The sequence below is a fragment of the Gemmatimonas groenlandica genome (genome assembly GCF_013004105.1).
GTDB lineage: Bacteria > Gemmatimonadota > Gemmatimonadetes > Gemmatimonadales > Gemmatimonadaceae > Gemmatimonas > Gemmatimonas groenlandica.
Genome location: NZ_CP053085.1, coordinates 692058 through 749728, shown reverse-complemented (window position 1 = coordinate 749728; position 57671 = coordinate 692058). Strand labels below are relative to the sequence as shown.

The window sequence follows — 57671 nt, the reverse complement described above, 5'->3', positions numbered from 1 at the left end:
CCACCCGCTCCCTTTGTCGGGGATCGATGTCCGGGTTAACGTTGATGAGTCCCTACCGGGCCTTCGGGTCGAGGGATTCGTCAGGACCACCGCTCAGACCGGGGTGGAGATGGAAGCGTTGACTGCAGTCTCCGTGTCGTTGTTGACGATTTACGACATGGCGAAGGCAATCGACCGGACAATGGTGATCTCCGAGATCGTGCTGCGCGAAAAGCGCGGCGGCACGAAGGGGGATTTCACCCGAGATCCGTGAGTGTCCTGCTGATCGAGAGGTGTCATGACCGATTCTACCGATTCGACCGATAAAGTACCGAGCCGCGACGCGGTGGCTCGCAGACGACGGATGCATCGTCGTCATGCAAAGCGTCGTTTGACGAGTGTGTTCTCAGCGGCAGCGGTGGTGTTTACGCTCGCCGTGATCGTGACTCCCGACGCCCCCTCGCCTGCGGTGGCTCCGGCGATTGCCTTCAACGGGATGACGGCAACCGCACCGGCCGCTTCCAAGGCCGCCAGCCTGCCGATCCAGCCGCTCTGGCGTCCGGCGGGTGAGGTGCTCAAGCGCTCGAAGGCCGTTTCCGCAGCCCCGACGCTCCCTTTCGGGCACGATGCAAAGGAAGGCGAGCGTCGCGAGTCGCTCAGTCGCTTGCATCGCATCTATACATACAGCGCCAAGTACCGCATCAAACCGGAACTTGCCCGCCGGATCTATGATGCCGCCACGACGGCCGGCATCGAACCGGAGTTGGGCTTCCGACTGGTGCGCGTGGAAAGTGTCTTCGACACGCGGGCCGTCAGCTCCGCCGGCGCGTTGGGACTCACGCAGCTCATGCTCGGTACGGCCCGCGAGTTCGAGCCCAACGTCACCCGGGAACAGTTGCTCGACCCCGATGTGAACCTCAGGATCGGCTTCAAATACCTCCGTGGCCTCATTCGCGACTATAAGGGCGATCTCAAGCTGGCCCTGTTGGTCTACAACCGCGGTCCGGTGGCGGTGCAGCGGTCGCTGAGCATGGGCATGAGCCCCGCCAACGGCTACGAGAGCATCATCACGAAGGGCTACCGCGGCCGTGGGTATTTGGACTGACGGCGAAGTAGGGAGTACGGAGTAGGGAGACCTACTTTCTCGGCGGCGTCTTCTTCTTGGAGGACGCCGTCTTCTTTTTGGCGACGGGCTTCTTCTTCGCCGTCGACTTCTTGGCGCCGGACTTCTTCACCGTCGCCTTCTTGGCACTCGCCTTCTTGGCACTCGCCTTTTTGGCGGCGGACTTCTTCGCCGACGACGACGTGCTCGACGCCGTCGAGGTGCCGCTGCGCACGCGCAGCGTCTGGCCGGCGATTACGCGAGAGCCTTTGATGCCGTTCAGCGATTTCAGCCGGGGCACCGTGGTGCCGTAGCGCTTGGCAATCGCCCCGAGCGACTCCCCCCGCTTCACCACGTGAATGCCGCGGGAGGTCAGCGTGGTCGGCGACGAGCCGCCGTACCGCTCGATGCCGGGATCGGGGATCTCCCGCGCGAAATCGATCGCCAGGTCGCTCGGAATCCGTAGCGACTGACCGGCGACCAGGCGCCCCTTCTTGGTCGTCTTGATCGTCGGATTGAACCAGCGAAGCTGCTTGACCGTCACGCCATGCGCGTCGGCGAAACCGGCCGGCGTGCCGGTGCTGCCACTCACCGAGGCCATCCGGAAGCCTCGGCGATCCTCTTCGGGAATGCTGTCGAGCGCCAGGCGCGTGCGATCCGCCAGTCCAACCGGCACGCGCGCCCAGATACTCGCGTCGGGCGGAGTAATACCCCGCAGGACCGCCGGGTTCAGGTCGCGCACTTCCGCCTTCGTCGCGCCGCTGGCCGCCGCGATGTGCGCGAGGCTGGTGCCCGGGGTGACCAACACGGAATCGTACCCGTACAGCGGCAAGGAGTCGATCACCAGCCCATAGCGGGCCGGCATCTTGGCCACGAGCGCCGCCGCGATGATTTGCGGCACGTAATTCTTGGTTTCGGCTCGCAGATAGTCCTGCTCGGCAAGCGCAAAGAAACGATCCTCGCCTTCGGCGCCATCCATCTCGCTGGCGAATCGCGTGAGACCACGCGCAACACGACCGGGGCCGCCGTTGTACGCCGCCGCCGCCAGATACAGTGAGCCAAACTGCTTCTGCAGGTCGCGCAAGAAGCGGATCGCCCCATCGGTCGAGCGCGCCGGGTCACGACGCTCGTCCATCCACCAATCCACGCGCATGCCCACGCCACGGGCGGTGCCGCTCATGAACTGCCACATGCCCACCGCCGCCGCGCGCGAGTAGGCATGCGGGTCGTAGCCGCTTTCGATCAGTGCGAGGTAGGTCAGGTCTTCCGGCATACCACTCGCCCGAAGCTTTGCCCGTATCATCGGCTCGTAGCGCGTGCCGCGTGAGAGACGCGCAAGAAACCGCTCCTTCGCGCTGTTCGAGAAGAGCCCGACATAGTGCTCGACCCGATCGTGCGTTTCGTACGAGCGGACGTTGATGTCCCAGATCGGGTCGTCAGCGATGCTGGCCGAGTCGGCGGGATGGAGTACGGCGCTGTCGCCGAACACCGCCACCACCGCGCTGACGACTTCATCCGTCGTGGCGCGATCCGCCTTCGCCGTGGGTGCCGTGACCGTCGCAGCGACTGGCGCGGACTTGGCGGCGACGGGTGTCGGCGTGGTGACGGGAGCGACCGATCCTGCACGGCCGCACGCTCCGGTCGCGAGTAACAGCAGGACCGGTGCGAAATGGAAGGGAAGTTTCACGCGGGGAACCTAACGAGAACCGGATCGAAGGGGTGGCCGGTCGGACCCCTCGCCCCGTGTGACGTTCCTTCAGCCCGCTGACTTCAGGCGACGGACGACAACTGATCGAGCAGGGGCGAAGACAGCCGGTTGGCAGCATGCAGCGCAGCACGCGCCGTGGCCACCAATTGATCGTCCTCGACGATCGCTGCTCCAACGATACGCGTCACAACTCCGTCATGCTGAGCGAAAACGGCCACCATCATCACGGTCGTGTCGAACGCACGTACTGGCTTCACGCCGATCAACTCGAAGGTCAGCGCACCGCCCGTGGCCTGCGTGATGGCATGCAGGGTCGCGAGCGCCGCGAGGCGCAGATCACCTCCCGGACACGCCGACCCTTCCTGACGACTCACGATCCGCTGTGACTCGGCCGGTCCCTCGAACTCCACCGACACGCGTGACGTTGCGACCGGCCCGCGCTCCAAACGGCAGCTCAGAAGCCGCAGCCGATGGGCCGCACCATTCGGGGTCACGCGGGTCGTCGTGAGGCTGCCGGCGAGCAGCTCCGGGAGAAACATGTCAGGAGATCGGGGCGAAGGTGGGGTGTTCACAGGGGTGACGACCCATCTGAGAGGCTGTCACGGCGGGGTGTGACGTGTCGCACACCGACTACGCGGCGAACGCCAGAATGCAAACTCCTTAGGGAGCAGGAGGGAGGGTATCAGGGGGGGGAGGCAGGGAAACATCGCGTCGTTCCTGCTCCCTCCTTCCTGAGACCCTCCCTCCTGCTCCCTAGGGAGTTCGCAGTTCGCGGTTCTCCTGCCCGCTCCCTACCCCAGTATCGGGTACGCCGATATCAGCGCGATCGCCTGCCCCATGAGCACATCGCCGGGGTAGTGCACACCCAGCATGACGCGGGAGAAACCGACCAGCAGCGCCGCGATGAGGAGCGGCACGGTGAGCGCCGGTACCGCGCTTGCGACGCCGAGCGCGAGGGCCATCGCCGCGCAGGCGTGCCCCGACGGGAAGGAGAACCGATCGGGGACGAGCACCAACGCTCCCGACGATTCACCGGCCGATGGCCGCGGCCGACCCACCGACCGCTTGATCAGCTGCACCACCAGATGCGACAGCCCGAGCAGACACAACGTGCGCCAGCTGAGCGCGAACGAGCCATCGGGAAGCAGCGACTGCGTGAGGGCGAGACCGATGCTGGCGCGGGCGCCGCCAAGGTGGGTGAGGGAGGTCCAGAAGCGCCGGCGCGAACGCGCGGTGGTGGACCTCAGGGCGAGGCGGGCGAACAAGGCGCGGTCACGCGCATCGAGTCGAATCAGCCATGGGCTCATGGACAAATAGATTCGTCATCGCGCGTGACGGCGCGCCGACGGAACGATCACCGGCGGGACACGGGGATGTCACGCGTCGGCGACCAACCCCGCTTCAAGCGCGAATCGCGTGAGCCCCGCGACGCTGTGAATCTCGAGCTTCCGCATCAGACTCTCGCGATGCGCCTCCACCGTTCGTCGACTGATACCCAGCTCCGCCGCGATCGCCTTGTTGGTCAGTCCACGGGCCACGCCGCTCAGCACATCGCGTTCGCGCGGTGTGAGCTGCTCGAGCTGCACCTGCGGCGCCGACACCGGTGCCGCTTCGCTCGCGGTGAGTCGTTTCACGACGGCGGGACTGAAGAACGTACCACCAGCATGCACCGCGTGAATCGCTGCCCGCAATTCCTCGCCGGCCGAGTCTTTCAGCAGATAGCCGTGCGTACCGATGCGCATCCCTTCGCGCACGTACTCCGTTTGGTCGTGCATGCTCAACATGAGGATGCGCGCCGAGGGCAACGCCTCGCGAAGGCGCGCGGCAGCATGCAGTCCGGTCTCTTCGGGCATCGTGATGTCGAGCACGACGACATCCGGTGCGAACTGCAGCGCCATTTCCACAGCGATGCGGCCGTTCGCGGCCTCCGCCACCACTTCGATGCCCGGATCCGCATCGAGCACGTAGCGCAAACCTTCGCGTACGAGCGCGTGATCGTCGGCGATCAGCACGCGAATACGCGCGGGCTCCTGCCCGACTTCAGACGGTCGTTTCACGAGATGCTCGCACGAGGAGGTTCAAGGGGTCGGAGTCGTTGAAAGGGTCGTTGAAAGGCCGACATCCACGCGCGGCGCGCTGATTCGCACTTCAGCACCTTTGCTCCGGTTGGCGATGACGACATCGCCGCCGATGGCGAAGATGCGCTCGCGCATGCCGGTCAGCCCCATGCGATGCTCGGCGTCGCGAATGCGACCGTTGCGTCCGATCGGAAACCCGTTGCCGTCGTCGCGGACGGACAGCACGAGTCCCTGGTCATCGACGGTCACCAGCACATCGACCTGCGATGCCTGCGCGTGGCGCACGACGTTCGACAGCGCTTCCTGCAGCGCGCGGAACAGCGCCAGATCGGCGTCAGGATGCAGCGGCGGAAACGCGCCAGGCGCGTCGAAGGTCGCGCGAATCCCGCTCCGCTCAGTGAAATCGGTGACCAGCGAATGCAACGCCGGCCGCAGGCCCAGATCATCGAGCAGCGACGGGCGCAGATCGCTGGTGACCTGCCGAATGCTCGCGATGCCAGTATCGACCAGCGAGAGCAGGCGATCAAGGCGGGGCGACGCCCCACCGGCCAACAGCGGGCGCAAGGCCTCGAGCTGCATCTTCACCGCCGAGAACACCTGCGCGGTTTCGTCATGCAATTCGCGCGACAAACGACGACGCTCGTCTTCGTGCTGCCGCACCATGCGGGCGGAGAGCTGCTCAAGTGCCTTCGTGCGGGTGGCCAACTGACGATCGAGCGCCGACTGTTCGAGTGCGGCGCCGACCTGCTGACCGAGCGTAAGCAGGAAGTCGTCGTCGAGTGCGGTAAACGGATTGCGCACGTCGCCCGCCATTACCAGGGCGCCGACCAGACGCGTGCCGGTACCCACCGGCAGCGCGGCGATGAACGGTTGTCGCCCTTCCGCCGCCACGACTTGCGGGCGCCGGGAGATTCGCATCCGCGTCAGCGCGTCCAACACGGCTTTCTCGGGCCGGGCATTGTCCCATGACGAACACGAACCGGCACCACGCACGAATCGTCCGCGGGTGGCCGGTGCACTTCCTACGGGTGTCGCACCAGTCAGCGTCGGATCGGCCGGTTCCTCGTCACGCCAGGCTGTGAGCACGCCATCGAGCACGTCGGCGGCCGCCGCATCGTCGGCGCCGTCTGCATCGAAAAGGTACATCGCCGTGCCGCGCACGCCCGGCAAGGCGAGCGGGCGTGACAGCAGCGCATCGAGTGGATCGGTCGTGCGATCGCGACGCTGCAAGTCGCCGGAGAGCGCCGACAGGGCACGCACGCCGCGGCCGAGATCATCGAGCACCAGCAACACCAGTCCGAAGCCGACCAACAGCTCGAAGGAGATGTCGAGGTAGTAGCCCCACGGCGTCCATGCGCCCTGCGCCCGCAGGAACGGATAGTCGAGGTGGTGCAGTCCCCAGAGGAAGAACGAAATGGCGAGCAGGCGCGCGCCGGTCGAACTCGCGATGCGATGATGACGCCAGAAGACCCAGCCGGTCCACATCGTCGCGCCGCTCAGGAACAACACCGCGGGCAGTGCGGCCCAGAGGAAGTGATCGAGTTGATAAATCGCCACGTACGACCAAAGCGCCGGAAAGAGCGCCAATAACAAATACGCCGGTCGCGCCTTGGGCTGTCGCAAAAACACGATCGCCGACCAGAGCAGCGCGAGCGCGGTCCACCCGGTGGTGACCTGATGCCAGTACAACCACACGCGCTCGCCGGTGAGCAGAAAGCTGAGAATGCAAAGCAGGCGCGCCACGTACACGCTCCACGCCACCGCGAACCAGCCGAACCACGGACGTCTGTACCGCACGTACAAGTGCGCGCAGAGTGCCGCGAGTCCGGTGGTGATCGCCCCCTGCAGCAGCGTCGCGGCCAACTCCGTGGCCAGTAGTGGCGGTGGCGCCTGAATCATGTCACCCTGCGCGAGGACCAGCAGCGGCAGGATCATGACGCCCACTCGACGCTATACATCCGCGGCCGGCGCGCTGGCACCGATGACCGGAACCGGCGTTGTGCCGTCCTGCTGCACGTGATAGATGGTGCGGGAGGGAAACGCGAAACTCGATCCATTGTCGGCAATGATCCGCATGAACGTGATCAACATCGCGTGACGGATGTGCAGGAATTCCTGATAGTCGGTCGTGAGAAACCAGGCTACCACGTTGACGCGTATCGCCGAATCGGTGAAGGCCACCACGTTCACGCGCACCACATCGGTGAAGATCAGGGGATGCGCGCGCAACGCCGCTTCGAGTGCATCGCGAATGCGCTCGAGTTGCTCCGGCGTCGTGCCGTAGGTCAGGTCGATGTCGGTGCGAAGCAGAATGCGGTCGCGCTCGCCGAAGGTCTCGATGCGTTCGTCGGCGAGCCGCCCGTTGGGAATGCGCACCACCGTGCGATCGACCGTTCGGATGCTCGTGGAGCGCAGACCGATGCGCTCGACCGCGCCCTCCGACGCACCAGCGCGAACCCAATCGCCAACGCGAAAGGCGTTGTCAGCCGCCAGCGACACGCTGCCGAACAGATGTTCGACAGTCTTCTGCGCGGCCAGCGCCACCGCGATACCTCCGATACCAAGACCGGCGAGCAACGTGCCGACGGGATAGCCGAATTGCGCCAGCGCCACCAGCAGCGCGATGATCGCCAGCGTCACCCGCAGGAAGTTGCCGAGCAGCGGAACCAGTGTTCGCGCCTGCGTGCCCTGCCCCGTGGCCCACGCCGCATTCGCCACGCGATCCTGCGCGAGGCGGATGATGCGCAGCAGACCCCAGAAGATCGAGATCAGCACGAGACCGCGCGTCAGCGACGTGAAGAATCCGGCCACGCGCGTATTGAGGTCCAGCAGCGACAGGAGCGGTCCGATCGCCAACGACGCCGCCCACAAGCGGAACGGTCCGCGAAGATGCTCCAGCAACAGATCGTCCCACTCGGTCACGGTGTGTCGCGCGATGCGCCCCAAAAGATTGCGCAGCAGGGCCCCGAGTCCCCAAGCCAGCAATAGCACGACCGGAATCGCCAGCCCGAGTCCGATCCACTGCCAGTAGTACACGTTGAAAGGGCCTTCGCGCATCAGCGTGCGAGGGAGCCGCTCACGCAGCCACGGTGCGCCGAGATTCTCGAACCAGCTATCGATGAAGCCGACGGTGGCCTGCGAGAACACCCATCGCACCGGCCCTCCAGACGCAGGCGCGGACAGGCGCACCATGCGGACCGGATCCTCGCGGCCGTTGACCGACGTGATCACGCCGATCCGGTCGCCGCCCATGTCGCCATCCGTCGTGTCGCCGGAGACGGCACCGGACACCGTGCGCACATCGATCGCGAGACGCTGATCGAGGATCGTCTTGAGCCGACGTGCCAGCTGTGAGGCCCGATCTCGCTCCGCGGTGGACACGGACAGATACTCGGCGGCGCCGACCCAGTCGTTTGCCTCGGCGAGGCGCAGGAACGACTGCAGCGCCGCCCGGGGCGATGCCGAAGACACGCTGGTCGCGGCGCTGTCTGTGCTCGAGGGCCGCGAAGGGAGCCCAAGCTGGGCCCGGGCCTGCTGCGAGAGAGACAGGCTGGCGGCGAGGAAGCCCAACGCCGCGGAAATGAGGATGCGAACGCGCATGCTCAAAGATAGCCAGGTGACCAGCGAGTGCCCCGGGTGGGACTCGAACCCACGACCTATGGCTTAAAAGGCCACTGCTCTACCAACTGAGCTACCGGAGCGCCGATCCGCGGTGAAGCGGGCCAGCCTCTCAATTTAGCGAAATGACGCGCCGCGCGAACAGGGGCCCGGCGCGCAAAAAACGACTTACCGCAACCGCACCGTGATACGATGGCCCCCACCGTCGCGCAGCGCTTCCCATCCGTAGTCGAGGGTAAAGCGATCCACCGTGAGCCCGCCGCCCACGGCGACCGGACGCTCCTCACGCAGCTGCGGCCGACGACCGCCCACACGACCGGTGAAGCCGATGCCTTCGAGCGGCGAATAACTCAGCTCCACGCCACCTCGGGGAAAGAGCTCACCGTCGCGTCGCACATCCAGCTGCGCCGTGCCGGAGAGGTCGAACCACTTACCGAGGCCCCTGGGGGCCGTGGCGATGCCCAGCGCAAGTTGGGACGGCAGCGATTCACGGCGACCGGCCACTTCCAGACGCGGCCCCACATGCTGCACCGCCACGCCGACCGTGCTGTTCAGAAACTGCAGGGCCTTCGAGACGCCGATGTCGAACACCACGCCGGCGGCGCGATCGTTGGTCACACGCTCTTCGACATACTTCGCGCCGATGCCCCAGCGCATCTGCTTCCACGTGAGCGACGCGGCGAGCGTCGTCGCGAGGCTGCTTGCACCGGCAGCGTTCTCGCGCGTGAGCACCTCACTCGTCGCCGGGAATGTGCCGTAGCGCGGACCGGCATCGAGCAACTGCACACCGACCCCAAGGCCCAGCGGTCCAATGGTGGAGCTGCTGGCGAACTGGCCCGCCGTCGCGCCGCTGGCATAGCGCTCCGCACCGAACGCCAATCCGGTCGCCGTGCCCACCAAAGCCGGGTTTCCGAACACCGCATCCACATCACGGAGCGCCGCTTGCGCGCCGCCGAGCGACATCACGCGCGCCGTGGCGGGCAGCTTGAGAATGAGCGGTGCGTAGCGCTCACGCTGATCGGATGCCGGTGCCTGTGCCTGCGCGCTCGACGCCAGCGCGCCGGCGCACACGCTCGCGACACAGGCCGCCATCGCTGAGTGGCGAAGCAACGAACGGCTCATCGGGCCGCTCCGATCGTTTGTGCGGTGAATTCGGGGCGCATGTTGGAGAAGCCGATGTTGTCGAGAATGATGGTGCCGGCCACGCTGCGATCGAAGCGCCACCGCACGTGCGTGATGCGCGCCGGATCGAATCCGGGCGTTGCGCGGGTGAAATCCGCGAGAGGAATCGCGTACGTCTGCAGCACGATTTCGTAGACGTTCGCAAAGCGCTGCTTGTCGCGGCCGGCCCGTCGATACACGTACGATTCGAGCGGACGGCGGACGACGCCGTACGCCGACAACGGAAGCGAGGCCGAGCGCCCGGCGGCATCGGTCACCTCGATCGAGAGGTCGACAGCGACTGTATCGGGCTTCACGTCCTTGGGCGCCGGCTTCTTGGGCGCAGGCTTCTTCGCGGCGCTCTTCGACAGCGAGTCCGCCTTCTTGGTGGTGTCGCGCGCCGCCGCACGCGGACCGGGCTTCGCATCGGTCGGCGTCAGCGAGAAGACGAGCGACGACGAGGCGCCGACGTTCCACGAGGTGCGCAGCGAATCGCTGACCTGCATGGCGAACGACGCCGGCTTTCCAAGCTTCGTGGTGTCATCACCGGCAATGCGATTGTTCCAGCCGATCGTGACGGCGTTGTGCGCCTGCGTGGATCCGCGCGCACGGAACGGCACCGGCGACTCTTTCCACACCGCCACCGAGTCACTCGACAACGCGATACCACGCACCGACCCAGACGTCACGTCAACGTCTTCCTCGAAGTCGGCGGCCGTCCGGAATCCACTCTCCTGAAAGCGCGTCGTGTACATCGTCTTCGGCAGCCACTGCCCCACGACGCGATGATCGCGGAACATCGGCAAATACTCGCTCTTCCCGCGCAACGTCGCGTCGAGAAACGCCGCGATGTACACCTCGGCGAACTTCCGCTGATCCGCCTGCGAGAGAAACCCGCGCGTATCGAGCGAGCGCGCGCTGCGCGGCCCGCCATCGAGACTGCCCCACGTGGTATTCCACTGTCCATGATTCGCGCGGTATACGAACACCGCCGACTTGAACCACGGCTTACCATCGGTGAAGCGGATGCGCTCGTACTGCGCCAACCCGTTGAACGTGGACACGTCGCCGTCGTGCGAGCCGTGCATCAGCAAGTAGTTGTAGTTCGCTACCGGTGTTGGCTTGTCGGCCGGGCGATACTGCCCGTCGACCGGCGCGATCGCCACCAACGACTTGATGTCGAAGTTGAAATCGAACTTCACCGTCGCGTCGTCGGGATAGTACGCCAGGCGATTGAACGCGCCGGCCACCGTGACCGCCTCACCACCGCGCGAATGACCCATGAGCGCGATGTTGTGCATGTCCACTTTGCCCTGCAGCGGCGAGCCGGTGGAGTCGTTGAAGCGCTTCCACGATTGCAGATGCTTCAGCAGCATCCAGCCGCGCGCATCGTTCTCGCCGCGAATGTTGCCGTTCAGGAAGTTCTCGTCCACCGATGCCACGATGTAGCCACGGGACGCCAGCAGTTCGCCGAGATACTGATATCCGGGATCGGAGAATTGCTTCATGTCATGGTTGCCGTGCACCACCAGCACCAGCGGGAACGGACCCGGTGCATCGGGATACCAGACGCGCCCATTGACGGGCAGCTTCGTGAAGTCGAAGCCCCAATACTTCTTGCGGATCTGGGCCTGCTTGGGATCAGGGGCCGACGCGAACTTCGCGCCGTTCACGACCGCCGTCTTCAGCGTGACGGAATCGCGATAGACCGCACGCTGCTTGTCGGTGCCGCTACCGTAGTACAGCGACTTGACGGCAAAGCTGCCTTTCTGCGACGGATTGGGGGCGGCGAGCAGTTGCCGGGACAGCACGACATCCGAATCGTCGCGTGCCAGCTTGAGCGGGGCGACGCAGGCACCCGCGACCAGCGTTGTCGCCAGCGTCGAGAGCAGCAGGACGCGTACCCTTTCTGATTTCCAACGTCGCATGATGGCCGAGAAGAGGTGGGAAATGCCAAGCGGACCGGGCACCACGCTCTATGTACCTCGGCGTAGTGGACTAGCGCAACGACGGCGGGGCGTGGACGCGATGCAGTTGCAGATAGTCGCGCAGGAGGGCATCCCACACGACGTCCCATGACTTCGACGCGGCAAAGGTACTCGCCCGACGGGCGGCATCGCGCACCAACGCACGGTCGTCAACCAGGGCAACGATGGCGCGGGCAAACGCCGCCGCGTCGCCCGGCGGCACCAGCCACCCGCCCCCCGACTGCAGCTGCTCGCGGGTGGGCCCGACGTCGGCCCCAACCACCGGCAGTCCGGACGCCATCGCCTCGAGCATGACATTACCGAAGGTGTCCGTGGTGCTCGGAAAGAGAAACACGTCACCACTGGCGTACGCCTCACTCAGCGCGGTCCCCTGCAACTTTCCGGTCATCACCGTACCCTGCGGCGCACGTCGCCGCACCTCGGCTTCGTACGGCCCATCGCCGACCACGAGCCAACGCACGCGCCCCGGTCGTGCCCGCTCGACCCGCTCCAGCGCATCGAGTGCCACGTCCAGGCCTTTCTCCGCGGCCAACCGTCCCACGTACGACAGCACCAACGTGTCGTTGGTTTGTACAAGGCGCTCACGCAGCGCCGACGACCGGTGGCGCGGCGCAAATCGCTCGCCGTCAACGCCACGCGACCACACCGCCGTCCGCTCGAATCCGTGCGAATTGACCTCGTCAACGATGGACTGGGACGGGCAATACGTACGCAATCCCCCATTGTGAAACCAACGCATGAAGTGCCAGCCCGGACGCGCCAGGAGACCCAAGCGGTAATGCTCGGCGTAGGCCACGAAGCTGGTGTGGTACGACGACACGAAGGGGATGCCGAGCGCGTGCGCCGCCCGACGGCCGGCCAAGCCGACGCCGAACTCGGTCGCCGCGTGCACAAGGGTCGGCGCGAAGGCTGCCAGCGCCTGCTCCACGCGCGTCGACGATGGCCATGAAAGCCGAAGTTCCGGGTATGCCCAGAATGCCCGACTTCCGAAGCGCTCCACCGCATCGTGTTCCTGCCCCTCGGGATCAAAGGGCGCGAATACCCGCACGACCCCGCCCCGCGCCTCAAGGGCCGCGACCAGGCGCTCCAACGTCCGCGCGACACCATTCACCTGCGGCGCGTACGTGTCGGTGAACAGCGCGAGACGCAGCCCGTCGGCGCGCACCGAGGCCCCCGTGTCTGTCGGCATCACTCAGCGCTCCAGCACGCCGCGGTACACGGCAAACAGACGGTCGAACACCGTATCCCAGGCATGCGCGCGTTCCGCATGACGGCGCGCCTGTTCCCCAAGCGCCGACAGATCGCAGGCAAAGAGCTGCACCGCTTCATCGGCCAAAGATCCCGCGCTGCCGCGCTCGTACGACGATCCGCCTCCCGTGCGCACATGCTCGAGGACCGCGCCGTGGCGCACCGTGAGGACGGGTGTGCCCGACGCCATCGCCTCGATGGCGGACAGTCCGAAGGTTTCGAGTGGGCCGGCCGCGACATAAAGATCGAACGCCGCGAGCAAATCGGCGAGCGCATCGCGATCGCGGAGAAATGGGATGAACGTGACGCGGTGTCCGTACGGATGCGCCTTGAGCATCGACTCCATCGGGCCCGCGCCGACCAGTACCAGCCGCGCACCACAGCGACGCTCAACGTCGCGCCACGCATCCAGGACCACGCCCAGTTCCTTCTCGCGAGCGAATCGGCCGACGAAGGCCGCCAACGGCCCCTCGGGCAACTGGAATCGGCGGCGCGTGTCTCGTGCGCGCTCGCGTCGTTCCGGCGAGAACCGTTCGAGATCGACGCCGAGCGGGACCTTGGCCACGCGGTCGATCCCGATCCGAGCGAGCTCTGTCGCCGCATAATCGGAGGCTACAATCGTGAGCGGAAAGAGTCGGTCGAGCCGGCGCAGGTACCACGCGGAGGCGCGCGCAAGTGCGCGTCGGAGCGTGCCATCGCGCTCGGCGTTCGGCGCGAATTGTCGTGGCACATCGGTGTGCGCGAAACACACCATGGGGATGTCGAGCGACTGGGCGGTTGCCTTGGTAATCCACGGAATGATGAACGGACTGCCGACTTCGATCAGATCGGGCCGCTCGTGGCGCAGTACGCGCGAGACGCTGCGCGTGGCCAGCATGAATCGATAGGGACGCTGTCCCGGGATGTGTGGTCCGCGCAAGCGATACAAGCGCACGCCATCGCCGTCTACCACGCGATCGCGATGGCCCGGCACGACGATCGTCTGACGCAACCACGGGCGCGCATCTACGTAGCGCGCTTTCTCGAGCAGATACGTGCGTATGCCACCGCTCGTCTCGCCAAACCACTCCGTGATGTCGAGAACACTCGTGGCGGCGTCCGCGCGCAGGCGTGGCGGGAGCGATACCTCGCCCAGCGCGTGGAGGGCATTGGCCTCGCCTTCGGCCGTCAGGCGATCGGACAGCGAAGGTACCGATGACAGCAGCAACGCGAAGCTCCCGGTCAGAAACGCAACGATGGCCGGCTCTCCGAAAAGAGCCGGCCATCGCGTTGTCCTACACCAACGTCATCCGATTCAGTTCATGCCCGACAAGGCAGCCACCGTAGCGGCACCAGCCGGCGTCTCGATGACGAAGGTCACGCGACGATTGAGTTCGGCTCCATCGGCAGTGCCCTGTGCGCCCGGGCGAACCAGACGCGTCTTGCCATAACCTACCGTGCGCAGCGCCGTACCATCAAGGCCCTTCGTCACGAGGTAGTCACGAACCGCATCGGCCCGCTCACGCGAGAGACGCAGGTTGTAGTCCGCCGAACCGGCCGGATCAGCGAAACCTTCGATCGTAATCGTCGCGCCCTTGTAATGCTGGTTGGCAACCTGCGCGAATTTTTCGAGCGCGGCCTGATCGTCCTGCCGCACCGCAGCGTCATCGAACGCGAAGTGCACGGGCATCGCGAACTTCACCTGTCCTTCCATGGCCGTGATCTTGGCGCCGAACTCGGTACGCATCGTGGTCAGGTCGTTCCGCAGCGCGTTGAGATCCGTGCGCAGACCGTTCACATCCGTGCGCAGCGCGTCATCACCAGCGACGCGCTCGGTCTTCTCAGTGCTCAGCGCAACGCGCTGTTCTTCGAGTCCCTTACGCACGAAGCCTTTCGTGGCACAGGCGCCCAACGTGCTCGCCGCGAGCGCAACCATCGCCACATACTTTACCTGTCGCATGAAGTCTCCTTGTCCAGTCGTGAGGTGAAACTCGAGTATCGACGTCTATCCATCGGGCTCGCGATCTATGCTTCATGCATAACGCGAACCACGAGATGAACCTCGCCATACAGCGCGACTTTCGAAGTGCCTCATATCACACATTTCGTACCACTTTGCCGTCGTCGTGTGCGGCGTCACCGAGCACATGAAGCGGTTGACACGATCCGGGCGTCAGGTGGTGCTTCAGCTTGGTGCTTTCGCGAGCCACTCGCCGCCGTCGATCACGAAGATCGATCCCGTAATCCAATCGCCTGCCGGTGATGCGAGAAACGCAACCATGTTCGCGATGTCGCGCGGCGAGCCCCATCGCCCGAGTGGAATCCCCTTCTTCGCGTACTCGGCCATGCGCGCATCGGCGGCGGCGAATACGTCAGGCACGCCGCTGTCGGCCGGCGGCGTGAACGCCTTGCGCACGCCTTCGGTGGGGATAGGCCCAGGTGCGATCGCATTCACGCGAATACGCTGCGGCGCCCACTCCACCGCGAGCGTACGCGTGAGCGCATCAACACCGGCCTTCGCGGCGGTCGCGTGTGCCATCATGGGCCAGCCGCGATAGTGCAACGTCATCGACGTGCTCACGATGCGGCCGCCGCCTTGCGCCGCCATGATCGGATACACCGCCTGCGAGCAGTAGAACGTACCGTAGAGATCGATCTCGACCACACTCTTCCACGCATTCGGCGACAGCGTCGCACTCGGTGCGTAGAAGTTGCCGGCCGCGTTGTTCACGAGCACGTCGATACGCCCCAGCTGCTGTGCGATGCCGTCGACCGCGGCCTTCACCTGCTCCGGATCGCGCACGTCGAGCTGCACGGCGCTGACCTTGCCACCGCGCGATTCGATGTCGGCGCGCGCCGCTTCGAGGTTCGCCGGTTTGCGGCTGGCCATCACCACATGCGCGCCGAGCTCGGCAAGCAGTTGCGAAATACCGAGACCAATACCGGTGCCGCCACCGGTGACCAGCGCGACCTGTCCGTCGAGCAGCCCGGGCCGGAAGATGGACGCCACGCTCGCGAGATCGGACCCACCAGTCGCATCGTTCATGTACCTACTCCGTGTAAAGGCCGTGTGAGGGGACACCGAGGTCATCGGGGGTCATCGCGTCGAGCAGCAGGGATACCTGCTCGTCGAGACAGAAGCTACGACGATGATGCGGCGTAAGCCCGCGTTCGTCGAGCGCGGCTCGGTGCGCAGCGGTACCGTAGCCGCTGTTCCGCTCCCACGCGTAGCCGTCGTGTCGCGCCGCGAGCGCGTGCATGAGCCGGTCACGGGTCACTTTGGCCACGATCGACGCACAGGCAATCGCGTAGCACTTGGCGTCGCCCTTCACCACGGCCGTGTGTACGTGGCCGAGCGTACGGAGCGGCTTGCCGTCGACCAGCACGTGATGGGGCTCGCAGCCCAGACGCTCGGGCACGCGCGAAAGGGCGCGCCGCATGGCGAGGACGGTGGCGTGGTAGATGTTGATCCGATCGATCTCGCGTGCACTGGCCGCACCGAGCGAGACCACGAGGGCCTGCTCCCGTATGCGGGCGGCGAGCCTCACGCGCGTGGCGGCATCGAGCTGCTTCGAATCGTCGACGCCCGCGATCGCGCGGCGGTCGGGGGGCATGACGACGGCACATGCGACAACGGGGCCCGCAAGCGGGCCCCGTCCGACTTCATCCACACCCACCAGGAGCGGTCCGTGTTGCGCACGCAGGGTGCGCTCGATCGGGGTCCACCGGGCCACGAGGGCCGGCTTCCTGGTGAGGGGTGAAACGCGTCTGTCTTACGCGCCGCGAGGGGCGCGCACGACCTTACGCTCCTTGATACGCGCGGCCTTACCCGTCACGTCGCGGAGGTAGTACAGCTTCGCACGGCGCACGGCGCCACGACGAACCACGATGATCTCGGCGACCATCGGGCTATGAATCGGGAAGATGCGCTCGACACCGACACCGTTCGAAATCTTGCGCACGGTGAACGTCTCGCTGACACCACCGCCACGACGCGCGATGCAGACGCCTTCGAACGCCTGAACGCGTTCCTTGTCGCCTTCCTTTACGCGCACGTTAACGCGCACGGTGTCACCCGGGCGGAACGGCGTCACTGCCTTCATCCACTCTTTCTGCGTTTCGATAAACGGATGCATAGTTCTCTCCGGGGCCAAACTGCGCCCGGTTCAGGTGCTGCAGATCCGGCGGTACGACGTCGATCTGCCTGAAGCCGAAGCCCGTGCAGCGAACGACACCAACACCAACGGTGCGAGAGGCCATGACGCGGACTGGGAGCGAAGTCCCCCGATCCGGAATCGACGTGGCATCGCCGCCCGGCATAATCCGGGGAGGCAAAACGGTCTCGAAAGACCGATAAAACACTAGAGCTTTAGAAGATACCCAAAGAATTGCCGCTGGCGCTAGTGCCCCGCCTGCCGGTAGAGTTGGGAAGACGCCCGATTCGCCCGCCGCCACCAGTGCCACCTCTCTCGTGATCTCTTCGCTCGAGCCTGAACGCCCGACAGCACCGCCGACCTATCCCGCCACACGGACGGTCGATCAGGTGGATGACTATCACGGTAACCTGGTGGCCGACCCATTCCGATGGCTGGAAGACGACACCTCCGCTGAGACAAAAGGGTGGGTGGAGGCGCAGAACCGGGTCACCTTCGCGTATCTCGACCGGATTCCGTCACGAGACCTCATGAGGGCGCGATTGACCGAGCTGGTGAACTACCCTCGGTACTCCGCCCCGGTCGTGAAGAAGCAGTGGCATCTCTTCACCAAGAACGACGGCCTGCAGAATCAGGCGGTCTACTACATCCAGGAAGGCGCCGCGGGCACGCCGGTCGTACTGATCGACCCCAACTCCCTGTCGGCTGACGGCACGACCCGGGTGGCCGGCCTCACGTTCAACAAAGCCGGCACGCGCATCGCCTACATGCTGAGCCAGGCCGGCTCCGACTGGCAACAGATCCGCGTGATCGATGTGGCCACGCGCGAGAACCTGCCCGACGTCGTCGACTGGGTGAAGGTCTCCGGCATCGCGTGGCACGGCGACGGCTTTTTCTACAGTCGCTATCCGGAACCGGTCAACACCGACGCCGCCTTCTCCTCGGTGAATGAAGACCACCAGGTCTTCTACCATGCACTCGGCACGCCGCAGTCGTCCGACCGCTTGGTGTACCGGGACAGTGCCAACCCGCAGCGCTTCCACACGGTCGGCACCACGGAGAGCGAGCGCTATGCCGTCCTCTCAGTGAGCGATCGCGGCCAGGGCAAGGATGGCAACGCGCTCCACGTGCTGGACCTTACCGTGCCCAACGGCGCGTTCTCCCCGCTGTGGACCACGTTCGACGACCAGATGGACGTGCTGGACAACGTAGACGATCAGCTGCTGGTGATCACGAACCGCCACGCGCCCAATCAGCGCGTCGTGCGCATCGATCCCGCCGCTCCCGACGAAGCGAACTGGATCACCGTGATCGCCGAACGCACCGAGCCGGTGAGTGGGATGTCGACCGCCGGCGGGCGCCTGTTCGCCACGTACCTGAAGGACGTGACGACGCGCGCCTACGTACATGCGCTCGATGGCACCGTGGAGCGAGAGATCACGCTCCCTGGCTTCGGGACAGCAGGCGGCTTCGATGGCGAGCACGACGCGACGTCGGTGTACTACAGCTTTACCTCGTTTACGGCACCGATCACCGTGTATCGGTACGACATCGTGTCGGGACGCAGCACGCAACTGCGCGAGGTCACGCTGCCGTTCGATCCCGACCGGTTCGAAACCAGGCAGGTGTTCGTGACGAGTAAGGATGGCACGAAGGTGCCGGCCTTCATCGTCGCCCGGAAAGGTCTCGTGCTCGACGGTGCGAATCCCACGATGTTGTACGCCTACGGCGGCTTCAACGTCTCGCTGCCCCCGAACTTCAGTGCCATGCGCGTCGCCTTCCTCGAGCAAGGCGGCGTATACGTGCAGGCCAACCTGCGTGGCGGTAACGAGTACGGCGAGGCGTGGCATCAGGCCGGCATGAAGGAGAAGAAGCAGAATGTCTTCGATGACTTCGTGGCGGTCGCCGAGTGGCTGTTCGAGCACGGCTATACCTGCAGCGACAAGCTCGCGATTGCGGGCGGCTCCAACGGAGGCTTGCTGGTCGGCGCCATCATGACGCAGCGTCCCACCCTGGCGAAGGTCGCGTTGCCGGCCGTCGGGGTGATGGACATGCTCCGCTTCCACAAATTCACCATCGGCTGGAACTGGATCGCCGACTACGGGTCGAGCGACGACGTCGAGGGCTTCGACTATCTGTTCGCCTACTCGCCGCTGCACAACTTGAAGGACGGCACGGCGTACCCCGCCACGCTCATCACGACCGCCGACCACGACGATCGCGTCGTGCCGGCTCATTCGTTCAAGTTCGCCGCACGACTGCAGCAGGCACATGATGGCCCGAACCCGGTGCTCATTCGGATCGAGACGCAATCGGGACACGGCAGTTCGTCACTCACGAAGCAGATCGCTGAAATGGCCGACGAGTACGCGTTCATTTTCGAGAATCTCGGCGTGACACCAGAGTGGCGCTGACCGCAGCCCGCATCACTGCGCTCGCGCTACTCGCTGCGGGTGCTGCGCTCGGCGTCGGACTCGGCACCGGCGCGCCCACGCTCGCGCGCCTTTCACGCTTCGAGACGAAAGCCATCGAAGGGATGCCGATCGTGGGCAACAAAGCCGCGTTCCGCCTCTTCGACATGCCCGACAGTGTCGCCGTGTACGGCACGCAGTATTTCCTGCCGTCGCGGGGCACGATCATCATCCTGCATGGACTCGGAGCGCACGATGCGCTGGCCATGCAGGCCGGCGACTCGCTCCGTCGTGTGACCGGTATGAACATTCTGTTCCTCGACCTGCGCGGAAACGGGCGGTCGGGGGGCGCCCGCGGACGCATCGGGCACGATACGCAGTACGCCGACGACCTCGCCGGTGTCGTGCGCGAACTCAAGCGCGCGAATCCGTCGGGGCCCGTGTTGCTGGTGGGAGTACGTCAGGGCGCCGGCACTGTGCTGGCGTTTGCCGCACACGCGAGCGACGCCGAGCAGCCACGCGTGCAGGGGATCGCGCTGGTGGATCCCATCCTGACGCTTGATTCGCTGCAGGTGGCAGGCACCCAGGACGGCGGCGCTTTTCAGTGGCACACCCGACGATTGCGCACCCAACAGCTGATGAATGTCGTGGCCCTGCACTTCGCCGATCGACTCCCGGTGGCGTATCAGCGTGCGCAGCAGCCTGACGGACCGACCGCGCGCACCTTCAGCTGGCGCGCGATTCGCACCCTGCTGCCACGCGATCCGTGGGCCATCGCGAACGACGTACCGCTGCCGTTGTTGCTGGTGCGCCGTGAGACGCCGAGCGCCGCGCCCTTACGACGCACCGACCGACACGAGGTGGAGTCCCTGCCGGCCGAGGCGTCGCTGTTTACGTCGGCCACCTGGCGCATGTTCGAACGGTGGACGGCGCAATTTTCCGCCGATGCCGCCATGCCGGAGAACGTTCTGCCGTACGTGCCGATCCCGCTCACCGACACGACACGGTAGCACCACGCACTACTTCGACGGGAACGGGCGCGGGGTCGGCAGGTCGTCGGCGAAGCGCCACGGCGCCGCTCCTTCACGCGTGAGCTTCACATTGGCCAGCCGCGCGCGCACCATCGCGATCGGCATCGGGCCACCTTGCAGCACGGCGTCGTGGAACTCGCGGTCCGTCATCTTCTTCGACATCACCAATTCCTTATACAGCGCGCGCAGCTGTAATCCGCCCAGCATGTACGCGGCCTGATAGATCGGTGAGTACGACCCGTTGAACGACCGACGCACTTCACCTTCCGCGTTGGCCCGCTCGAACGGCACCTTGTCCACCACGTATTCGATGGCCTGCTCCGGCGTCATCTTGCCCAGATGGAAGCTGAGCGAGAAGACGATGCGCGCGCTGCGATGCATGCGCCACGCGAGTGCTCCGAGTCGGTCTTCCGGCGTGACGTGGAAGTCACGATCCCACAGGAACATCTCCCAGTACAACGACTGTCCTTCGTTCCAGAACGGGGTCGAGAACACGCGCCGATGGGGGTTGTAGCGGGCCGACATGAACCCTTGCAGATGATGGCCGGGATTCAGTTCGTGAAACACGACCGCGCGCGAGAAATATGGATTGTTGCCGCGCAGACTCATCAGCTTCTCTTCGTCGGTCATGTCCGCGGTGGGATATGACACGAGAATGAGATCGCCGCCCAGAAAGAACGGTGAGACGCGCTGACGCTCGGGGGCCATCATCTCCATGCGCCAGTCTTCGCGGGCCAGCGCGGGGATCGTCACCCAGTCGTGCTTCGCGAAGAAGGCGTCGGCCTCGTTCGCGAGATCGCGAATGAGATCCGGCTGCTTACCGGGGTCGACGTACATGTTCTTCACCTTCTCCATCGCCGCCTTCCAGTCGTCGCCCAGGCCCATCTCACGTGCGGCCTTCTTGGCTTCGGACAGACTGAACGCGTACTCCTTCTCGGCGATCGCGATCAACTCGTCGGCCGTATACGGAATCATGGCGTGGCGCAGATCCGCCGCGAGTCCCTCGGCGCCGATCGGATCGCCGATGATCGGTTCGTTGGCCGCCGCCGCGTTGCGGGGCGCCTGCGCAGCACCGGCTCCGCCCTGCCCGCCGCCTGCGACGACCGGTGCCGGCTGAATACCGACCACCCGCGTGCGAATGGTCGTCGCGTAGCGCCGCATCGCCTCATCGAGCTTCTGATACGGATTGGTGGCCCACCACGAAAAGAGCGGATCGTACCCGTTGTAATAGCGATACCACACGCCCACGGTATTGCGGATCTGGTCGAGCTGGTCGGCGGCGCGGTTGCCCACCGTGCGCGACACCTTGGGCGCCGCTACGCGTGCCGGACGCGGGGCACCATTCACACTGTCGCCAGCCGGGCGGGCCGGCGCAGGCTCGAGCAGTGCGCGCAGGCTGTCCACCAGCTTGGTCACATCGGCGAGCGTACGGGCCGAGGCCTGCGCATCGATGGTCTTGAGATCGCGCCGTTCATCCTGCAAGGCGAGCACGCGATCGGCGAAACTCAACAACGGGAGCATCTCCTTACGCTGAATCTCCTCTCGGTCCATCAGTTCGAGCTGATAGCGCAGATGATTCTCGAGCAGCGCGTAGTCGGCCTTGCCTTCCTGCGACAACTTGTCGAAGGCGAGCTCTCCCAGACGTGCGCGCCATGACGTGTAGAAGGCGCGCGTGCGCGTGCGCTGCGCCGGCGAATCGGGCGCGTCGTAGCGACGCTGCAGTACCTGCTGATCGGACGCGAACCGCGAGATGACATCCGCCATCTCACTCGTGCGCGCCGCCACGAGGGCGCTGAGCGCGGGAACGCTCGCCGCCGGATCGGTCGGGAAGTTCTGCCGGGTCGTGGACTTCACACCGCCGGGTTGCGCCGCCAACGCGGCAGGAATCACGAACAACGAAGCAGCGGAGAGCACAGCGCGCGACGTACGAATCACAACGAACTCCTGCGGGTCGGGGATGCGCTCACGTCACACCGGCGGTGCGCGGAGTGTCCAGCGGAATAGTCGGCGCCGCCAAGCGGGCCGCTGGCTTCGCGGCGTCGGGAAGCGCGGCGGGTACGTGTGGCAGTCGGATCGTGAACGTCGCACCGTGTTCCACCGACGAGACGACACTGATCGCACCGCCTGCCTGTCGGACAATACCATCGACGGTGGCGAGACCAAGACCCGAGCCTTTGCCGGTGGGTTTCGTCGAGAAGAACGGCTCGAACACATGCGGCAGCGTGTCGGGCGCGATGCCGTGTCCTTCGTCCTGCACCATGAGCGTGATCACGTTACCGGCAGACATGCCGACTTCAGCGGCGAGCACCTCATCGAGACGATCCTTGGCGATCACGAGTCGAAGTGCTCCGCCGCCCGGCATGGCATCGCGTGCATTCACGGACAGGTTCACCACCACCTGATCGAGTTGCGACGGGTCGATCCACACGGACGAGTCGCCGGTGGTCACGTCCACTGTGAGCGCGATGTCGGCGCCGAGGAGTCGCTCCAGCATGCTGGCCATGTGCCGTACATGGTCGCCGAGATCGAGTTGCTGCGGCTCGATCGTCTGGCGTCGCGCGTAGGCCAGCAGCTGTCGTGTAAGTCCCACGGCGCGTTGCGCCGCGGCACTGGCCTCATCCACGTCGGCGCGCTTGCGATCATTGGGCGGAATACTCTCCTTCAGCAACGTGAGGTTGCCGAGGATCACCATCATGATGTTGTTGAAATCGTGCGCGATGCCGCCGGCCAGTCGGCCCACGGTGGCGAGTCGCTGACTGCGTTCTTCGGCGGCGATTTCGCTGCGCAGGTCGGTCAGGTTCACGGCGCTGGCCGACGCACCGATGATGCTGTCCCGCGCGTCGCGCAGTGGGAGCATTGTGACCGCGTACTCGTGATCGGGACCGAGGCGCATCGTTTCGGTGAACGTCTCGCCGCCCAACGCGCGCTGCCAGCTCCGTGCGCCATCCGCCTGCATCTGTGCCACGAGCTGCGACGCGGTGGGTGAGGCGGCCACCAATACACCGCCAGCATCGACCACGGCCACGGCATCACGCGCACCAGCGAAGTGCGCCTCGAGCCGTGCCGACGATGTGCGCACCGCCTCGAGAATGCGGGCGCGCTCCTCCGCGTCGGCGCGACGCTGCCCCACGGCGACCGCCAGCAGGATATGCGAGATCCCCACGACGAACGCGTACCCCTGCGCCCAAGCGATCTGATAGAACGTTTCGTCGGAGAGACCGACGAAGGGACCGCGCCCGTTGAGGGTGGCAAGCACGCAGGCACCAGCCACGGCGATCGTTCCCCACAGCGTCGTGCCCACGCCCAATCGGAACGCCGACCAGATGAGCAGCGGACTGACCACGACACCGAGTGGCGGCTGGAACGCCGAGCTGCTGGTGTACGAAAAAGCAACGAGGAGCGAGAGGGCGAGCGCTTCGAAAAAGAGCAGCCGTTCGAGAATTTGCTGTCGGGTCGTCGCTTCGGTCGCAACGACCTGCAACCGGCGCAAATGCATCAGCGCCGGCACGAGCAGCAGCACCCAGGTGATCTCCGACACCCACCACTGGAAGCCCTCCATCAACACCGTGCCACGGCCCATCGCCGAATAGCCGATGCCGCCGAGCACCGCGGCCAGGGGAATCGTGCCCACCGAGGCGAGAAGACCGAACCGGGCCAAGTCACCGGGCTGTTCGAAGTCGGGCGCGCGTCGGAGGACGCGCTCGGTGAGTTCGGTCGTGCCCCACTCGCCGACGCTACGCGCCACGATGAGGAGCAGCTGCACCGGCAACGTTCCCGCCACGAAGAGTTCGAGCGCACACCAGTTCATCACGGCGAGCGCCGCGACCATGATGGGCCGCAGCGTGCGTGGCGTGAGGAACAGCGTGAAGATGCCGACGGCCGTGGCGGGCCAGACGCCGAAGTTCGACCCGAACCGGAACGACGCGGCGAGGGGGGCGGCAACGGCGAGGAAATAGAGAATCGCGGCCACGATCGCCGACGGCCCGAAGCGCGCGAAGGCGAGCGCCCCGAGCGATTCACCGCGTCGCGTCGGTGCCGAGAGCGGCATCGAGCTGGTCATCCGGGGAATGTTCCGACCGGCGCGGCCAGATTGCAAGCAGTCAGCACGCGTGGGTTTACTCGGAGGCGATCGTTTCCAGCTCTTCCCAGCGGGCCATCATCGCCGGGATCGCCGACTCGAGTTCGGCCACCCGGCTACGGACGGCACCGAGGGCACCCGGGTCACGAACCACCGCCGGGTCGGCGAGTGAGACGTACCCCTGCTCCAGCTCCTGCTCACTCGCGCTGATCCGATCCGGCAGTGCCGCCAGTTCCTGCGTCTCCTTGTACGAGAGCTTCCGCTTCTTCGGCTTGACCGTGCTGGGGACCTCGACGCGCTTCGGCGGGGACGCCGTCACCACCACCGGTGCCGGCCGCTGACGCAGCCAGTCGGTGTACCCACCCACGTACTCGCGGATCACGCCCTTCCCTTCGAACACGAGCGTGCTCGAGACGACGGCATCGAGGAAGGCACGATCGTGCGACACGAGCAACAACGTGCCGGTGAACCCGGCGAGCAGCGCCTCGAGTACATCGAGCGTTTCGATGTCGAGATCGTTCGTGGGTTCGTCGAGGACGAGCACGTTGAACGAGCGGGTGAACAAGCGAGCCAGCAGCAGTCGATTGCGCTCACCGCCGCTCAAGGCACGAACCGGAGTGCGCGCGCGATCGGGGGTGAAGAGGAAGTCCTGCAAATAGCCGTTCACATGCCGCTGCTGTCCGCCCACCGACACGAACTCGGCGCCGTCGGCAATGCTGTCGAACACGCTGCGCTCGGGATCGAGCTGCTCACGACGCTGATCGAAATACGCAATCTCGAGATTCGTGCCGTGACGGATCGAACCGCTCTGCGGCGTGAGTTCCCCCAGCAACAACTTGATGAGTGTGGTCTTGCCACAGCCGTTCGGCCCCACCAATCCCACCCGATCGCCGCGCATGATGGTGGCGGTGAGCTCCGAGACGATCGGCTTGGTGCCGTGGTTGAAGCTGATGGCGTTGGCCTCGATCACCATCCGCCCTGAACGCTCCGCGTCCTGTGTCTGCGCCCGTGTCGTACCCACGCGCTCACGGCGCTGCGACCGCTCCACGCGTAGCGCTTCGAGACCGCGCACGCGTCCTTCGTTTCGCGTGCGTCGCGCCTGAATGCCGGTGCGGATCCACACCTCTTCCTTCGCCAAGCGCTTGTCGAATTCTTCCCACGACTTCGCTTCCGACGCCAGCATGGCGTCCTTCCGTTCGAGATACGTGTCGTAGTCGGTCCCGAAGTCCACGAGGCGGCCGCGATCGAGTTCCACGATGCGCGTGGCCACGCGGCGCAGGAACGCGCGATCGTGGGTCACGAAAATCAGCGTGAGACCGCGCGACGTGAGGTACTCCTCCATCCACTCGATGGCTTCGATGTCGAGATGGTTGGTGGGCTCGTCGAGCAGAATGAGATCGGGCTCGCACACCAGTGCGCGTGCCAGCAACGCCTGTCGCGTGCGACCACCTGAGGCCTGCTCAATGCGCGCCTCCGGGTCGAGCGCCAGATGCTCGAGCACCGTCTCGACGCGGATGTGCAGCTGCCAGGCGTCGGCCGAATCGAGGGCGCGATGCAGGCGGTCGAGCTCACGCAGGGCGGCGTCGGAGTGATCCGTGCTGACGCGGATCGACGCGGCGTGATACTCGGTCAGCAGGCGGCCGCGATCGCCCAACCCTTCGGCCACCACCTCGAACATCGACCCGGTGAGCGCGAGCGGCATCTCCTGGTCGAGCCGCGCCATGGTCACGCCGCCCAGCTTCACCACGGCCCCGCTGTCGGGCACCTGCGTGCCATCGAGCACCTTCATGAACGTGCTCTTGCCGGCGCCGTTACGGCCCAGCAGACAGACTCGCTCTCCGCGCTCGATCGCGAAATCGGCGTGGTTGAGCACGGGGGGACCCCCGAAGGCGACACTGACGTCCTGCAACGATACGAGCGACATGCCGCACATTAGCTTGCAGACATGGCCAATGCGACGGACACGCCCCTTTCGGATACCCGGGCGGTGCTGCTGTACGACGGGGACTGCGGATTTTGCGCGGGCAGTGTGCAGTTCGTGCTGGGCCATGAACCAGCAGCGGCCCGCGCGCGCCTGGCGTTCGCGCCGTTGCAGGGCGCGTTCGGCACCCGCGTGCGCGAGCAGTTTCCGGAGTTGGCCGGTGTGGACTCGGTGGTGTGGTACGACCCGGCCGTCCCCCGCGTACGAGTGCGGAGCGCCGCCGCCCTCGCGGCCTTGGCTCACCTTGGCGGGGTATGGGCCGTCGTCGCGGCGTTGGGGCATCTCGTCCCCCGCGTGCTCCGCGATGCCATCTACGACCAGGTCGCCCGACGCCGCTTCGAGATGGCCGCCCCGGCCTGCCTCCTGCCCACCCCTGAGGAACGCGCGCGCTTCCTTCCGTAGCGTTCCGTAGGGACGGTAGTTTCCCGCATGTCTCTTCCCCTCCCCGAGTACGACGGGCTCGATGGACTCGCCATCGCCGATCTGGTGCGCCGTCGTGAGCTGAGCCCGGCCGACGTGACCGAAGCGGCGCTGGCCCGCATGGCCGCCCGCAATCCGCGGCTGAACGCGGTGGTGCGTCCGCTCGACGCCATGGCGCGAACGATGGCCGCCAAGGTCGATCTCGACGCGCCGTTCGCCGGCGTGCCGATCCTGATCAAGGACTTGATGACGACCATCGCCGGCGTCCCCACCAGCAACGGGACCCGGGTGCTGCAATCCATCATCCCCGCTCACGACAGCGAACTCGTGTCGCGCTACCGGCGCGCCGGCGCCGTGTTCATCGGCAAGGCCAACACCCCCGAACTCGGTCTCACACCGTACACCGAAAGCGAGGCACTTGGACCGGCGCGCAATCCGTGGGATCCCACCAAAACCCCTGGTGGCTCGAGCGGCGGTTCAGGCGCGGCCGTCGCGGCGCGTATCGTGCCCATCGCCCATGGTGGCGACGGCGGCGGGTCGCTGCGCATTCCCGCATCATGCAATGGCGTGTTCGCCATCAAGCCCACGCGTGGCCGCATGCCCACCGGGCCCGACATCGGCGACGCATGGCGCGGCTTCGTGCAGGAGCACGTGATCACTCGCAGCGTGCGCGATTCCGCGGCGATGCTCGATGCCACCGCCGGCGAAGACGCCGGCACGCCGGTCGCCTGTCCGCCGCAGGAGCGCCCGTTCCTCGACGAAGTCACGCGCGAGCCCGGGCGACTGCGTATTGCCGTCACCACCTCACCGTTCTTCGGGAGTACCGTGCATCCCGACTGTGTGGCCGCGCTCGAAGACGCCGCCGCGCTGCTCGAGTCACTGGGGCACGACGTGATTCGCGCCGAACCCGTGGTCGATGGCGAGGTGCTGGCGCAGGCCTTTCTCACCGTCGTCGCCGCAGAGGCGCGCGCCGACATCGAGTGGATCGGCGCACAGCTCAAGCGCGCACCGCGCAGCGATGATGTGGAGCTCACCACGTGGGCGCTCGGTCTCGTGGGGAAGGCGGCCAGTGCGGCCGACTACGCCACGTCGGTGCGCACGCTGCAAGTGGCGGGGCGCACGGTGGGCCGCTTCTTCACCACCGTAGACGTGCTGGTTACGCCTACCCTCGGCGCCCCGCCGTTCACCATCGGGACGCTACAGCCTACCGCTGCCGAACGCGCCATGCTGCGTGTGGTCGCGGGTCTGGGCCTCGGCGGTGTACTCAAGGCAGCCGGATTGCTCAATGAGACCGCAAAGAAAGTGTACGGCTTCATTCCCTACACGCCGCTGTTCAACGTGACCGGACAACCGGCGATGTCGGTGCCATTGCATTGGAATGCCGCCGGACTGCCGATCGGTACGCAACTCGTGTCGCGCTTTGGCGACGAGGCCACGCTCTTTCGCGTGGCAGGTCAGCTGGAACGCGCCCGCCCGTGGGCGGGACGCATTCCGCCGCTCGTCTGATCAGACGGTGATTACACGCTGATCACATCTTGGTCGCGGGCTTGAGGGTCGCGCCAGCCAGTCGGCCGACGCCGCCCAGCGTCGTCTGCGCGGCGTTCAGGCCAAGACGGAAATCTTTGTCCGTGTAGGTCGACCACACGTCGGTGGGCTGGTGCCAGTGTGGATTCCACCCGTTACCGGTCTGCGTACCGCGCTCGTTCTCGCGCAAGCTGATCGCGGGAATGAGATCCTGGAACGGGCCAGAGTCGGTGTTGGTCATGTGCGGACCCACCTGTGCCGGATAGTCGGTGGCGTACTTCGTGTTGGATTGATGCAGCGCCCACGCCAGTTCCGACGACGCCTTCCACATTTTCGAGTTGATCTGAAACTCGATGTTCACGTCGGCTTCCGGACGCTGCTCCTTGGCCATAGTGCCGTCGGCCTTCGGCATGCCGTGGTCCCACATCATCATGTCGTGCTGGATCATGCCGAGCCACTTGGGCTCCGGATACTTGCCCGATCCCTTCGGCTCTTCGATGCCCTGCAGCTTCGCGCGCTGCTCGATGTACGCGCGCGCGCCGTTCAGGCCGGACTCTTCGTTGTTCCACAGCACGAAGCGAATGGACCGCTCGGTCTGCACGTCGGGATTGCTGAACACCCGCGCCAACTCCATCACCAGCGCCGTGCCTGAGCCGTCGTCATTCACGGCCTCGCCCCAGCCGATGCCGTCCATGTGCGCCCCCACGATGTACATCTCTTCCGGATGCGTGGAGCCGATCTTGGTGCAATACACTTCCTGACGCTCGCCCGGCGTGCTCGGCTCAGAATTCAGCGCACGCAGTTTCGGATCGGGCTGCAACAGGGAGTCGTTGTTCACGCCGGTGCGCGTGCGAATGCCACGGTTACGTCCACCGCCCGAGGCCTGCGTGGCCGGCGGACCGACTCGACGCAGCGGCGGCTGCCCAGCGGCCGGGGGCGTGGCAGCCGGGGGGCGCCGCCGGGCGCTCGGCCAAGGTGGGCGGCTCGTATCGATAGACGATGCGTTCCGTGTTCGAGCAGCCGTAACTCTTGAGCTGCGCCTCGATCCAATCCACCGCGTCGCGATTGCGCTTGGTGCCCTGCTTTCGGTCGCCGAACTGTGTGAGTCCCTTCAGCGTGGTCTTGTACTTCTCGAGGTCGAGGCGCGCGACCATCAGCGCGACCGGATCGGCGGAGTCGATCGGGGCAATCGCCGTAGGCAGCACCTGCTTCTGGGCAAGAGCGGGCGACGCCGTCAGGACGGCAACCACGGCCGAGACGGATAGAGAGGTAAGCGTGCGCATCGTACGCATGGTGGGGCGAGTGGAAAGGAAAACGTGGCGGAAAACGTGGCGGAAAACGTGTCGGGATCTTCAAACCTTTCTGACGGGCCGGGGCATCCAAGCGTTGAGGTCACTTATCAATACCTTTCCATGAGCCCCATGCTTATCGCCTCTTCAAGCTCCGCCCGGTCGACGTCGCGCGCAACCGGCTTCGGCCGGCGCCTCTCGGCCTCGATCACCGTGTGGATGCTCGTCCCCGCCGCGCTGACCGCACAGACCGAGCGCCGCACGCTCAGCGGGTCGCAGGTGGCGCTCTACAACGTGGCCGGCGAGGTCCGCATCGTACGCGGCGACCGACGTGACGTGCAATTCGAGATCACCATGCGGGGGCGAGATGCGAGCCGCCTGCGCATCGAGGCGGGTACCGTGCGCGGATTGCCGACGCTGCGCGTCATCTATCCCGATGATGACGTGGTGTATCGTGGCGGCCCCGAGCGCCGCTGGGGTGGCAGCACGGAAACGCGTATCCGCGACGATGGCACGTGGGGCGGCGACGGATGGCGCGATCGCGACGGCCAGCGCGTGCGCGTGAAAACCTCGGGCAGTGGCCTCGAGGCGTGGGCCGACATCCGCGTGCTGGTCCCCGACGGCACGGCGCTCGACAGCTATCTCCTGGTCGGCGAGATGAGCGCGACCGACGTGGACGCCGACTTGCGCCTCGACGTGGCCTCGGCGCGCGTTGCCGCCACCGATACCCGCGGCACGCTGATCATCGATGCCGGCTCCGGTGGCGTGTCGTTGCGCGGCACGCGCGGTCGTCGAGTGAGCGTCGACAACGGATCGGGCAGCGTATCGCTGGATCGTGTGTCGAGCGACGAGTGCACGGTAGACACCGGATCCGGCGGCGTCACGGCCACCGAGCTGTCATGCAAGCGGCTCTCGGTCGACGTCGGCTCGGGCAGTGTTCGTCTCGGGAGTGTGTCGGCGAACGATGTGTCGGTCGATGCCGGCAGCGGTGGCGTCTCGATCGACATGGTGTCGTCTCCGTCGTCGGTCAGTGTCGACGCCGGCTCCGGCGGCGTCACGCTGGCGCTACCCGAGAATTTCGGCGCTGACGTGGATATCGAAACAGGGAGCGGCAGCATCACCACCGACTTCGCGGTGCGCACGCGCACATTGGAGCGGCGCCACCTGCGCGGGACGATCGGCAATGGCGCGGGACGTGTCGTGGTGGAAACCGGATCCGGATCCGTCCGCTTGCGCCGATCGACGATGTAGTTGAGCCTTCGCGCCATGCACGAATTGGCGCAGGACGACGACACGCGGTCGTGGTGGGACGCCGCGCGGGGCGCGCTGCGCGGCACGAAGCACGATTACACCACGGGTCCGATCGGGCGCTCCATTTTCCTCCTCGCCATTCCGATGGTGCTGGAGATGATCATGGAGAGCCTGTTCGCGCTCTCCGATGTGTTCTTCGTGGCGCGCCTGGGCGCAAGCGCAGTGGCGACGGTAGGGCTCACCGAGTCGATGATGATCGTGGTGTACACGATCGCCATGGGGTTGGCCATCGCCGGCACGGCGGTGGTGGCGCGCCGAGTGGGAGAGCGTGATGCCGATGGTGCCGCGCGCGCGGCGGTGCAGATGATCACGCTCGGCGTGATCGCGTCGGTACTGATCGGCGTCGTGGGCGCATTGGCGGCCCCAGCGCTGCTGCGCGCCATGGGTGCGACCGATGACGTGCTCGCCACCGGCACGATGTTCACGCGCGTCTTGTTGGGCGGCAGCGGCACCGCATTCCTGCTGTTCGTGATCAACGCGGCATTTCGTGGGGCCGGCGACGCGGCGGTGTCCATGCGCGTGTTGTGGCTGGCCAACGCCATCAACATCGTGCTCGGTCCGATGCTGATTTTCGGCGTGGGACCGTTCCCCGAATGGGGCGTGACTGGCGCCGCCATCGCCACCACGATCGGCCGCGGCACCGGCGTGTGTTACGCCCTCTGGCGACTCACGCGCGGCTCCGGGCACCTGCGTGTCTCGCGCGAGCATCTGGTGTTCGAGTGGGACACCATGCGCGCGATGCTGCGCTTGTCGGTGAATGCCACCTTTCAGGTGCTGGTGGGCAGCCTGAGCTGGATGGTGCTCATCCGCCTCATGGCGTCGTTCGGCAGCGCGGCGATGGCCGGCTACACGATTGCGGTGCGCATGATCATGTTCGCCATGCTGCCCGCCTGGGGCTTAGGCAACGCCGCCGCCACGATGGTGGGTCAGGCGCTTGGCGCGCAAAATCCCGATCGCGCCAACCGCGCCGTCTGGACCGCAGCGCGCTACAACGTGGCATTTCTTGGGCTCATGGGCGCCATCTTCGTGATCTTCGCGCGGCCGATCGTGGCCGGCTTCACGAGCGATCCCGCCGTGACCGATGTGGCTGTGTACGGCCTGCGCATGATGGCGGCCGGCTTCCCATTCTTCGCCTTCGGCATGGTGCTCACGCAAGCGTTCAATGGCGCCGGCGATACGCGCACGCCGACCAACATCAACATCGCCGTCTTCTGGGCGTTCGAACTCCCGTTGGCGTGGCTGCTCACGACGCAGACCTCGATCGGCTCACACGCCGTGTTCGTGTCGGTATTGGCCGCCTATACGCTGCTGGCGGTCGTCAGCGCGGTGATGTTCCGCAGGGGGGCGTGGCGCACGCAGCGGGTGTAGCCGTGGGCACGATCGCGCTGGCGCTGTCCGGCGAAAGCGCGGCGCGAAGACTCTGCAGCAGGGACCCGCGATTGCCGAAGTCCCAGCCGGCGCCGTAGCGCAGGTCGGCAATCACAAATTGCGGGCTTTTCGGCTTCGCATTCGCCCGCGGCACGATCACCAACGTGTCCGTCCACTTCACCGTAGGCGGCTGCATCGCGTTGGTGAAGGCCATTACCGCGAAGGTCGTATCACCGCGCTTGGCGAGACGACGAATACCGAACGAGGTGTTTCCCTCGAAGAGGCTGCCGAACATGTCGCCCTCCACGAAAGGCGGCTTCTCGCCGGGTGCGCGGCGTGACGCATCATCACGTGCGTGGCGCGCCTCAACGAGCAAACCGACCAGTGTGGAATCGAGGTACGGCTGCACGGCATCGAGCGCGAGCGAGTCGGGAACACCGTCTACGCCGAGACCGTCCAGCAGCGTGTAGAACTGCGCGGCAGTCTCCGAAGGCGACGAGGGCGCGGACGGTCGGCAGCCAGCCACGGCCGACAGCGTCAGCGCCATGGAGGCCGCAGCCACTCGCAGTCGATGGTTGAACGACGCGTTCACTTGGGCATTCCCGGTTTGGCTCTGTTCGGCACCCGCGACGAGAGCGGCGCCGGTGCATACGATGGCACGAAACGACATCCCTTGGCCGGATCGTACGTGGATTCAACGCGTGCACACGACGCGGCGACGGCCCTCGGTGTCGGTGCGGTGCCCTGCTCCACCCACGCCAGCAACGCGCGCATGGCGCTCACGTACTGGGCATCACTCAAATAACTGTGCTCGCTATCCTGCGTGAACAGCTGCACCAGCGTCTTGGCTCGCCCCGCGCGCTCCATCGTGTGGCGGAATGTGCTCTCGAGTTCCACGAACGCGGTGGGATCGTCGATGGCATGCATCGTGAGCACGGGCACGGGAATACCACCGGTCGGATCGGCGTCTGCCGATAGTGTAGCGAATGCTACAGAATCGGCGACGTAGCGCGCGACCTTGCCATTCAGGTCCGCGCCGCCGGCGTAGGTGACGCCCGTGGTGGTGAACGGATTGGCACCGTGCGTCCGCTTGGTCACGATGTCCTGAAAGTGCCAGGTACCCCAATTCAGGTGTGCGATCAGCGTGCGCTCGGGCACCTTCACCGCCGCGAGAATCGTGGCCAAATGCTGCGCCTGCTCGGGTGAGCGCGCCGCCGCCGGCTTCCGCACGCCGGTGCACGCGTCGACCCGATCGGCCAACTGCACGCGCGTGAGCTTCGCGCCCACGGGCAATCCCTGCCACAACGGATACTGCGGCTCATCGGCGCGCGGATGATCGCCACACACCGCCTGATATACGACGCGCAGATCCATCCGGAAGTCGTACGACAGGCTGGCTCCCCCCAGCACGCCGCTCGTGAGCAGCACCGCATCATACGGCACGTGGCCCTGCGCATTACGCGCACCGAACAGCTCCGCCGTACGCGCCGCCACGCCGGCCCCCCACGACTGCCCGTGCAGAATCGTACGCTCGGGCACGCCGACCTGCGCGACAAAGAGCTGCCGCGAACGCTCAACATCTTCCGCCGCCGACCGCACCGCCACACCACCTTGATGGTACGTAGAGGCCACCACGGCGAAGCCCATGCGCGTCCAGATGTTCCACCGCGTCAGGTCGTCGGCACTGCCCTTGGCATCAGGAGCACCGAGGTCCGGCCCGCCATGCGCGTGCACCACCAGTCGCTTATTCCAAGGCGCTGGCATTGCGATCCAGTAGAACGCACCGGCGCTGTCCTTACCGAGCGAACACTGGACGGCAGCGGCGATGCCGTCCGGGCACGGCGTCGGGACGGCGCGCGTCTCCTGCGCACCCAGGGATCCGATCGCCAACGCGGCGGAGACGGAGGCTCGCCGAGCGCAACGCATCATAAAGCCAACCGTCATACCGCCAACCGGGCTGAGGCCATCTTCAATTCCTTGCGCTGCAACTCGCCGCGCAACAGCCACAGCGTGAACGCCGCCTGCAGCGTCATCGTGATCACCGAGAGATACCACACCTGCTTGATCTGAAAGCCCGGGCGATGCGACAACCACCACACCGGCACGGCGAACGTGATGAGGCGCGTGGCGCTGGCGATCAGCGACGGCACCGTATTGCCGAGCGCCTGGAACATGCCACCACAGGTGAAGCCCAACCCGGACGCCACGAAATTCCACGAGATCGTACTCAGGAACTGCGAGGCTACGGCAATCACCGCTGCTTCCTGCGTAAATCCCTGCACGAGTAATTCAGGGCGCCACTGACAGAGCAATGTGAGTAGCGCCATGGGGATGCTGCCCATGATCGCCGCCCACTTAAAGGTGTCGCGCACGCGGTCGAGATGACCAGCGCCCATGTTCTGCCCCGCCATCGGAGCCGCCGAGAACGCCACGGCCATCGCCGGCAGGAACATCGACTGCATGAGTCGCGAACCGATGCCGTAGCCAGCCTGCGCCTCCGCTCCGAATTGCTTGATGGCCGTATAGATCACGGCGGTAAACACGAACATCAGCGCGAACTCGGCGCCCGGCGGCACGCCGATCTTCAGCATGCGCGTAAGCACGTCGGTCCGCACCGACAGCAACTCGCGCTTGAACGTCACGTAGTGTTCGAGTCGCACGAAATACACGGCCGTCGCGATCACGCCGATGCCGATGGCCAGTGAACTCGCCAGCCCCGCACCCGCCACACCAAGCGGCCGGCCGGTGCCCCACCCCGCAATGAAGATCGGCGCGAAGATGATGTTCAGCACGACGGTGAGCATCTGCACCAGCATACCGGGCTTCACGATGCCCGTGCCGCGCAGGGCGCTTCCCATCGACACTAGCGCGAACTGTAGTGCGAGCCCGGGGATGTACCAGCGCAAGTACGACGTACCGGCCGCGATCGTCTCGGCGTTCGAACCGAGTGCACTCATGTACCGGCCGCACAGCGCATAGCCGCCAATCAGTGTCCCGATCCCGCACACGAACGCCCAGAGGACGCTTTGATTGAACACCAGCTCGGCGTCCGGCTGGTCCTTACGCCCCACCGCGTGCGCAATGAGCGCCATGGTACTCACGCCGAGAATCTGCGTGAACGACATGATGATGAACTGCACATTGCCGGCCGCGCTCACGCCGGCCACGGCGGCATCGCCGAGCCGCGCCACGAAGAAGAGGTCGACCAGGAAATACAGTGTCTGGAAAATCATGCCGAGCGCCATCGGCACGGCGAGGCGCACGATGTGGCGAGGGATGGAACCGGTGGTGAGGTCGTTCACTTGGCGAGCCACTCCCAGATGATACGTGAGCAATCCGCCGTGAGGGCATCGGCGACCGCAGGATCCGCGATGTTGCGCGTGAGAATGGCGATGGCGTACGGCGCCCTCCCCGGCGGATACACCAGCCCCGCGTCATGGCGCGTCGCGGTGATGCTGCCGGTCTTGTGCGCCACGCGCGTGCCCGGCGGCAATCCGGCGGGGATCTGCGTGTTGAAGGCCTGCTGTTCGAGAATGCGGAGCATGTCGGCCGTGGCGGTGCTGTCACCAACCCGCTGCGACTGGAGCGCGACAAACAGCATCACCAAATCGCTGGCGGTCGTCACGTTGTTCATGCCCTTCCGGAAGGCCGGCGTGTCCTCTACGCCGCGCAGCACCACGGTGTTTCGGGCGCCGAGCTCGCGTGCGAGCGCCGTGATCTTTGCGGGATCGAGCAGCGTGATCAGCGTATTCGTCGCGAGGTTGCTGGAGTGCGTGATCATGCGTTCGGCCAGCCACCGTAGCGACACGTCCTGCCCCACCCGCGCGTACACCGTACTGTCGCTGTCGTCGGCCGGGTCGAGCACGTAGGTGGACGAGTCGGCGATCGATCGGAATTGATTGGTGAGGCGGATCGTCTGGCCGGGGCGCAGCCGCCCCTTGGCGAAGGCGTCGTACAGCGCGAAGAGCACCGGCACCTTCATCATGCTGGCGGCGTGATACACCGTGTCAGCGTAGAGATCGAAGGCCACACCACGCTCGAAGTCGCGCATCGCAATGGACACCTGCGCCCCCGGCACTTTCGCCACACGAGCCCGGATCTGCTGCCGCACCGACAAAGGCTGCCGAGGGCCGAGCAGGCGGCAGCCGGTGCTGCCGACGACCGTCAGCACCGCCAAAAACGCGATCAGAAATCGAACAGGCGAACGTCGCATGATGGGAAGGCTGGCACGCACGCGGGCCGTCCGCAATCGCCCCGCCCGTTCGCTTGCCGCCTCACTTGCTCAAATCCCGATTGCGTGCTGATTTCCTCTTCTATGCGCACTCTCGCCCTGCCCCGCCTCTCCCCCCCGCGTCTCGTCGCCCTCGCTCTCCCTCTCCTGCTGGCGTGCTCCGCCAAGGGTGACGACAAGCCAGTCATCGGGCTGATCACCAAGACCGAGTCGAACCCGTTCTTCGTGAAGATGAAAGAGGGGGCCGAACAGGCCGCCGCCGCGCAGGGGGCGACGCTGATTGCTGCTGCCGGTCGCTCCGATGGCGACAACGCCGGTCAAGTGACGGCCATCGAGAATCTCATGGCTGCTGGCGCCAGGGCTATTCTCATTTCGGCCAGCGACTCCAAGGCGATCGTACCCGCCATCAAGAAGGCGCGCGATGCCGGCATCCTCGTGATCGCACTCGATAGCCCGACCGATCCGGTCGACGCGACCGATGCCCTTTTCGCCACCGACAACTACAAGGCCGGGCAGCTCATCGGCCAGTACGCCAAGGCGCGGCTTGGGGCGACCCCGGCCAGGATCGCCACACTCGACCTCATCCCCGGCCACCCCACCGGTGCGCAGCGCCACAATGGCTTCCTGAGCGGCTTCGGCCTTCCGTCGTACGAGAAGACGCGCAACGAACTCGCGCAGCCGCCGGAAGTGGTGTGCATGTCCGACGCCATGGGCGATCAGGCCAAGGGACAGACGGCCATGGAGAATTGCCTGCAAGCGCACCCCGACATCAACGTCGTATACACGGTGAACGAGCCGTCGGCCGCCGGCGCCTTCACCGCGCTCAAGAACGCCGGCAAGGAGAAGGGCGTGCTGATCGTCTCGGTCGACGGCAGCTGCCGCGGCGTGCAAAATGTCGTGGACGGCGCGCTGACCGCGACCGCGCAACAGTATCCATTGCGCATGGCCGAGTTAGGGGTGGAAGCAGCGATGGCGTTCATCAAGACCGCCAAGAAGGCGAGTGGATACGTCGATACCGGCGTGCAGCTCATCGCCAAGGACAGCGTAGCCGGCGTACCGAGTCTCAGTGCGGACAAAGCCCTCGGACTCTGCTGGGGCGATAAGTGATCGCACGACGGCTGGCTTTTGCCGGTCCGCTCGTTGCGTTGCTGATCGCCTGTACGTTCTTCGCGCTGCAGTCACCGCGCTTTCTCACGGGTGCCAATCTGTCGCTGGTGCTCAGTCAGGTCATGGTGGTCGGCGTGCTGGCCATCGGTCAGACGCTGGTCATTCTCACCGGTGGTATCGACCTCGCCTGCGGCATGATCATGGCGCTCGGCTCGATCGTCATGAGCCTCCTGGCGGTGAAGCACGGTTGGCATCCAGCCATGGCCATCGCTGGCGGCATGGGTGTCACCACCATCGCCGGCATGATCAACGGCCTGCTGGTCACGCGCATTAAGTTGCCGCCATTCATCGTCACGCTCGGCACAATGAATATTGCGTTTGCGATCACGCAACTGGTGTCGCGCGCGCAGACGTTTACGGACTTGCCCCCACTGCTCACCTGGCTTGGGCAGAGCGTGTGGGTTGGGAACACACCGATTGCCTACGGCGCCGTCGCCATGCTGCTGCTGTACGCGCTCGCGTTCGTCGTGCTGCGCGAAACGGCGGCAGGGCGCCATGTATACGCGGTGGGCAGCAACCTCGAGGCCGCACGATTGGCCGGCATCAGCACCAACCGCGTGCTGCTCAGTGCGTACATGCTCTCGGGCCTCTGCGCCGGCATTGCCGCGCTGCTGTCCATCGCACGCACCAGCGTCGGCGATCCGCAAAGCGGACAAACCGAGAACCTCGATACCGTGACGGCCGTGGTGCTCGGCGGCACGAGCCTCTTCGGCGGACGCGGCATCGTGCTGGGGTCACTCGTCGGCGCCATGATCGTGGGCGTGTTCCGCAACGGGCTCACGCTGATGGGCGTGTCGTCGGTGTATCAGATTCTGGTCACGGGTGTGCTGGTTATCCTGGCCGTCGCCACCGATCAGTGGTCGAGGAAAGCGTGAGGGTGTTGGCATGAGCGAGCAGAACGCACCGATGGTGCTCGAAGCACGCGGTTTGGCGAAATGCTACGGGCACGTGACCGCGCTCGATGGCGCCGACTTCGAAGTGCGCGCGGGCGAGATCATGGCTGTGATCGGCGACAACGGTGCGGGCAAGTCGTCGCTCATCAAGGCGCTGTCGGGCGCCATGATTCCCGACAGCGGCGACATCTGGCTGGATGGCGCACGCGTGCACTTCAGCGGGCCGATAGACGCCCGCCTTGCAGGCATCGAGACCGTGTATCAGGATCTCGCGTTGGCACCGGCTATGTCGATCGCGGAGAACTTATTCCTGGGGCGCGAACATCGTAGAGCGGGACTCGCGGGCTCGCTGCTGCGAGTGATCGATCGCCCACGCATGGAGCGTGAGGCCGCCGAGCATTTGCGAGAGCTCGGCATCAGCATTCGCTCGATCACGCAGGCGGTGGAGACGCTCTCCGGTGGTCAGCGGCAAGGCATTGCCGTGGCGCGCAGCGCCGCCTTTGCGCGACACGTGGTGATTCTGGACGAACCTACGGCTGCGCTCGGCGTGAAAGAGAGTGGCATGGTGCTCGACCTCATCACGCGGGTGCGCGACCGCGGGTTGAGCGTGATTCTCATAAGTCACAACATGCCGCACGTGTTTCAGCTGGCTGATCGGATTCACATTCAGCGACTCGGGCAGCGGGCGGCGCTGGTGAACACGCGCGACATTACCATGTCGGATGCGGTGGCGGTGATGACGGGGGCAACCGGTTGGCCGGCGTCTCGCGTGGCGGAAGCCGCCCAGGCCGCGTGGCCTTCAGCCTAATCGACGCGACGGGATCGACGCTCGGAGACCACCCGCAACGCAGGCGACGATCTCGGCACCGGTTGTGCACTGTACGCAGCGTCGGCGGCGATGCGAACCACGCGTCGCACGAGCCCGGCAACGATCAGCGTACACGACTTCACGGCGGAGATCACCATGGCGCGCACGAACGACGAGTCGGGGAAAGGCAAAGGACACGCGAAGGAACGGCAGGGAATGTCGGGCGGGCGCGGCGGACCCGGTAAGACGGGCAGCACCAAGTCGCAACATGCGAAGAAGGAAGACAACGGGTACGGCTCTACCGGTTCAAAGAGTTCCGGTGGCAGCGGGTCATCGGAGTCGTCCGGCGGCGGGCACGGCGGCACGCACGGCTGAGAGGGCCCGACACCCTCTAGCTCACTCCGTACGATCCGGCACCCCAGCTAGGGCCGGTTCTCGTACCATTTGAGATGTGCAGTCGCACTCCCGCTGCAGATCACGTCGGGTCGCGTATCACCGTTCAGGTCCGTGACCGCACAGCCAGCCGCAGCCATTCCTCCAGGGTCGAGCGGCGTCGTCGACCACGAGTCGGTGACGTCGTTCTCGAGCCGGTAGAGGTATACGCCCCGCTTTCCACCACGTTCGCCCACGATGATGTCGTCGCGACCGGTGCGCGAAAAATCACCCACCGAGATCGAGTGACCGTCGACGAGGGTCGAATCATCAGCCGCGAGGAGCACACGCGTACGGATGGACTTCATGAGCGTATTGCCCGGAGGACCGGGCCCATCTCACGCAGCTTCAGCAGCAGACCGTGATAACCGGATGTGTGACCCGGCAGGTTCAGGATCATCGCCTCGCCGGTACCTCACACACCTGTCCAGCGTGCCCCACTCGGACCTTCGCCAAGCATGGAGCCGACGGCTTCACCAATCGACCATGCGCCGAGCAAGATCGACAGCGCGGGCAGCGCCCGCAGCAGCTGCTGAGTCTGGCCCGCCGCGCCCACTTCGCGGGCGATTCGTGACAGCAGGACCGCCGGAATGCCTGGGCTGAGAGCCGTTCGGGTCAAGCGCGTCAGCACGCCTTGATCCTGCACGCGCCCGCCGCCGTAAAGTCGGCCGTGATGGAATTGAGCAGAGGCGGCGCTTCGCACGTTGGTGGTGCTGTGGTCGAACATCACCGCGTCGGGCACCCGCCAGAATCGTGCACCAGCTGCGCGTAGCTGCGCGTGCAGCGCAACTTCAAATAGGCCGTCGGCATCTGCTGGCAGCACTGCACGCAACTGCGCCGCGTCGTACGCCACGTTGATCGAGGGGAGGTCGCCGACCGAGCCCTCAGGCTCACCGCGAAAGAAGCGTCCGTATTCGATCAAGGTCAGCGCCCAGTCCGCAGCGCTGCCCGTGCTGCGTGCCACCGGTCCGCCGACGGCGGCAGCGCCTTCACGCCGATGCGCCTCGATCAGAGCGTCGACCCAGCCGGGCGCCGGCACACAAAAGTCCTCGGTCAGCGCCACCAGCCTACCACGCGCCGCGCGCACCCCCAACAGGCGCATCTGCGGTACCGTGCTGCCGACCCGGCACTTCACGACACGCGTGTTCGGCGTGGTGAGCGCTCCAGCGTCGCGCGCCGTCGCGAACAGCAATTCGATTCGTCCAGTCTGTAGTGCCGGCCCGAGCACGCGAAGAAGCTCGGTCGGCGGCCCCGACGGCCGCGACCCCGCGACCACCACACTCATCGCAGGCGTCGGCACTAGTACAGCTCCTGGCACGAATGGCCCGGTCCGAACCAGTAGCCGAGCCATTCGCCCATGCCCCAGAACGCACAGACCCCGCACAGCGCGAGCGCGGCTCGCGGCAGTAGACGGCGATTCGCGGGGTGCTGCCAAGCGCGGCGGAGATGTCGAGACATCAGCAACGGCGGAACGGCGGGTGCGAACAGGCGAAACAACCACTTTTTCCCGCGCGATGCACGTCGCACGCGCGTCGCGCCGAAGCAGCGGCCGTAGTGAAACCGCCGCACGCCGAACGCGATAAACGGATAGTTCGTCAGGTGCCGCACGCGCATCGATGGCCTGATCACCAATCTGCCGCCCGCGGCGCGAATGCGCTCGTGTACGAACGGCTTGTTGAAGCCCTCTGCGGCCAGGATGTCGGCACAGGTGTCCGTCAACGCTGCCCGCCGATACGCGACGTTGTTGCCCGGAAGATCGCCCTGCGTGTCTCCCGGAGTCACCGGAGGATTGAACGCGCCGTACTCGAACAAATAGGCGGATACGTTGCCGGCGCTTCCGGAGCCGGCCTGTAGTACGACGCCGCCCACGGCCGTCACGCCCGGATCGGCAAAGCCCTCGATGATCTGATCCGCCCAGTCCGGGTCAGCGGCGTCGCTCGGGTCGAGCATCGCGATGAAATCGCCTTCGGCCTGACGGATGGCGGCCGCCTTCAGCGCCGGCAGGTTTCCACCCGGTAGCGAGATGTGACGCGCCTGCGGCAAACAACGATGCCGAATCATCGCCATGCTGCCATCCGGGCTACCGTCCGCGAGAATGACGTCCAGCTCCGACGCCCGGTGCTGGGCCGCGAGCGAGCGAAGCACCTCCTCGAGCGTCGCGGACGGCGTGCGCGCGGCCACGATCACGCTGAGTCGCTTCTGCTGACGAATGGGCGCGGCCGGCATGTTTTCGCTGCGCGGCTAGACGTCGCTGTCCACGTCCGCATCCGAACTGCGCCCACGCGCAAGACCTTCTGGCTCTACCCGGACCTCAGCGACCGGCACCACGGCAAAGCTATCCGCCGAGTAGCCGGGATGTTCCTTGGGCTCCTCCCAGACCCGTCCACCGACCATCGAGCGCACCAGAGGCACGGGCTGGAACGCGATGCTCGGCCACATGAACACCTCGGTCGTGCACCAGCACTTCTTGGCGCTGATCGAGGCGCGTAGCTCACGTGCCTTGGGTGAGTTCCACAGTTCCCGAAACGATGACTGTCGCAGGTTGCCCAGTGGTTCATGCATCTCGCACACGGAGACGTCGCCGTTGGCATACACCACGCCCGCCAGCACGCCGGCCTTGCACGGAACGACCTGCCGACTCTGCAGGACGGACTCGGTTTTGGCCCACTGCAACATTGGTTCGATGATCGCACCAAACCTGCCTTCATCGCGATCGCGCCACACCGTCCGCACATGGTCGGAGAGCGCTCGGTAACGATCGATCGGCGGCGTCAGCAGCTTGGGATCCTTTCGGTCGCCTCGGATGATCGCAAGGTTGTGGTGATCCATCTGCGGACAGCGCTCATGCAGATACTCGGTCAACTTCCAGATCTCGCCCATGTTCTGGTTGGTGGCCGTCGAAATCGAGTGAATGCGCAGCCGTGGATCCTCGCGCTGCAAGGCGGCGAGCATCTCGTAGGTTTCCATCGCCTTCTCGAACGACTTGTCGTTGCCGCGGAACTTGTTGTGGTACTCCGGCATCCCGTCGAGCGAGATCTCGCAGGCGAAGAGCATCAAGTCTTTCTCTTCGAGCACGCTACGCAACGCCGCTTCGGTCTTGTCCGTGAAGTAGCCATTGGTTGGCACGTAGACCTGCCGGACCCCATTGTTGCGTACGAATGTGCGAACGATCTCCGCGAACTCCTTGCGAATGAAGGGCTCGCCACCGGACAGATTCAAGTTGTCGATCGGGCCGAGTTCGGCGCTCAGCTTCTTGATTTCGTCGAGCGTCAGGTCGTCGCGCTGATTCAGTTCCCGCCAGTAGAAACAGTGGTCGCAGGTCAGGTTGCAGATCGAGTTGATGAACAGCACGAGAAACGGCGGCGTGGTGCCATCAACGGGCAGGTACGCGTCGCGCGTCAACCGTAGGTGTCTACGAACGCGGTCGGTGAGAGCAGGTTGTTTCATGGGTTCTCGGTGCATCGCACGACGGGCGAGCGGTGTGCGGTGGCCCAAGGTTTGGTTCAGCTCGGGCTCAATGGCAAGCGCAGTTTGTGGGATCGGAACGACGCATCGATGTTCTGCACCCACGGCGCCGAACGATCCTCGGCTGCGGCGACCAGCAACTAGACGATTCGGGATAGAGAATTCACTCTAGGTGCCCGTAATGTAGGCGGCGTTCCCCTGCCTTGGTAGCATCGGTGCATCGGAGCACGTCGGCCGCGTCCTGGTTGGCCGCGGCCGGGAGGACCGAAAGGAAGTAGTGAGCTCGGTCCCGCGTGCCCGAGCTACTTCGCCGCCGCCGGAAACGCCGGCAGTTTGGTCACATCCCGCTGATCATGCTGAATGATCACCGTCGCCTTGAGATTCTTCGCGATCCGCTTGAAACGATCGATACTCGCCAGCGATGCCGCGCGATCGGTGTTGAAGGTGGGCACCCCGTCGCTCTCGTAGTTCTCGCGGAAGTGCGACAGGTCTCCGGTGATCAGTACGGGCCCCATCTCACGCAGCTTCACGAGCAGACTGTGATGACCGGGCGTGTGTCCCGGCATGTTCAGAATCATCACGGATCCGTCGCCAAACACGTCCTTGTCGGCCGCGAGCGGTTCGACCTTGGAGCCGCCGCTGATCCACGGCGCGAAGTTCGCGGGGGTGGTGGCAGCGGCGAGTTTCGGATCGTTCAGCGCATCCCAGTCGCCTTTCCCGACGAGCAGCGTGGCCTGCGGGAAGAGCTTGGCCTGCCCCGTGTGGTCACCGTGATAGTGACTGATGCCGACGTACTTCACACTCGTTGCCGGGAGCTTGAGTTCACCCAGCATCTCCACCAGGCTCTGTTTGGGCGCGGTCGCGCCGGGCCCCATGGCGAACCCGGTATCCCAGATCAGGTAGTCGTCGTTGTGGCGCACGAGGTAGCAGCTGTAGGTGAGCTGCACCATGAGTCCACTGAAGGCGAACGTGTCGGAGAACCGCAGACCCACGTCGGTGGGGAGCGCGTTCGTGCCGCACGACATGCGCGTGAGCGTGACAGTGGGCGCAGCTTGGGCCGCGAGGTGGGCCGTCGGCGAAGCGAGGGCAGCCACGATGCTGGCCATGCGTAGCGCAAAGGCCGGACGCAGGCGTGCACTGACGGTGCGGAGGGAGCGAGTCATGCGAACATCTCGGCCAGAGAAAATAGTGAAGCGCCTACCGGAGGCTACCGGAATGCGTGTTCGAAAAACGAAGGCAGATCGAGCACGAAGGACTCCGCCATGCCCTGCGGCTGCCAGCGTATTGTGGTGCTGAGCACCTCGCCAGGATCAGCCGCGCCGCTCCAGCGTGAGACGTTGCGCGCCTCAGGGTGCACGACCCAGTACTCGCCGACGCCCTCGCGCAGGTACAGATCGCGCTTGATCTGGTAGTCGAGCAGCGGATTGGACGGCGACACGACCTCGACGGCCAGCAGCAGATCGCGCAGATGGTAGGGGTACGGGGCGCGCTTTCCCTCTGCACGCTTCACCACGTACACGTCGGGCTGCACGCGATTGCGATTGCGTTCGCCGCGCCAGACGTTGCTGGGTGAAATCATCACCTTGCCGACATCGCTGTTGACGAAGTACGCGGACAGGCGATAACTGAGTTCGAGCGCGACGTCCTGATGTCCCTCGTTGGGCGAGGGGGTCACGTGAAGCAATCCGTCGATGAGCTCGTAGCGCTGGCCGTCATCAGGCAGCGCGTCGAGCATCTCGATGGTCCAATCGGCGACCAGTGCGGGCATGGCCATAAGCTGCGATCCTCGGCGCGGGGTTGGCAAGTACGCATCGCACATCATGCCACGTCGCGCCGTCGCGTCCGTCACCGTTTCTATTCGACTGCCATCATCTGGCGTGCCCCGCACTACACCTGCAACTTACAAAAGCCCGACGGCACGACCGAATTCGCGACGCCGTCCGCCCCACCTCCCGCCCCTGCCCTCATGCGCCGTCTCGCCCTCCTGCTCGCGCTCGCCTCGTCGAGCGCCTGCATGCACGCTCCCGCGCAACTCTCCGCACAGTCATCCGCGACGATGCCGGCCATCAACGACCTGCCGAATCCGTATCGCACGGTAGCCGGTTGGGCCAAGATGCCCGAGGGGCGCACTTGGGGCTCCACCAGCGCGGTGGCCATCGACAAGGACGGCAAGAGCATCTGGGTCGCTGAACGGTGCGGCGTGAACAACTGCGCGGGCTCGCCGCTACCGTCAGTGCTGAAGTTCGACGACAAGGGCACCCTCGTCACCAGCTTCGGCGCCGGCATGATCCTGTCGCCGCACGGCATCCACGTAGACAGAGACGGCAATGTGTGGGTGGTCGACTGCGCCTGCACACTCGGCGCCGCCGCCACCGCGCCGGCCAACGTGGGCAAGGGCCACCAGATCTACAAGTTTTCGCCCAAGGGCGAGTTGCTCATGACGCTCGGCACGCCCGGCGGCGGCCAGCGCGACACGTCGTACTTCTGGCAGCCCAACGCCGTGATCACCGCACCGAACGGCGACATCTTCGTGGCCGAAGGCCATTCGTCGCGCAACACGTCGAATGCGCGCGTGTTCAAGTTCGACAAGAGCGGAAAGCTGCTGAAGACGTGGGGCTCGTGGGGCAAAGGCGCGACCGAACTCGATCAGCCGCACGCGCTGGCTTTCGACTCGAAGGGGCGGCTGTTTGTCGGCGATCGCGGCAACGACCGCATCATCATCGTCGATCAGGACTTCAAGGTGCTCGACACGTGGTACCAGTTCAGCCGCCCGAGCGGCATCTACATCGACAAGAACGATGTGATCTACGTAGCCGACTCGGAGTCGGGCTCGGTGAACCCGCCGCACGTGGCGTGGAAGCGCGGCATGCGCATCGGCAGCGCGCGCGACGGCAAGGTGACGGCGTTCATTCCCGACCCCGACGACACAGCCCCCAGCACGAGTTCGGCTGAGGGAGTTGCGGTCGATGCGGCTGGAAACATCTACGGCGCCGAGGTGGGGCAGAAGGCGCTGAAGCGCTACGAGAAGAAGTAGCAACCGAGCGTTCGGCTATGCTGTGAACATCGCCTGCAGCACGACAAGAATCTTTGCCTGCGTCGGTGCCGTCAGCACACCGAGCCGCTTCCCTATTCGTTCACGATCGACTGTACGGATCTGATCGAGGACGACGTGCCCGTCTTTGCCGGCAAATCGACACGAGACGCGAAACGGATAGGGATGTCCGCCGGTCGTGAGCGGCGCCACAATGAATGTCCCGAGTGCCGCGTTGAGTTCGTCCGGCGAGACGATAACGCACGGCCGCGTCTTTCGAATTTCACGGCCGCGTGTGGGGTTGAGCTCGACGGTGTATACCTCCCCTCGGTGCACGGAGCCGGCGGTCACCATGTCCACTCGGACTCGTCGAACACCGTTGCCGACGGTTCGTCCAACAGCTTCGACGGGCCGTACTTCGTGACCGATTCGGCCCACCCGGCGCGGGGGGACTCGACCGAGGTGATGATCAACGCGCCGCCTTGCACGCGGATCTCGACGTCGTCGGTCAGCCCAGCCTCCTCAATCAGCGGCTTCGCAAGACGCACTCCGCGCGAGTTGCCGATGCGTACGAGTTTGCCTTTCATGCGCCTCCCAGTAGTGTACCCACAATGTAATCACTACCGAGGTATCGGAAAAGGTCGCGATTAGTGTCGCCGCAGCTGACTACGGCCGCGCCACCACGAAGTTCACCACCAGCGAATCCGTAGCCGGCGCGGCGATCGACAGGCTATCGCGACGCACGGTGATGGGCGGAAAGGTTTCGCGCACGCCAGCCGTGACGGTGACTTTGACGCACCCCATGAACGGTATTCCTGGCGTGACGAACCCACTACGATACCGGCCGTTAGCGTCTGTATTCGCGGTCCCATACGTGTTGGCCGAACCGGAGCAGCTGCCGTTGTAGGACGTGATCGCGACAATCGATGGGGCCACGGGCAGTCCGGCGACATCGACCACGCGACCCACGACGCGAACCGTGGGATATCCGTCCTCGATGTCCGTGATCGATTCGCACGACAGAAAGGCCGTGCAGCAGAACGCCAAACAGTAGTTGATCGATTTCATCACGGCGCCTCCGTGTCATTTATTCGGGGTGATCTATAGAAACAAACGCCCTTGGCATTGGTCTGCCAAGGGCGTTTGCCATTCCGTTACGGCTCGACGTAGCGCCCTTACTTCTTCACCGGGAGCGCCAACGCCGTGAGCTGCGTTTCGTTCTCCGCGCCGCTCGCGAACACGATGTACTGCCGCCCCTTGTGCAGGAACGTCATCGGCACCGCCGTCGTCTTCGAGGCGATCTCCACCGCACCCACTTGTTTGCCGGTGGTCTTGTCGAGCGCGTACAGCTTCGGTGCCTCACCCGGCGCGCCACCGCTGCGGCCGGTGCCGTAGATCAGCAGCGTCTTGGTCGTCATTGCCTGCGCCTGTCCGCGTCCACCCTGCGGCGGCAACGTGACGCCGGCAAACAGCGGATCGCGGCTCGTGACTTTCAGCATGCCGGCGTTCGGTGCCCACCACGACTTGTCGCCGCTCTTCATGTTGTACGCCGTGATGCCACCGTATTCCTTGGGCTTCACGATCGACACGCCACCGATGATCGAGCCGCCGGCGCGCGCGGCGAAGTCACCACCGCGCTCACGCACGGGACCTTCGTAGCCAGCCGGTGCCGGCAACGCGCCGAGCAGGCCGCAGCTGTTGCGCGGGGAGCTGTAGTCGAACTCCGAGCACGGATCCTTCTGCAGCTGCGCGGTGCTCATGCCCGTGATCGACGCCACGTACAGCATGCCGGTTTCCACGTCCACCGTGGCGCCACCGTCGATGTTCACGCCACCGCTGGCACCGGGCGCGTACCACGAGCACTTGAGTCCGGTGCTCCCCTTGCCGTCGGCCGCGGCCGGCGGAATGAAGTACGGCCCCATGCGGCAGCGCTTGGCCATCTTGAGCGCCGAGTCCTTGATGGCCGGCGTGTAGTCGATGAGATCGGCCTCGACGAGACCCTGCTGAGAGTACGCCGCTGGCTTGCTCGGAATCGGCTGCGTGGGCGACGAAATCTCGCCCGGCACGTCGCTCTTCATCACCGGCGTTTCCACCATCGGCCAGATCGGCTCGCCAGTGGCACGATCAAACGTGTACACCCAGCCTTGCTTGGTGGTCTGCGCAATCACCTTACGCGGCTTGCCGTCCACCGTGATGTCCATCAGGTTCGGCGCCATCGGCGTGTCGTAGTCCCAGATGTCGTGATGCACCATCTGGAAGTGCCACTTGCGAAGACCGGTCTTCGCGTCGAGCGCCACGAGCGAGTTGCCGTACAGGTTGTTGCCTGGGCGATGTCCACCGTATTCGTCCATCAGCGGCATGCCCACCGGGATGTACACGAGGCCGAGCTGTTCGTCGGCCGCGTACGGCGCCCACGCGTCGTTCTTGCCGACACCCTTGGTGCCGTTCTTCGAGCCGTTCTTCCAGGTGTCGGCACCGAACTCACCGGGCTGCGGCACGAGGTTGAACTTCCACGCCTGACGTCCGGTGCGGATGTCGAAGCCGCGCACGGTACCCGTGACGTTGTGCGTGCGAATCGGGTAGTAGCCGTGAATCGACGAGTTGCCGACCACCAACATGTTGCCGACCACCATCGGCGGCGAACTGGCGGCGATCTGTCCGGCCGCCGGGTCGAGACCGACGGTACCATCGGCACCGATCTTCTTGACCGGGTCCCACGTTTCGCCCGGCTTTGCTTTGCGCATCGGCGCAGCGTCGGAGATGATGAGCGGACCTGAATCATCGACCGCCAGCGGCACCATGGGGTAGCCCAATCCGTCCATCAAGTCGACCACACCGTTCTTGCCGAACAGCGGATCGGGCTTCCCCGTTTTCGCATCGAGCGAAATCAGGTGATAGCCCGGCGTGACCAACAGCACGCGTTCAATGCGGCCGTCGGTCCAGTACGACAAGCCACGACCGGCGAACTGACGCGGCGCCTTCTGCCAGCGAATGCCTTCGTCCAGGCGATACATCCACAACGTCTCGCCCGTTTCCGGATCAAGCGCGGTAGCCACGCGACGCGTGCTGGCCACCGTGAACAGTCGACCATTGGCGAAGATCGGCGTGGTGCGATAGTACTCGTCCTTGCCGAACGCACTGGCCTTCCACTCCCACGCCACCTGCAGCGAATCGAAGTTGCTGGCATTCACCTGCTCGAGCGGCGAGTAGCGCGTGCTCCATTGGTCTGCTCCCCAATGGCGCCATTCGCCGTACGCGTTGCCGCGCACGAGTGGCTTGCCCTGTTGCGCCACCGTGGGAGCGACACGCGTGAACGTGGCGCCGACAACCGCGGCGCCCGCGATAAGCGCAAATCCGGCCAGCCGTCTGGTCCTGCGTTGCATCATCTGATCTCCGTCAAAACTGCGGGACGAGTCTGAACCTGCGTACTTCCCAACGATCTTCCAATGACGACGGCGCCTGATGCGGCACGTTGTTCGGCGCGTTGTTCGGCGCGTTGTTCGGCGCGTTGTTCGGCGCGTTGTTCGGCGCGTTGTTCGGCGCGTTGTTCGGCGCGTTGTTCGGCGCGTTGTTCGGCGCGTTGTTCGGCGCGTTGTTCGGCGCGTTGTTCGGCACCGGCTCGATACGCACCGTCTTCAACCAATCCGGCTCGGCGTTCAACTCCACCCTCCCCGCCGGCATGCCGTTCAGCTTCAGGATGTACGCGGTGACCCACACGTACTCCTCTTCGGTAAGCGTGCCCGGTGCCGACTTGGGCATCAGGTTGCTCAGATAGCCATACAGGTCCCACAACGGTCGCCCGAACCACTTCAGCTCGAACGCAGGCCCCATGTGCGTCGCCGTGGTGTGACAGCCTAGGCAAGCGCCGTTGAACACGTTCTTGCCCTTCGCAGCCTGCGCCGCCGTGTACACACCTTGCGTGGTTGACTTGGGCGCCTGCGCTTGGCTCCCGCGCGGCGCGAACAGCGCGGCCGCGCACACCAGCAACAGTCCGGTGGCGGCCGACTTCGACACGGTGCGCGCGCCCGACAGCTTGCGCATCACACCAGAAATCCCCCACGCCACCCCGATCACGATCAACACTCCCATCGCTCCCCGCATGACATCCGCCAGAAACAGCGCATCGAGCACCGGAGGCGTGAACCGGTACGTGCGCAACGTGGCCGCGCGCTCGAGCAGCCAATGCCACGCCTCGTGCGTGATGAACGCCGACGCGATAATTACGCCCATGCGCTCGGGCACCGCGCGCGCGAACACCCAGCGCAGCGCCGGTATCGAAACCGCCAACACCGCCAGCTGCGCCAGTTCGACGCCCACGTTGAACGCCGCGAGCGACGTGAGCAAATGCGAACCGGCAAACTGCAGCTGATCGCGCAGCGCCGCGGAGAATCCGAAGCCGTGTACCAGTCCGAACGCGAACGCGATCATCCAACGCTGTTGCACGCGCGCGCCCACGATGTTCTCGAGCGCCATGTACACGATGGAGCCGGCGATCAGCACCTCGACCAGCGGCGGGAACCACAATGCCGTGGGTGCGAAGCCCATCGCCGATGCCACCAGCGTAATCGAGTGCGCGATCGTGAACGCGGTGACCACACCGACCAAGGGCCGCATGGCACGAATGGGCAGCACCAGGCACAGCACGAACAGCAGATGATCGATGCCGCTGAACATGTGCGACATGCCGGTCAGCACGAAACGCCACGCGGCATGCCACCAGCGCGGGTCGAGACGCACCTCGCCCGGATCGCCGTCGAAGGTGATCACCCGTTCGGCGCCGGTGCTCAGCAGCAGCGTGACCACGGTGGTGGTGCGGAGCCCAAGGTGCGCCCACTTGGGCTCCAATACCAAGTCGGCGTCGTCGGCTACGATCACGCCGTTCGCGGGCACGTCGAGCAGCACGTCGAGCAGCACCTGCCCCACCGGAATATCAGTGGTCGCCGGCAGCGGTAACGTCTGCACCGCGCGCAAGGCGCTGTCGTACGCATCGAAGGCGCGATCGCTGGGCAACGCGGCACGCACCGCCATCACCTGCGGGGCGCCCAGCACCCGATCGCCCACGCGCAAGCGCAAGCCATCGGCGATCCACAACTGGGCGGCATCGCGCAGCGTGGGTTCGGCTCGCGCCACATCCAGCAACCCCGCACCACGCGTGGGGAACGACACATCACGCATGCTCTCCAGCGGCACCCGCACCAGCACGCGCACCCGCGCGCCGTCTGGCTTCACGAACGTGCGTACGACGACCGTGGCCGGGATCTCGTGCGCCTGCGCACGATGTCCCGGAACGATGATCAACAGCAGAGCGAGCAAGGATAAGAGAAAGGGCATCGCGACGCGGGCGGCGATTCTCTGGACAGGCGGGATGAGGCGCGTTACTAAGGAGGGATTCGCGGCACAGCCGCAATTGCACGAACATACCATCCCGCCCCGGAATCCACACGGGGTCCTACCCCTGATGGAGTTCCTGATGGAGATGCTGATGACGAGGAAGCGCAATTCACTGCGCTGGACGGCGCTGATCCTGACGGTCGGTGCCCTGGGTGTCGCGCAAGCGTCGCTCCGCGCCACCGACCGGCAGACGGTGCAGGCGCCGCGGTTCGAAGTCGATCCCGTGTGGCCCAAGCCGATGCCCAACCACTGGATTCTGGGCTCTGTGATCGGCGTCGGCATCGACAGTCGCGACCACGTGTTCATCATCCACCGCGGTGATTCCACGCTCAATCAGCGCACCGAGGCGGGACTGAACGCCAAGCCGCCCATCGGCGAATGCTGCGCCTCGGCCCCGCCGATTCTCGAGTTCGACCCCGACGGCAACCTAGTGAAGGGCTGGGGCGGACCGGGCGAGGGGTACGTGTGGCCCGGCTCTAATCACGGTGTGGCGGTGGACGACAAGGACAATATCTGGATCGGCGGCAACGGCCCCACGGACTCGCACATCCTGAAGTTCTCGCACGAGGGGAAGTTCCTGCAGCAGATCGGCACGCCCGGCCAGGGATCGGCCAGCAACGACAGCACGCACTTCGGTCGCGTGGCCAAGATCACCTTCGACCCCAAGGCCGGTGAGGCCTACGTGGCCGACGGCTACGGCAACAAGCGTGTGGCCGTGCTCGACATGAACAGCGGGAAGCTCAAGCGCTTCTGGGGCGCCTACGGCAACAAGCCGGACGACGCGCGCCTGCCCCCGTACGATCCCTCGGCGCCGCTCGTGCAGCAGTTCCGCAACCCGGTGCACTGCGCCGAGCCGACCACCGATGGTCTCGTGTATGTCTGCGACCGGCCCAACGATCGCATCCAGGTGTTCCAGAAGAACGGTAAGTTCGTGAAGGAAGTCCGCATCGCGCCAGCCACCCGAGGCGACGGTTCGGTGTGGGATATCGCCTTCTCGAAGGACCCGGCGCAGAAGTACATGTACCTCGCCGACGGCAAGAACGAGCGCGTCTACGTGATGGACCGGCAGTCGCTGGAAATCCTCACCAGCTTCGGCGACGGCGGGCGTCAGCCCGGACAGTTCTTCGCGGTGCACAGCATCGCGACCGACTCCAAGGGCAACATCTACACGACCGAAACGTACGAGGGCAAGCGCCTGCAGAAGTTCCGCTACAAGGGCGTCGGTCAGGTGAAGCGTGGCAACCAAGGCGTGGTCTGGCCGACGGGGAAGTAACCGCAGATCCCCTGCTTGAGAACAAGAAAGGCCAGCGCGGGGTTTGCGCTGGCCTTTTCGTTTCCTCCGAAACAAACAACAACAAAAACTGCTTACCGCAGATTTGCGCCGGAACGGCGCGAATTCGCTCGTGCCAATCCGCGTACGATTCGCGCAAATCCGCGGTAAAGTTGCTTTTGTTTTGAAAAGCGGTGCGACCTGAACTTAGGGAATCACACCCGCGCACTCGATTTCGACCTTGGCGCCTGGCGATACGAGGGCGGCGACCACCACGGTCGAGCGGGCCGGCGGGGCCGACGGGAAGAACTCGCGATACACTGAATTCATGCCGCCGAAGTCCTTCACGTCGGTCAGGAACACGGTACACTTCGTGGCGTTGGCGAGCGTGGTGCCGGCCGCCTCGAACACTTTCTTGGTATTCTCCAGCGCCAGGCGCGTCTGCCCCTGAATCGTGCTGTCCGGCGCGGTGCGGCTCATGCCGAGTTGTCCCGACGCGAACAGCATGTTGCCCACCCGGATACCCGGCGTGAGCGTGGGCGACGCACTCTGCCCTTCGGGAATCACCGGCTGGCGCGCCGCCGTGGCTGGCGCCTTTGCGACTTGCGCCAGCGCCGTGCCGGCGAGCAGCGTACTAGATAGCGACACCGAGATGGCGGCAGTGGTAGCGAAAACGAACGAACGACGCATCAGCAATCCTCCAGGAAGACGGGAGCGGGAATCATATGCCCATGTTCGACTTTGTGTGCACGGCTTGTCAACAGAGCTTCGAAGCGTTGGTGCGTGGCAGTACGCCGCCGGCCTGCCCGGCTTGCGGCAGCACGGCCCTCGAGAAGCAGATGGCCCTGCCCTCCATCAAGACCTCGTCCACGCACGGTCAGGCCATGCATGCCGCCAAGAAGCGCGACGCGGCGCAGGGCAAGGACCGCATGCACGAGCAGCGCAAATACGAACTGAGCCACGACGACTGAGGGCGCAGGGCCCGGTCGGCGTGGCTCAGCAGAATGCCGAGTCCGGGCGCTAGTGGACTAGCAGGACTTGCACTTGTTGCTGTTCTTGGCGCCCATCTTGACGAGTAGGTCTACCGTCTCGAGGAAGGGAGGAATGCGCTGCACCGGACCATTCGCCATGTCGGTGGTGGTCTGGCCACGACGGCTGATCGCCATGATGTCCCCGCCTTTGCTGGCGAGATACGTGATCAGCTCATTGTCGCCGCGGGCCGCCGCATGATGAACGGCGTTGTAGCCGTTATGGTCGCGCATGTTCACATCGACCTTGAGCTCTTCGATCAGATACTTGGCCGACGCCATCCACGCGTCCGGCGCATGCCGGTGCGAGTTGGCCGCGAAGCCTTCACCGTAGCCCACGCCGGTGGCCGCGTGAATCGGATACACGCCCGGACCGCCATCGGGAATCGGCGCGAGCCCCGACGGATCCTTGCCGCCGGCCGCCGCATCATCTCCGCCTGAATCGTCGCCGGGCAGACGGCCCGTCGGCTTGATCGTCGGGATCGTAATATCGGCACCGTACTTCACGAGCAGCTTCATCGCCGGCACATCGGTACCGTACGCGGCACGCCAGAACGCCGTGGCGCCCACTGTGTTCACGCCCAGCAGATCGAAGTTGTACGACATGAACCACAGGTGCTTCTTGAGGCGCACGTTCACGTCGGCGCCGGCCTTGAGGAAGGACTCCATCAGGTCGAGGTATGACGTGGTCTGCTGCAACTGCGCGGTCGGTTGCGGATAGAGCGACTTGGCCGCCCACTGCACGTTGATCGTGGCGTACAGCGGCGTCGCCCCGGCGTCGCTCTGCAGCTTCACATCGGCGCCCTTCTCGAGCAGCATCTTGGCCATGTCGAAGCGGCCGTTGATCGTCGCCATGAGCAGCGGGCTGGTATGATCGCCCTCGCTGACGTGATTGAGCTTTGCACCGGCTTCGAGCAACCGCGCGACGCACTCGTCACTGCCATCACGCACCGCGAACAGCAGTGCCGTGAGTCCCCCCTTGTTGCCGATCAAGTCGCCATAGGTCGGGCCACGATTGTTGAAGCCCGTCTGCGGTGGCGGCGTGGGCGCGGAATCGCGCTTGACCGGTGCACCGGGCGCCGCCGGTGCGGCGGCCGCGGGAGCCGGCACTGCAACCGCTACACGCGGCGTCGCCGGAACAGCAGTCGCAGCCGCCGCAGCAGGACCAGCACCTGCCGCAACACCAGGGCCAGCCGCTGCCACCGTCGGCGCCGCATCGGCCGCCTTCATCGCCGCCACCCGGCGACCGCGCTGCACCAGCATCGCGCGCTCGGCCTTTTCCTTGGCCGAGATGTCCTCGATCTTCGACGCCAGTTCGAGATTCGCGCCGCGCTTGATCAGAATATCGAGTGCGGCCAAGCGATTGCCCGAGGCCGCCCACATGAGCGGCGTCTGTCCCCACGCGCCTTCACGCGTGTCCACCGGCGCGCCCTTGTCGAGTAGCGCCGTGACCGTGGCCGCATCGCCGTTCGATGACGCAAAGTGCAATGCCGTCACCGCGCCCGTCGTCGTCACCGCATTCACATCGGCGCCAGCCGCCAGCAACGCCTTCACCGCCGCCGCGCGTCCGTTGCGCGCCGCCAAGTGCAGCGGCGTGTAGTTGCCGTTGCGCGTGACGGCATCAACGCGCGCGCCGGCGTACATCAGCATCTGCGCACCACCGGCATCGCCACGCTGCGCCGCCCAATGCAACGCGGTCATGCCGTCGGCCTGCGCGGCGTTGACATCGAGTCCCTGCTTGATCAGCACGCGCACGCGAGCGCTGTCACCCCGCATGACGGCGTCGGCCACCGGCGATTCGTCCGTCGGCATCCGCGCCGCGCCCAGTGCCAGCGAGGCACCGAGCACCGACGCGATCACCGCGAGGCGATAGCCGCTCCGCAATCCGGACTTAGGCATAGGAGTTCAAGTTGAGGGCACCCGTGGCGTCACCGAACTTCGTCTGATCGTTCAGGCCGAGCGTGTGCATCATGCTGAGCATCGCGTTCGCCATCGGCGTGCCATCCGGCGCCTTGATGTGCAGGTTGCCGGCCAGCTGTCCTTCGGCCTTGCCCAACAGGATGAGCGGGCAGCGGCGATGGTTGTGCAGGTTCGAGTCACCCATCGGCGAGCCGTAGATGATCATCGTCTTGTCGAGCATGTTGCCGTCGCTTTCCTGGATGTTCTTCAGCTTGTCCAGGAAGTACGGAAGCATCGAGACGTGGTACTTGTTGATCATGTTGAAGTCCTTCACGCCGCGCTCGGTACCGCCATGGTGCGAGGCCGGATGGAACGGCTTGTCCGTGCCGCTCTCCGGGTACGTACGGCTGGAGCCGTCGCGACCCATCTTGAACGAAAACACGCGCGTGATATCCGCCGCGAACGCCAGCGCCTGAATGTCGAACATCAGCTTGACGTGCTCGGCGAACGAATCGGGCACGCCGGCCGGAGCTTCCGGCAACTCGCGCGGATCGCCGCTCTGGTTGCGCGCTTCCACGCGCTGAATGCGGCGCTCGACTTCGCGGATGTCCTCGAGATACTTGTCGAGACGATGACGGTCGTCAGGCCCGAGGTTCACCTTGAGCGACGACATCTCGCCCGACACGAAGTCGAGAATGCTGCGACGCGTGCGACGGCGCTCGGCCCGCTCGGAACTGGTGCCACCGACACCGAACAGCTTCTCGAACGCCACGCGCGGATCGCGAATGACGGGCAGCGGCTCAGTGGGTGACGACCAGCTGATGGAGTCGGTGTACACGCAGGCATAGCCGTACGCGCACCCGCCCGCCTGGTCGACGTTCTCGATGCACAGCTGCATGGACGGGATCGGCGTGTCCTGACCGAAGCGCTTCGCATACAACTGATCGAGCGACGTGCCGACCTTCACATCCGAGCCTTCCGTCTGCTTGGCGTGTGCCTGCGTGAGATACGTCGCGCTGGAGCGAAAATGGTCACCGCCGATTTCGTTCGGCGACGAGGGTTCCGCTTCACGAACGTCGGTGTTGCTGATGATCGTGAGATAGTCGCGATACTGCTCGAGCGACGACATCGCGGTAGGCGCGAGGTCGAACTGCTTGCCGGCCGCCGCAGGCGACCAGAGGTTGAGCTTCGAGCCCAGTTCGTTGCAGCCGGCCGCACCGTGCACCATTTCGATGGCGACGAGGCGAGGCGCCTTGTTGGCGAGGATGCGCGAGCCACGTCCGGTCGGGATCATCGCATCCAGATACGGCAACGCGATCGTGGCACTGAGGTTCTGCAGGAACTGCCGGCGGGGCATCGCCTTGCCGCTGAGAAAATACATGGTGTGGCGTCTCCGGTATCGTGAACGGGGGTGCTAATCGTTTGCGAATGAGTTCTACGAATGATCAGCGAACGCCGGGCGCCGAAACGCCCTTCGTCCCCGAGTCAGCCTGCTCCATCACTTTCTTCAGCCGGAACGCGTCGCTCTTTACGACACCGACGATGAAGTCCTGCATGCGATAGTTGTTCGCCTTCACCTGCGCTTCGATCTTCCGCACCGCGGGATGATCGTAGTACTCCACACGACG

53 protein-coding genes and 1 tRNA gene (2 of these 54 cut by a window edge) are annotated in these 57671 nt (G+C 65.4%); 15 read left to right on the top strand and 39 right to left on the bottom strand.

The annotated features are described in order from the left end of the window. Together moaC and HKW67_RS03080 are read left to right on the top strand one after the other, a co-directional pair. On the top strand, positions 1-253 hold the 3' portion of the coding sequence (moaC, locus tag HKW67_RS03085; protein ID WP_269141431.1) for a cyclic pyranopterin monophosphate synthase MoaC. It extends 233 nt beyond the left edge of the window; 253 of the gene's 486 nt are visible here — the last part of the coding sequence; its start codon lies off the left edge, out of view; it ends in the stop codon at positions 251-253. 24 nt (positions 254-277) lie between these two features. Further along, positions 278-1084, top strand: coding sequence for a lytic transglycosylase domain-containing protein (locus HKW67_RS03080; RefSeq protein ID WP_171223999.1), 807 nt, complete (start codon positions 278-280; stop codon positions 1082-1084). Between the two features lie 31 nt (positions 1085-1115). Here HKW67_RS03080 and HKW67_RS03075 read toward each other — a convergent pair whose 3' ends face one another. The 15 genes from HKW67_RS03075 to rplS all read right to left on the bottom strand — a co-directional run bounded on the left by HKW67_RS03075 (position 1116) and on the right by rplS (position 16997). After that, positions 1116-2768, bottom strand: coding sequence for a lytic transglycosylase domain-containing protein (locus HKW67_RS03075; protein WP_171223998.1), 1653 nt, complete (start codon positions 2766-2768; stop codon positions 1116-1118). 83 nt (positions 2769-2851) lie between these two features. Continuing rightward, positions 2852-3328 (bottom strand): hypothetical protein, encoded by a 477-nt coding sequence (locus HKW67_RS03070; RefSeq protein ID WP_171223997.1) that lies wholly within the window; start codon positions 3326-3328, stop codon positions 2852-2854. Positions 3329-3580: 252 nt separating this feature from the next. Next, on the bottom strand, positions 3581-4096 hold the full coding sequence (locus HKW67_RS03065) for a phosphatase PAP2 family protein (protein WP_171223996.1): 516 nt from the start codon (positions 4094-4096) through the stop codon (positions 3581-3583). Between the two features lie 69 nt (positions 4097-4165). Continuing rightward, positions 4166-4846 carry a response regulator gene (locus tag HKW67_RS03060; protein ID WP_171223995.1) on the bottom strand — a complete coding sequence of 227 codons (681 nt, stop codon included), beginning with the start codon at positions 4844-4846 and terminating at the stop codon, positions 4166-4168. 21 nt (positions 4847-4867) lie between these two features. Beyond that, on the bottom strand, positions 4868-6802 hold the full coding sequence (locus HKW67_RS03055) for a histidine kinase (RefSeq protein WP_171223994.1): 1935 nt from the start codon (positions 6800-6802) through the stop codon (positions 4868-4870). A 15-nt stretch (positions 6803-6817) separates the two neighbouring features. Then, a complete protein-coding gene (locus HKW67_RS03050) occupies positions 6818-8467 on the bottom strand; it encodes a mechanosensitive ion channel family protein (protein ID WP_171223993.1) in 1650 nt (549 codons plus the stop codon). A 28-nt stretch (positions 8468-8495) separates the two neighbouring features. Further along, positions 8496-8568, bottom strand: a tRNA-Lys gene (locus HKW67_RS03045). A gap of 85 nt (positions 8569-8653) precedes the next feature. After that, on the bottom strand, positions 8654-9607 hold the full coding sequence (locus tag HKW67_RS03040; RefSeq protein WP_171223992.1) for a hypothetical protein: 954 nt from the start codon (positions 9605-9607) through the stop codon (positions 8654-8656). Continuing rightward, positions 9604-11574, bottom strand: coding sequence for an alpha/beta hydrolase family protein (locus tag HKW67_RS03035; protein ID WP_171223991.1), 1971 nt, complete (start codon positions 11572-11574; stop codon positions 9604-9606). Before HKW67_RS03035 ends, HKW67_RS03040 begins: the two co-directional genes overlap by 4 nt. A 70-nt stretch (positions 11575-11644) precedes the next feature. Next, entirely contained in the window at positions 11645-12823 is a 1179-nt protein-coding gene (locus HKW67_RS03030) for a glycosyltransferase family 4 protein (RefSeq protein WP_230981201.1), read from the bottom strand. 3 nt (positions 12824-12826) lie between these two features. Next, positions 12827-14089 carry a glycosyltransferase gene (locus HKW67_RS03025; RefSeq protein WP_171223989.1) on the bottom strand — a complete coding sequence of 421 codons (1263 nt, stop codon included), beginning with the start codon at positions 14087-14089 and terminating at the stop codon, positions 12827-12829. Positions 14090-14176: 87 nt separating this feature from the next. Then, positions 14177-14821, bottom strand: a complete 645-nt coding sequence (locus HKW67_RS03020) for an OmpA family protein (RefSeq protein ID WP_171223988.1) — start codon at positions 14819-14821, stop codon at positions 14177-14179. A gap of 225 nt (positions 14822-15046) precedes the next feature. Then, positions 15047-15907: an SDR family oxidoreductase gene (locus tag HKW67_RS03015; protein ID WP_171223987.1), complete on the bottom strand. Its 861-nt coding sequence runs from the start codon at positions 15905-15907 to the stop codon at positions 15047-15049. 4 nt (positions 15908-15911) lie between these two features. Then, positions 15912-16532: a ribonuclease HII gene (locus tag HKW67_RS03010; RefSeq protein ID WP_230981200.1), complete on the bottom strand. Its 621-nt coding sequence runs from the start codon at positions 16530-16532 to the stop codon at positions 15912-15914. Positions 16533-16634: 102 nt separating this feature from the next. Next, a complete protein-coding gene (rplS, locus tag HKW67_RS03005) occupies positions 16635-16997 on the bottom strand; it encodes a 50S ribosomal protein L19 (RefSeq protein ID WP_171223985.1) in 363 nt (120 codons plus the stop codon). A 335-nt stretch (positions 16998-17332) separates the two neighbouring features. Between rplS and HKW67_RS03000 the strand changes: the two genes are divergently transcribed. Continuing rightward, positions 17333-19429, top strand: coding sequence for a prolyl oligopeptidase family serine peptidase (locus HKW67_RS03000; protein WP_171223984.1), 2097 nt, complete (start codon positions 17333-17335; stop codon positions 19427-19429). After that, positions 19420-20436, top strand: a complete 1017-nt coding sequence (locus HKW67_RS02995) for an alpha/beta fold hydrolase (protein ID WP_171223983.1) — start codon at positions 19420-19422, stop codon at positions 20434-20436. Before HKW67_RS03000 ends, HKW67_RS02995 begins: the two co-directional genes overlap by 10 nt. Positions 20437-20445: 9 nt before the next feature. Here HKW67_RS02995 and HKW67_RS02990 read toward each other — a convergent pair whose 3' ends face one another. The 3 genes from HKW67_RS02990 to HKW67_RS02980 are packed head-to-tail and all read right to left on the bottom strand — an operon-like array spanning position 20446 to position 26459. Next, entirely contained in the window at positions 20446-22392 is a 1947-nt protein-coding gene (locus HKW67_RS02990; RefSeq protein ID WP_171223982.1) for a DUF885 family protein, read from the bottom strand. A gap of 28 nt (positions 22393-22420) precedes the next feature. Then, positions 22421-24517, bottom strand: coding sequence for an ATP-binding protein (locus tag HKW67_RS02985; protein ID WP_171223981.1), 2097 nt, complete (start codon positions 24515-24517; stop codon positions 22421-22423). A 55-nt stretch (positions 24518-24572) separates the two neighbouring features. After that, entirely contained in the window at positions 24573-26459 is a 1887-nt protein-coding gene (locus HKW67_RS02980) for an ATP-binding cassette domain-containing protein (RefSeq protein WP_171223980.1), read from the bottom strand. A 21-nt stretch (positions 26460-26480) separates the two neighbouring features. Between HKW67_RS02980 and HKW67_RS02975 the strand changes: the two genes are divergently transcribed. Beyond that, complete coding sequence (locus HKW67_RS02975; RefSeq protein ID WP_171223979.1) at positions 26481-26918, top strand: thiol-disulfide oxidoreductase DCC family protein; 438 nt, start codon at positions 26481-26483, stop codon at positions 26916-26918. A 27-nt stretch (positions 26919-26945) separates the two neighbouring features. Further along, positions 26946-28442, top strand: a complete 1497-nt coding sequence (locus tag HKW67_RS02970) for an amidase (protein ID WP_171223978.1) — start codon at positions 26946-26948, stop codon at positions 28440-28442. Positions 28443-28464: 22 nt separating this feature from the next. Here the strand turns inward: HKW67_RS02970 and HKW67_RS22260 are convergent, their stop codons facing one another. Then, positions 28465-29298: a M28 family metallopeptidase gene (locus HKW67_RS22260; RefSeq protein WP_206044588.1), complete on the bottom strand. Its 834-nt coding sequence runs from the start codon at positions 29296-29298 to the stop codon at positions 28465-28467. 25 nt (positions 29299-29323) lie between these two features. Beyond that, positions 29324-29752 carry a hypothetical protein gene (locus HKW67_RS22255; RefSeq protein WP_206044587.1) on the bottom strand — a complete coding sequence of 143 codons (429 nt, stop codon included), beginning with the start codon at positions 29750-29752 and terminating at the stop codon, positions 29324-29326. Positions 29753-29872: 120 nt separating this feature from the next. Between HKW67_RS22255 and HKW67_RS02960 the strand changes: the two genes are divergently transcribed. Both HKW67_RS02960 and HKW67_RS02955 read left to right on the top strand, forming a co-directional pair. Continuing rightward, complete coding sequence (locus HKW67_RS02960) at positions 29873-31000, top strand: DUF4097 family beta strand repeat-containing protein (RefSeq protein ID WP_171223977.1); 1128 nt, start codon at positions 29873-29875, stop codon at positions 30998-31000. A 15-nt stretch (positions 31001-31015) separates the two neighbouring features. Then, positions 31016-32428: an MATE family efflux transporter gene (locus tag HKW67_RS02955; RefSeq protein ID WP_171223976.1), complete on the top strand. Its 1413-nt coding sequence runs from the start codon at positions 31016-31018 to the stop codon at positions 32426-32428. Here HKW67_RS02955 and HKW67_RS02950 read toward each other — a convergent pair. The 4 genes from HKW67_RS02950 to HKW67_RS02935 are packed head-to-tail and all read right to left on the bottom strand — an operon-like array spanning position 32379 to position 36641. Beyond that, positions 32379-33020 carry a hypothetical protein gene (locus HKW67_RS02950; protein WP_171223975.1) on the bottom strand — a complete coding sequence of 214 codons (642 nt, stop codon included), beginning with the start codon at positions 33018-33020 and terminating at the stop codon, positions 32379-32381. The two genes, HKW67_RS02955 and HKW67_RS02950, sit on opposite strands and share 50 nt — an antisense overlap. Further along, entirely contained in the window at positions 33017-34318 is a 1302-nt protein-coding gene (locus tag HKW67_RS02945; protein ID WP_171223974.1) for an alpha/beta hydrolase family protein, read from the bottom strand. The genes HKW67_RS02950 and HKW67_RS02945 overlap by 4 nt, the downstream gene beginning before the upstream one ends. A gap of 50 nt (positions 34319-34368) precedes the next feature. Next, positions 34369-35730: an MATE family efflux transporter gene (locus tag HKW67_RS02940; RefSeq protein ID WP_171223973.1), complete on the bottom strand. Its 1362-nt coding sequence runs from the start codon at positions 35728-35730 to the stop codon at positions 34369-34371. After that, the gene (locus HKW67_RS02935; protein ID WP_206044586.1) at positions 35727-36641 is read right to left on the bottom strand and encodes a serine hydrolase; all 915 of its coding nucleotides are present in this window, start codon (positions 36639-36641) and stop codon (positions 35727-35729) included. Before HKW67_RS02935 ends, HKW67_RS02940 begins: the two co-directional genes overlap by 4 nt. Positions 36642-36743: 102 nt before the next feature. Here HKW67_RS02935 and HKW67_RS02930 point away from each other — a divergent pair, with 102 nt between their 5' ends. The 4 genes from HKW67_RS02930 to HKW67_RS02915 all read left to right on the top strand — a co-directional run bounded on the left by HKW67_RS02930 (position 36744) and on the right by HKW67_RS02915 (position 39902). Continuing rightward, on the top strand, positions 36744-37766 hold the full coding sequence (locus HKW67_RS02930) for a sugar ABC transporter substrate-binding protein (RefSeq protein ID WP_171223972.1): 1023 nt from the start codon (positions 36744-36746) through the stop codon (positions 37764-37766). Continuing rightward, complete coding sequence (locus tag HKW67_RS02925) at positions 37763-38701, top strand: ABC transporter permease (RefSeq protein ID WP_171223971.1); 939 nt, start codon at positions 37763-37765, stop codon at positions 38699-38701. Before HKW67_RS02930 ends, HKW67_RS02925 begins: the two co-directional genes overlap by 4 nt. 10 nt (positions 38702-38711) lie before the next feature. Next, the gene (locus HKW67_RS02920) at positions 38712-39527 is read left to right on the top strand and encodes an ATP-binding cassette domain-containing protein (protein WP_171223970.1); all 816 of its coding nucleotides are present in this window, start codon (positions 38712-38714) and stop codon (positions 39525-39527) included. Positions 39528-39617: 90 nt separating this feature from the next. Then, positions 39618-39902 (top strand): hypothetical protein, encoded by a 285-nt coding sequence (locus HKW67_RS02915; RefSeq protein ID WP_171223969.1) that lies wholly within the window; start codon positions 39618-39620, stop codon positions 39900-39902. Between the two features lie 47 nt (positions 39903-39949). Here HKW67_RS02915 and HKW67_RS02910 read toward each other — a convergent pair whose 3' ends face one another. The 6 genes from HKW67_RS02910 to HKW67_RS02885 form a co-directional block, all read right to left on the bottom strand. Beyond that, positions 39950-40267: an FG-GAP repeat domain-containing protein gene (locus HKW67_RS02910; RefSeq protein WP_171223968.1), complete on the bottom strand. Its 318-nt coding sequence runs from the start codon at positions 40265-40267 to the stop codon at positions 39950-39952. 107 nt (positions 40268-40374) lie between these two features. After that, positions 40375-41259, bottom strand: coding sequence for a glycosyltransferase family protein (locus HKW67_RS02905; protein WP_171223967.1), 885 nt, complete (start codon positions 41257-41259; stop codon positions 40375-40377). After that, entirely contained in the window at positions 41259-42185 is a 927-nt protein-coding gene (locus HKW67_RS02900; protein WP_171223966.1) for a glycosyltransferase family 2 protein, read from the bottom strand. The genes HKW67_RS02905 and HKW67_RS02900 overlap by 1 nt, the downstream gene beginning before the upstream one ends. Positions 42186-42200: 15 nt before the next feature. Further along, positions 42201-43406, bottom strand: a complete 1206-nt coding sequence (locus tag HKW67_RS02895; RefSeq protein ID WP_171223965.1) for a radical SAM protein — start codon at positions 43404-43406, stop codon at positions 42201-42203. Positions 43407-43726: 320 nt separating this feature from the next. Then, complete coding sequence (locus HKW67_RS02890; RefSeq protein ID WP_206044585.1) at positions 43727-44587, bottom strand: N-acyl homoserine lactonase family protein; 861 nt, start codon at positions 44585-44587, stop codon at positions 43727-43729. A 44-nt stretch (positions 44588-44631) separates the two neighbouring features. Then, the gene (locus HKW67_RS02885) at positions 44632-45198 is read right to left on the bottom strand and encodes a Uma2 family endonuclease (protein ID WP_171223964.1); all 567 of its coding nucleotides are present in this window, start codon (positions 45196-45198) and stop codon (positions 44632-44634) included. Positions 45199-45390: 192 nt separating this feature from the next. Here HKW67_RS02885 and HKW67_RS02880 point away from each other — a divergent pair, with 192 nt between their 5' ends. Then, complete coding sequence (locus HKW67_RS02880) at positions 45391-46458, top strand: NHL repeat-containing protein (protein ID WP_171223963.1); 1068 nt, start codon at positions 45391-45393, stop codon at positions 46456-46458. A 15-nt stretch (positions 46459-46473) separates the two neighbouring features. Here the strand turns inward: HKW67_RS02880 and HKW67_RS02875 are convergent, their stop codons facing one another. The 5 genes from HKW67_RS02875 to HKW67_RS22250 form a co-directional block, all read right to left on the bottom strand. Then, complete coding sequence (locus HKW67_RS02875; RefSeq protein ID WP_171223962.1) at positions 46474-46809, bottom strand: type II toxin-antitoxin system PemK/MazF family toxin; 336 nt, start codon at positions 46807-46809, stop codon at positions 46474-46476. After that, positions 46803-47042, bottom strand: a complete 240-nt coding sequence (locus HKW67_RS02870; RefSeq protein WP_171223961.1) for an AbrB/MazE/SpoVT family DNA-binding domain-containing protein — start codon at positions 47040-47042, stop codon at positions 46803-46805. Before HKW67_RS02870 ends, HKW67_RS02875 begins: the two co-directional genes overlap by 7 nt. A gap of 79 nt (positions 47043-47121) precedes the next feature. Then, complete coding sequence (locus tag HKW67_RS02865; protein WP_206044584.1) at positions 47122-47523, bottom strand: hypothetical protein; 402 nt, start codon at positions 47521-47523, stop codon at positions 47122-47124. Positions 47524-47630: 107 nt separating this feature from the next. Then, a complete protein-coding gene (locus tag HKW67_RS02860; RefSeq protein WP_171223959.1) occupies positions 47631-49841 on the bottom strand; it encodes an outer membrane protein assembly factor BamB family protein in 2211 nt (736 codons plus the stop codon). Positions 49842-49851: 10 nt separating this feature from the next. After that, complete coding sequence (locus HKW67_RS22250; protein WP_206044583.1) at positions 49852-51786, bottom strand: HupE/UreJ family protein; 1935 nt, start codon at positions 51784-51786, stop codon at positions 49852-49854. Between the two features lie 139 nt (positions 51787-51925). Between HKW67_RS22250 and HKW67_RS02850 the strand changes: the two genes are divergently transcribed. Next, positions 51926-53119, top strand: coding sequence for an NHL repeat-containing protein (locus HKW67_RS02850; RefSeq protein ID WP_230981113.1), 1194 nt, complete (start codon positions 51926-51928; stop codon positions 53117-53119). 204 nt (positions 53120-53323) lie between these two features. Here the strand turns inward: HKW67_RS02850 and HKW67_RS02845 are convergent, their stop codons facing one another. After that, positions 53324-53806, bottom strand: a complete 483-nt coding sequence (locus tag HKW67_RS02845; RefSeq protein WP_171223958.1) for a RidA family protein — start codon at positions 53804-53806, stop codon at positions 53324-53326. Between the two features lie 35 nt (positions 53807-53841). Between HKW67_RS02845 and HKW67_RS02840 the strand changes: the two genes are divergently transcribed. Continuing rightward, the gene (locus HKW67_RS02840) at positions 53842-54087 is read left to right on the top strand and encodes an FmdB family zinc ribbon protein (RefSeq protein ID WP_171223957.1); all 246 of its coding nucleotides are present in this window, start codon (positions 53842-53844) and stop codon (positions 54085-54087) included. Positions 54088-54144: 57 nt separating this feature from the next. Here the strand turns inward: HKW67_RS02840 and HKW67_RS02835 are convergent, their stop codons facing one another. From HKW67_RS02835 to HKW67_RS02825, 3 genes are all read right to left on the bottom strand, one after another. Beyond that, positions 54145-56043, bottom strand: coding sequence for an ankyrin repeat domain-containing protein (locus tag HKW67_RS02835; protein ID WP_171223956.1), 1899 nt, complete (start codon positions 56041-56043; stop codon positions 54145-54147). Next, positions 56036-57424 (bottom strand): DUF1552 domain-containing protein, encoded by a 1389-nt coding sequence (locus HKW67_RS02830; protein WP_171223955.1) that lies wholly within the window; start codon positions 57422-57424, stop codon positions 56036-56038. Before HKW67_RS02830 ends, HKW67_RS02835 begins: the two co-directional genes overlap by 8 nt. A 64-nt stretch (positions 57425-57488) precedes the next feature. Next, positions 57489-57671 carry the 3' end of a DUF1592 domain-containing protein gene (locus HKW67_RS02825; RefSeq protein ID WP_230981112.1) on the bottom strand. It continues 2223 nt past the right edge of the window, so the window shows 183 of its 2406 coding nt (coding positions 2224-2406); the start codon falls outside the window, past its right edge; it ends in the stop codon at positions 57489-57491.

Excerpts from the sequence above, each read along its gene's own strand:
- HKW67_RS22255 (WP_206044587.1), bottom strand. The coding sequence starts at position 29,752 with ATGCGTACGATGCGCACGCTTACCTCTCTATCCGTCTCGGCCGTGGTT.
- HKW67_RS02975 (WP_171223979.1), top strand. The coding sequence starts at position 26,481 with ATGGCCAATGCGACGGACACGCCCCTTTCGGATACCCGGGCGGTGCTG.
- HKW67_RS03030 (WP_230981201.1), bottom strand. The coding sequence starts at position 12,823 with ATGCCGACAGACACGGGGGCCTCGGTGCGCGCCGACGGGCTGCGTCTC.
- HKW67_RS02875 (WP_171223962.1), bottom strand. The coding sequence starts at position 46,809 with ATGGTGACCGCCGGCTCCGTGCACCGAGGGGAGGTATACACCGTCGAG.
- HKW67_RS03065 (WP_171223996.1), bottom strand. The coding sequence starts at position 4,096 with ATGAGCCCATGGCTGATTCGACTCGATGCGCGTGACCGCGCCTTGTTC.
- HKW67_RS02885 (WP_171223964.1), bottom strand. The coding sequence starts at position 45,198 with ATGGCCATGCCCGCACTGGTCGCCGATTGGACCATCGAGATGCTCGAC.
- HKW67_RS03035 (WP_171223991.1), bottom strand. The coding sequence starts at position 11,574 with ATGCGACGTTGGAAATCAGAAAGGGTACGCGTCCTGCTGCTCTCGACG.
- HKW67_RS02955 (WP_171223976.1), top strand. The coding sequence starts at position 31,016 with ATGCACGAATTGGCGCAGGACGACGACACGCGGTCGTGGTGGGACGCC.
- HKW67_RS03015 (WP_171223987.1), bottom strand. The coding sequence starts at position 15,907 with ATGAACGATGCGACTGGTGGGTCCGATCTCGCGAGCGTGGCGTCCATC.
- HKW67_RS02980 (WP_171223980.1), bottom strand. The coding sequence starts at position 26,459 with ATGTCGCTCGTATCGTTGCAGGACGTCAGTGTCGCCTTCGGGGGTCCC.
- HKW67_RS02890 (WP_206044585.1), bottom strand. The coding sequence starts at position 44,587 with ATGACTCGCTCCCTCCGCACCGTCAGTGCACGCCTGCGTCCGGCCTTT.
- HKW67_RS02880 (WP_171223963.1), top strand. The coding sequence starts at position 45,391 with ATGCGCCGTCTCGCCCTCCTGCTCGCGCTCGCCTCGTCGAGCGCCTGC.
- HKW67_RS02870 (WP_171223961.1), bottom strand. The coding sequence starts at position 47,042 with ATGAAAGGCAAACTCGTACGCATCGGCAACTCGCGCGGAGTGCGTCTT.
- HKW67_RS02850 (WP_230981113.1), top strand. The coding sequence starts at position 51,926 with ATGGAGATGCTGATGACGAGGAAGCGCAATTCACTGCGCTGGACGGCG.
- HKW67_RS02840 (WP_171223957.1), top strand. The coding sequence starts at position 53,842 with ATGCCCATGTTCGACTTTGTGTGCACGGCTTGTCAACAGAGCTTCGAA.
- HKW67_RS02900 (WP_171223966.1), bottom strand. The coding sequence starts at position 42,185 with ATGCCGGCCGCGCCCATTCGTCAGCAGAAGCGACTCAGCGTGATCGTG.
- HKW67_RS02860 (WP_171223959.1), bottom strand. The coding sequence starts at position 49,841 with ATGATGCAACGCAGGACCAGACGGCTGGCCGGATTTGCGCTTATCGCG.
- HKW67_RS02930 (WP_171223972.1), top strand. The coding sequence starts at position 36,744 with ATGCGCACTCTCGCCCTGCCCCGCCTCTCCCCCCCGCGTCTCGTCGCC.
- rplS (WP_171223985.1), bottom strand. The coding sequence starts at position 16,997 with ATGCATCCGTTTATCGAAACGCAGAAAGAGTGGATGAAGGCAGTGACG.
- HKW67_RS02830 (WP_171223955.1), bottom strand. The coding sequence starts at position 57,424 with ATGTATTTTCTCAGCGGCAAGGCGATGCCCCGCCGGCAGTTCCTGCAG.
- HKW67_RS22250 (WP_206044583.1), bottom strand. The coding sequence starts at position 51,786 with ATGCCCTTTCTCTTATCCTTGCTCGCTCTGCTGTTGATCATCGTTCCG.
- HKW67_RS02935 (WP_206044586.1), bottom strand. The coding sequence starts at position 36,641 with ATGCGACGTTCGCCTGTTCGATTTCTGATCGCGTTTTTGGCGGTGCTG.
- HKW67_RS02865 (WP_206044584.1), bottom strand. The coding sequence starts at position 47,523 with ATGAAATCGATCAACTACTGTTTGGCGTTCTGCTGCACGGCCTTTCTG.
- HKW67_RS02915 (WP_171223969.1), top strand. The coding sequence starts at position 39,618 with ATGCGAACCACGCGTCGCACGAGCCCGGCAACGATCAGCGTACACGAC.
- HKW67_RS02920 (WP_171223970.1), top strand. The coding sequence starts at position 38,712 with ATGAGCGAGCAGAACGCACCGATGGTGCTCGAAGCACGCGGTTTGGCG.
- HKW67_RS02895 (WP_171223965.1), bottom strand. The coding sequence starts at position 43,406 with ATGAAACAACCTGCTCTCACCGACCGCGTTCGTAGACACCTACGGTTG.
- HKW67_RS03040 (WP_171223992.1), bottom strand. The coding sequence starts at position 9,607 with ATGAGCCGTTCGTTGCTTCGCCACTCAGCGATGGCGGCCTGTGTCGCG.
- HKW67_RS03080 (WP_171223999.1), top strand. The coding sequence starts at position 278 with ATGACCGATTCTACCGATTCGACCGATAAAGTACCGAGCCGCGACGCG.
- HKW67_RS03055 (WP_171223994.1), bottom strand. The coding sequence starts at position 6,802 with ATGATCCTGCCGCTGCTGGTCCTCGCGCAGGGTGACATGATTCAGGCG.
- HKW67_RS02845 (WP_171223958.1), bottom strand. The coding sequence starts at position 53,806 with ATGCGTCGTTCGTTCGTTTTCGCTACCACTGCCGCCATCTCGGTGTCG.
- HKW67_RS03070 (WP_171223997.1), bottom strand. The coding sequence starts at position 3,328 with ATGTTTCTCCCGGAGCTGCTCGCCGGCAGCCTCACGACGACCCGCGTG.
- HKW67_RS02970 (WP_171223978.1), top strand. The coding sequence starts at position 26,946 with ATGTCTCTTCCCCTCCCCGAGTACGACGGGCTCGATGGACTCGCCATC.
- HKW67_RS02835 (WP_171223956.1), bottom strand. The coding sequence starts at position 56,043 with ATGCCTAAGTCCGGATTGCGGAGCGGCTATCGCCTCGCGGTGATCGCG.
- HKW67_RS02960 (WP_171223977.1), top strand. The coding sequence starts at position 29,873 with ATGAGCCCCATGCTTATCGCCTCTTCAAGCTCCGCCCGGTCGACGTCG.
- HKW67_RS03050 (WP_171223993.1), bottom strand. The coding sequence starts at position 8,467 with ATGCGCGTTCGCATCCTCATTTCCGCGGCGTTGGGCTTCCTCGCCGCC.
- HKW67_RS02910 (WP_171223968.1), bottom strand. The coding sequence starts at position 40,267 with ATGAAGTCCATCCGTACGCGTGTGCTCCTCGCGGCTGATGATTCGACC.
- HKW67_RS03020 (WP_171223988.1), bottom strand. The coding sequence starts at position 14,821 with ATGCGACAGGTAAAGTATGTGGCGATGGTTGCGCTCGCGGCGAGCACG.
- HKW67_RS02985 (WP_171223981.1), bottom strand. The coding sequence starts at position 24,517 with ATGACCAGCTCGATGCCGCTCTCGGCACCGACGCGACGCGGTGAATCG.